Source organism: Pseudomonas sp. AFG_SD02_1510_Pfu_092, from assembly GCF_003331055.1.
GTDB lineage: Bacteria > Pseudomonadota > Gammaproteobacteria > Pseudomonadales > Pseudomonadaceae > Aquipseudomonas.
In genome coordinates, this window is the sequence record NZ_PUQD01000047.1 from 1 (window position 1) to 44,541 (window position 44,541).

Below are 44,541 nucleotides of genomic sequence, written 5' to 3' on the forward strand. Positions count from 1 at the left end.
CCCCCCGCCCGCGGGCCAACCCCCCGGGTTGCACCCAGGGGGGCCCCGCGCCCCCCCGCCGGCCCCCCCCCCCCCCCCCCCGGGCCCCCCCCCCCCCCCGGGGGGTGGGGGGGGCCCCCGCGAAGGGCCGCAACGCGGCCCCAATTGCATCAACCGTGGTTCTTGCCCAGCAGCGCGTGATACAGCTCGCTGTCGCCAAGAATGCCCACCACCTTGTCATTCTCCTGCAGCACCAGCTTGTTGCCGGTCTGGTAACGAATCTGCAGCGCTTCACGCATGCCGATATCCGCATGCACCAGGGTCGGCTTGCGGCCCAGCCCTTCGACCGACTGCCCCGGTGCCCAGTTCTGCATTTCCAGCCCGTTCTGCCCCTGGCGCGCGCGTTTGATCGAGTTGCCTTCGCCCAGGTCCAGCCACGAATCGCCACCCGGGTCCAGGCACACCGAGCCGTTAACCCGCTTGCAGTTGTCCAGGCTACGCATCAGGCTGCGCCCGCACAGCACGTTCAGTGGGTTAGTGTGGGCGACGAAAGTACGTACATATTCGTCGGCCGGGTTCAGCACGATCTCTTCCGGCTTGCTGTACTGGATGATCCGCCCGTCTTTCATGATGGCAATGCGGCTACCCAGCTTCAGCGCCTCGTCCAGGTCGTGGCTGACGAACACGATGGTCTTGCTGAGCTTGGCCTGCAGGCCCAGCAATTCGTCTTGCAGGCCCTGGCGAATCAGTGGGTCGAGTGCCGAGAACGGTTCGTCCATCAACAGGATGTCGGCATCCATCGCCAGCGCCCGGGCCAGGCCCACACGCTGCTGCATGCCGCCAGACAGTTCGTCGGGCTTCTTGTTGCGCCACTGGGTCAGGCCCACCAGCTCAAGCTTCTCGTCGACCAGCTTGCGCCGTTCCTTTTCCGGGCGGCCCTGCATTTCCAGGCCAAAGCTGATGTTCTCGCGCACCGTCAGCCAGGGCATCAGGGCGAACTTCTGGAACACCATGGCGATGCGCTTGGTGCGCATCATCTTCAGTTCCGCCGGGGTGCAGTGGGCAATGTCGATGTGCTTGCCTTCGTGCTCGACGAACAGCTTGCCGCGGCTGACGGTGTTGAGGCCGTTGATGCAGCGCAGCAAACTCGACTTGCCCGAACCGGACAGGCCCATCAGCACGCAGATCTCGCCCTTCTGGATATCCAGGTTGGCCTTCTCGACGCCGACCACCAGGCCAGTCTGCTTGAGGATCTGCTCGCGGGTCTTGCCCTGGTCGAGCAGCGACAGCGCCTCGCGCGGCTTGTTGGAGAAGATGACGTCGACGTCTTCGAAACGAATGATGCTCATGCTTCACCCCTTGCCGGAAGGTCCGGTTGCTTGCAGATACGGTCGAGCATGATCGCCAGCAGCACGATCGCCAGGCCCGCTTCGAAGCCCAGGGAAATATCGGCGGTGTTCAGTGCGTTGACCACAGGTTTGCCCAGGCCGTCAGCGCCGACCAGGGCGGCGATCACCACCATCGACAGCGACAGCATGATGCACTGGGTAACGCCGGCGGCGATGCTGGGCATCGCGTGCGGCAGTTCGATACGGGTGAGCAGCTGGCGCCGCGAGCAGCCAAACGCCTTGCCGGCGTCCAGCAGCTCCTGCGGGACGTCGCAGATGCCCAGGTAGGTGAGGCGGATCGGCGCGGCGATGGCGAACACCACGGTCGAGATCAGCCCCGGCACCACACCCAGGCCGAACAGGGTCAGGGTGGGGATCAGGTAGACGAAGGTGGGGACCGTCTGCATCAGGTCGAGTACCGGGCGCATGCCGGTATAGAACATCGGTTTGTGCGCGGCGACGATGCCCAGCGGCACGCCGATGGCCACGCAGACCACCGTGGCGAAGGTGACCTGCGCCAGGGTTTCCATGGTTTCCTGCCAGTAACCCAGGTTGAGGATCAACAGGAACGACAGGGCGACGAATGCGGTTAGCGCCCACTTGCGCTGGATGAAATGCGCCAGGGCGGCGAACAGGGCGATGAGCACGAACGGATTGAAGAAGGTCAGGGCACTGGTGACGCCATGGATCATGAACTCCAGGCCCTGCGCGATGGCGTCGAAGTAATTCGCGCCGTTCTGGGTCAGCCACTCGACGAACGACGCGATGTACTCACCCAGGGGTATTTTCTGATCGATAAGCATGATAGCGAGCTTCCACCTGCATAGATTGAAATCAACCCGGGGCAGGCACGGTCCTGCCCCGAGGTAGCGCTATGGCGTATTGCGTTATTGCGTCAGCTTGGCCTTGGCCGCCTCCAGGCCGGGTTTGCCATCAACGGTGGTGACACCGGCCAGCCAGGCATCCAGCTTGCCAGGGTTGTCCTTGAGCCACTTCCTGGCAGCCGCATCGGGTTTCATCTTGTCGTCCAGGACATAGCCCATCATGGTGCTTTCATCCTTGAGCTCGAACGACAGGTTCTTCAACAGCTGGCCAACGTTGCTGCATTCCTGCACATAGCCCTTGCGGGTGTTGGTCAATACGGTCGCCTTGCCGAACTCGGGGCCGAAGAACTCGTCCCCGCCGGTCAGGTACTGCATCTTGAAGCGCGTGTTCATCGGGTGCGGTTCCCAGCCGAGGAACACGATGGCCTCGCCGCGTTTCTGCGCACGGTCGACCTGCGACAGCATGCCGGCCTCGCTGGACTGGACGATCTTGAAACCGGCGTCCTTCAGGCCGAAGGCGTTCTTGTCGATCATGCTCTGGATGGTGCGGTTGCCATCGTTGCCGGGCTCGATGCCGTAGATCTTGCCGTCCAGCTCCTGCTTGAACTTGGGAATGTCGGCGAAATCCTTCAGACCCTTGTCATACAGCGCCTGGGGTACGGCCAAGGTGTACTTGGCGTTCTCCAGGTTGGCGCGCACGGTTTCCACGGTGCCTGCATCGCGGTACTGCTTGATGTCGTTCTCCATGGTCGGCATCCAGTTGCCGAGAAACACGTCCAGGTCCTTGCCGGTGGCCAGCGACTTGTAGGTCACCGGTACCGAGATCATGGTGGTGTGGGTCTTGTAACCCAGTGCTTCGAGCACAACGCTGGTGGTCGCGGTAGTGACCGTGATGTCGGTCCAGCCGACATCCGAGAACCGTACCGTCTGGCATTGCTCGGGTTCGGCGGCCTGGGCCAGCAAAGGCGCGGACAGCAACGCAACCAGCAACAGCGAGGGTGAACCTTTCATGGATGGACTCCTGTGATTTTGTCTTCGGGTTCGCGTGGGTCGCCGGGCTTTCTCAGGGTCCGGTCGACCAGGCCTGCAGAGGGCAGGATGCGTGGCCGTGCTTTACGAGTCGCTTTCGATAATCCTCCAGCGCCGGGCAATCGCCTACTGGTAGGGTCGTATCCAGTACGGAACGGGTCGTATCCAGTATGGGCGATGTCGCTTATGGGTTTTTCCACCCCTTCAGCCGCATTTTTGCGTCACCAGGCCACCGGAAAGCGGCGCGGCGAGGGCAGTGCCGCAGCTAAAAACAGCACGGCGCTGCTGGACAAAAGTACGTCGGTTGCAGACGGCGAGGGGGGCGACAAAAGCCCGATGATGCGTGCATTCAAGGCGGCCCGCTGTTTCAGCCTAGCAGCTGCCCCGCCCTGCGCATGGCGCGCAGAGACAAGCCCAGCAAGAGGTGATTCGACAATGGCCATCAGCGTGTTCGACCTGTTCAAGATCGGTGTCGGGCCCTCCAGCTCCCACACCGTCGGCCCCATGCGGGCTGGCGCCCTGTTCGTCCAGGGCCTGCGGGAACGCGGCGAGCTGCAGCGTGTGAAGCGCATCGAAGTGCGCCTGTATGGCTCGCTGTCGGCCACCGGTATCGGCCACGGTACCGACAACGCCACCATCATGGGCCTGATGGGCGAATGGCCTGACGCCATCGACCCGACCCAGATCGTGCCGCGTATCGCCGACCTGCGCGAAACCAGCACGCTGCTGCTGGACAACCGCCTGCCGATCGAATTCGTCTGGGCCCGCGACATGCTGCTGCTGGACGAGAACCTGCCTTACCACCCCAATGCCATGACCCTGATCGCCGAAGATGAGCAGGGCGAGCTGCACCGCGACACCTACTACTCGGTCGGTGGCGGCTTCGTGGTCGATGCCGCACAGGCCGCCAGCGGCGTGCTGGATGCCGATCAGACGGTGCTGCCGTACGATTTCAACAGTGCCGATGAACTGCTGCGCCTGTGCAAACAAAACGACCTCAGCGTGTCGCAATTGATGATGGCCAACGAGAAGGTCTGGCGCAGCGAGCAAGAGATCCACGCTGGCCTGCACAAGCTCTGGGAAGCCATGCAGGAATGCGTCAACAATGGCCTGAAATACGAAGGCACGCTGCCCGGCGGGCTGAACGTGCGTCGCCGTGCCGCCAAGCTGCACCGCAGCCTGCAGGAAATCGGCAAACCCAACGTGATCGGCTCGACCATGAGCGCCATGGAGTGGGTCAACCTGTTTGCCCTGGCGGTCAACGAAGAGAACGCCGCCGGCGGGCGCATGGTCACCGCGCCTACCAACGGCGCGGCGGGCATCATCCCGGCGGTGTTGCACTACTACATGCGTTTCAGCGATGCGGTGAACGAGTCCAACGTGGTCGACTTCTTCCTCGCGGCGGCGGCCGTGGGCATTCTGTGCAAGAAGAACGCGTCGATTTCCGGTGCCGAAGTGGGCTGCCAGGGTGAGGTCGGCTCGGCCTGTGCCATGGCGGCTGCCGGGCTGGCCGAGGTGCTGGGCGCTACGCCGCCGCAGGTGGAAAACGCTGCCGAGATCGCCCTGGAGCACAACCTCGGCCTGACCTGCGACCCGGTCGGTGGGCTGGTGCAGGTGCCGTGCATCGAGCGCAACGCCATTGCTGCAGTCAAGGCTATCAACGCCGTGCAGATGGCCCTGCGCGGTGATGGCGAGCACTTCATCTCGCTCGACCAGGTGATCCGCACCATGCGCGATACCGGCGCCGACATGCACGACAAGTACAAAGAAACCTCGCGTGGTGGTTTGGCGGTCAGTGCGATCGAGTGCTGATTGCTGTTGACTCCGGGGCCTCTTCGCGGGTGAACCCGCTCCCACCCGTACAGCGCTGCCTGCAAGAGCAATGCGGTACCTGTGGGAGCGGGTTCACCCGCGAAGGGGCCCTTGAGGTTTGAAGCCGGTGCGATACCGCCATCAAATGCTCGCTTATGGTGCAGGCAACCCATACCGGTTGTCGGCTGTCGCTATCGGAGAGGGGGTTGTCGGTGACACTTAATAGTGTCGTTTCTGGGCAACCTGCACCAAGCGTGTCACCAAACTGCTCAGCGGTTACACGCACGGCGCCTAGAACGGGCGTTTGCGAAGATGTCCCAACGCGATCGAAGCCCCTGAATTGCCGAATAAAGGCGTCGTTTTCAGGTTTTTTCGGATAGCCGTTCAATTTCAGGCACGGCGTTTGCGTTGAGATTGCGACCAAGCCCCCGCACACGAAACGGGGGTCATAACAAGAAATCAGTGCCTGCCTGAGGCACACCCTGCATTTGTGTGAGGAGAAACCGCGATGACGTCCTACACCTCCGGGAACCCAACCCAGAACCGCACAGCACCCCAGTCCATCGGGTTTCTTCTATTGGACAATTTCACCCTGATTTCCCTGGCGTCGGCGGTCGAGCCACTGCGCATGGCCAACCAGCTGTCCGGCCGTGAGCTGTACCGCTGGCATACCCTCACCGTCGATGGCGGCCAGGTGTGGGCCAGCGACGGTTTGCAGATCACCCCCGACGCCGCCATGCACAGCGCCCCGCCGATGGACACCGTGATCGTCTGTGGCGGCGTCGGCATCCAGCGCACCGTCACCCGTGAGCATGTCACCTGGCTGCAGGCCCAGGCGCGCCAGTCGCGTCGCCTGGGGGCAGTGTGCACCGGCAGCTGGGCGCTGGCCTGCGCCGGCCTGCTCGACGGCTTCGATTGCAGCGTCCACTGGGAGTGCCTGGCGGCGATGCAGGAAGCCTATCCGCGCGTGAACATGAGCACCCGCCTGTTCACCCTCGACCGCAACCGCTTCACCAGCTCTGGCGGCACCGCGCCGCTGGACATGATGCTGCACCTGATCAGCCGCGACCACGGCCGCGAACTGTCGGCGGCAATCTCGGAAATGTTCGTCTACGAGCGCATTCGCAACGAGCAGGACCACCAGCGCGTACCGCTCAAGCACATGCTCGGCACCAACCAGCCGAAACTGCAGGAAATCGTTGCGCTGATGGAGGCCAACCTCGAAGAACCGATCGACCTCGACGAACTGGCGGTCTACGTCTCGGTGTCGCGCCGCCAGCTCGAGCGCCTGTTCCAGAAGTACCTGCATTGCTCGCCGTCGCGTTACTACCTGAAGCTGCGCCTGATCCGCGCGCGGCAGCTGCTGAAGCAGACGCCGATGTCGATCATCGAAGTGGCGTCGGTGTGCGGTTTCGTGTCCACCCCGCACTTCTCCAAGTGCTACCGCGAGTACTTCGGCATTCCGCCGCGTGACGAGCGCGTAGGCTCCAACACGGCGCAGCAGGTGGCGATGATGCCGATCCCGCAGGCCTTGACCCTGTCGCCGCACAGCGGCCCGATGGCGGCCCTGAGCCAGGCGCGCAACGAGTCGACCTTTGCCAGTGTAAGGCTCTGAAACGGCGCTGGCCCCTTCGCGGGCTTGCCCGCTCCCACAGGTACTGCACTGCTTTCGAGTTCAGTGCAGTACCTGTGGGAGCGGGTTCACCCGCGAAGAGGCCAGTTCAGGAAAACGAATCAGGCGCGCTTGTTGAACTGCGCCAGCGCCGGCAGCAGCTGCTTGTCGATAGCCTGGCGCACCGCCGGCAGAATCGTCGCGCTACCGGTGTACATCTGCTCCACCATCCCCTTCAGCGCCCGTGCATTGGGCTCGGTCAGCCCGCGCACCACCGCTTCGCAGGCCTGCTCGGCAGTGGCCCCGGCCGGAATCTCGAACCCGCGCGCGCGCAGGTGGCCTGCCAGATCGTCCTGGTCAATCAAATCCGCATGCATCATGGCTGTTGTCCCTTTTATCGCTAAGAGAGTGCTGCTGTGATTTACGACCGATTCTGTGACGCCGGCGACATGCCCGCAACAACAGAATGGCGCCGTGGCTGCTTTGGCTAAGAACAGGTCGTTCCCGGCTAAATCGACCTGCCGGGAAGTGCGCACACTCAAGCCATCTACCCGCAACGGAGGGTTTGGTCACCCTCATTCGTGCACAGTGGATGTTGCTCGCTCTTGGCCCCGGATGCTCACGGCTTTCCGGGGTTATTTTTTTTCTAGCACTTTGCTGCAGGCAGGGATATCACCCGGCCCAAATACTCGGCTGGCGGTAGGCCCTGTTGTTCATCTACCAATCCCTGCAGCAACCCGACACTGCGCTCACCGAACGGCGCTGATCTCGGCCCCGCCAGGTCCACATGCAGCAGCATCTGTTCGCTGACCGCCAATACCTCGTCGAACCCCGCCCGGTGCAAGCTGTGATACACATGCAGGCGCTTGCGATCGAAGCCGATGATCTGCGTCTGCACCCACACCTCGGTGCCCAGCTTCACTTCGTGCAGGTAGTTGATGTGCGCTTCCAGGGTGAACAGTGAATTACCGCTCTGGCCACGGCTGTCGGCGTCCAGGCCGATGCGCTCCATCAGCGCATCGGTGGCGTAGCTGAAAATCAACAGGTAGAAGGCATCGCGCAGATGCCCGTTATAGTCGACCCAGTCCTCCTGGACCGGGGTGCGGTAGGTGATCAGTGCGGGCATCGCGGTCTCCTCAGTCGGCGAAAGCCATACCGTGTTTGGCCTTGCTGGTCTTCACCGCTTCCAGCACGGCCAGCAGGGTGTCATCACGATAGCGTTCCAGCGCGGCGATGCTGCGCTCGCCCAGTTGTTCCGAGGTGCCTTCGACCACATCGTCGATCAGCTGCTCGGTCAGTTCCGGCGCCGGCAGGTAGGTCCATGGCAGCTTCAGGGCCGGCCCGAACTGCGCCATGAAGTGGCGCATGCCGGCGTCGCCCCCGGCCAGGGTGTAGGTGAGGAAGGTGCCCATGAACGACCAGCGCAGGCCGGCGCCGAAACGGATCGCATCGTCGATCTCGCCGGTGCTGGCGACGCCGTCGTTGACCAAGTGCAGGGCCTCGCGCCACAGCGCTTCGAGCAGGCGGTCGGCGATGAACCCGGGCACTTCCTTGCGCACGTGCAGCGGGCGCATGCCCAGGGCGGTATAGATGCTTCTGGCCGCTTCGATGGCCTCGGGCGCGGTGCGCTTGCCGCCGACGATTTCCACCAGCGGCAGCAGGTACACCGGGTTGAACGGGTGGCCGACCACGCAGCGCTCGGGGTGGGTGGCCGACTCATAGAACTCGCTGGGCAGCAGGCCTGAGGTGCTGGAGCCGATGATCGCGTCGGGTTTGGCCGCAGCGCTGATTTTCGCGTGCAGGTCGAGTTTCAGGTCGAGGCGTTCTGGCGCGCTTTCCTGGATGAAGTCCGCGTCGCGAACACATTCCTCGATGGTGGCGACGAACTTCAGCCGGTCTTGTGCTGCACCTGGGGCCAAACCTTGCTTTTCCAGTGCCGGCCAGGCGTTGGCGATGCGTTTGCGCAGGGCCTGCTCGGCACCTGGCGCCGGGTCCCAGGCGACCACGTCCAGGCCATGGGCCAGGGCGCGGGCGACCCAGCCGCTGCCGATCACGCCGCTACCCAGGGCGGCGAAGGTCTTGATTTCGGTGATGAAGGGCATATCGATTCCTCAGGCTAAATTGAAATCGTCGGATGAGGGCCAATCCCTGTGGGAGCGGGCGAGCCCGCGAACACCGGCATAGCCGGTGCCATCCACCGTGTCGCTTGCTTCGCGGGCGCGCCCGCTCCCACAGGGTTCACTGCGGCAATTGAGATTGTTGAATGGCTCAGCGGCGCTTGAGGTTCATTTTTTCCCGGCCTTCTGCCGGGCTGAGCACGCGGCCACCCATGCGGGTGATGATTTCGGCGGCGCGTTCCACAAGTTGGCCGTTGCTGGCCAGCACGCCACGGTCCAGGTACAGGTTGTCTTCCAGGCCCACCCGCACGTTGCCGCCCAACAGCACCGCCTGCGCGGCCATCGGCATCTGCATGCGGCCGATACCAAAACCGGCCCAGGTGACGTCGGCCGGCAGGTTGTCGACCATCGCCTTCATGGTGGTGGTGTCGGCCGGCGCGCCCCACGGGATGCCCAGGCACAGCTGGAACAGCGGGTCGTGCAACAGGCCTTCCTTGATCATCTGCTTGGCGAACCACAGGTGGCCGGTGTCGAAGATTTCCAGTTCGGCCTTCACCCCCAGTTCGGTGATGCGCCTGGCACCGGCGCGCAGTTGCGCCGGGGTGGAAACGTAGATCGAATTGCCGTCGCCGAAGTTGAGGGTGCCGCAGTCGAGCGTGCAGATCTCCGGCAACAGCGCTTCGACATGCGCCAGGCGCTCCAGCGGGCCGATCAGGTCGGTGCCCGGGCCGAATTCCAGCGGGGTCTCGCCCGGGCCGATTTCCAGGTCGCCACCCATGCCGGCGGTGAGGTTTACGATGATGTCCACATCGGCTTCGCGGATGCGTTCCATGACTTCGCGGTACAGCGCCACATCGCGGCTGAAACGGCCGGTTTGCGGGTCGCGGACATGGCAATGGACCACGGTGGCGCCAGCTTTGGCGGCCTCTACGGCGGCCTCGGCGATCTGCTTGGGGGTGACGGGAACGAGGTGGCTTTTCGAGGCGGTGTCGCCGGCGCCGGTGAGGGCGCAGGTGATGATGACGTCGTGGTTCATGGCGGGTTCCTTGTTATAGCTGTGTTGGTTTTTCGCGGGCACGCCCGCTCCCACAGGATCTATGTGACCCTGAGTGTGTCGCTGTACCTGTGGGCGCGGGCAAGCCCGCGAAGGGGCCTTGTCAGTTGGCGCTGAGCTTGAGGTTGTCCGCCGCCGGCTTGCCATCGAAGGTGGTCACACCTTGCAGCCAGCGGGCCTTGTCCTCGGGGTGGTCGTTGAGCCACTGGCGGGCCGACTCCAGCGGGTCCTTGTGGTCGAGCAGCGGCTGCATCATGCGGCTCTCGTCCTCGGCGCTGAAGTTCAGGTTGGCCAGCAGGCGGTGGGCGTTGGGGCAGCGTTCGGCATAGTCCGGTGCGGTCACCGTCCACACCGTCGCGCGGCCTTCGTCAGGGCCCAACGCGTCCTGGCTGTCGCCCAGGTAGACCATGTCGATGTTCACGTTCATCGGGTGCGGCGCCCAGCCGAAGAACACCACGGCCTCGTTACGCCGCACCGCGCGGTCGACGGCGGCGAGCATGCCGGCCTCGCTGGACTCGACCAGCTGGAACTTGCCCAGGCCGAACTGGTTCTTGGCGATCATCGCCTTGATCTGGGTGTTGGCGCCGGAGCCTGGTTCGATGCCGTAGATTTTGCCGCCCAGCTCCTTCTCGAACTTGTGGATATCGGCGAACGTCTTCAAGCCCTTGTCGGCCAGGTATTTCGGCACTGCCAGGGTGGCGCGGGGGTCTTCCAGGCTGGGCTTGTCGAGCACCTTGACCTGTTTGGCGTCGACGAACGGGGTGATGGTCTGGGTCATGATCGGGTTCCAGTAACCGAGGAACATGTCCAGGCGTTTGTCGCGAATACCGGCGAAGATGATTTGCTGCGAAGCGCTGGTCTGCTTGGTCTGGTAGCCCAGCCCGTCGAGCAGGACCTGGGCCATGGCGCTGGTGGCGATGACGTCGGTCCAGTTGACCACGCCCAGACGGACGTTCTTGCAGGCCGCGGGCTCGGCGGCGAATAGCGGGGATGTGGCGATGCTGCTCAGGGCAAGGGTCAACAAGCTGCGGCGGATCAAGCTGTGCATGGTGGCTCTCCATCGGCAGTGCATATTGTTATGGGGTTTCGACCTCTCTGGGCCGTATGAAGAAGCTACGCTGCTGTCAGGGTGGAAAATCGCACCCTGGCGACTAACAATTGCACGGAGGCGACCACCTGTGCCGTGGAGCATGCAATGCCGCAAATCATTCATTTCCTGTTGTTGCCCGGCTTCTCGGCCATGGGCTTCATCAGTGCCCTGGAGCCACTGCGGGTGGCCAACCGCTTCAAAGGCCCGTCGTATCGCTGGCAGGTACTGAGCCTGGACGGTGGCGCGGTGCAGGCCAGCAACGGCATGTCGGTGAACGCCGATGCGGCGTTGGGCGCTGGCGAGCCCGCCGGCATCCTGCTGATCGTGGCCGGGTTCGACCCTCTGGCCTGTTATGGGCCGGCCTTGCAGCAGGCGCTACGCCGCCTGGACCATGAACGGGTGATACTGGGTGGGATCGACACCGGCGCGATGGTGCTGGCCGAGGCTGGCCTGCTCGACGGCCACCGCGCCACCGTGCATTGGGAGGCGCTGGAGGCATTCAAGGAGAACTACCCGAACCTGCAGGCGACCCAGGAGCTGTTCGAGATCGACCGGCGACGTATTACCTGTGCTGGCGGCACCGCGTCGATCGACCTGATGCTCGACCTGATTGCGCAATCACATGGCAGCGAGCTGGCGGTGCAGGTGTCGGAACAGTTCGTGCTCGGGCGCATCCGGCCACGCCAGGATCACCAGCGCATGCAGATTGCCGCGCGCTATGGCATCAGCAACCGCAAGCTGGTGCAGGTGATCGGCGAAATGGAAAAGCATACCGAGCCTCCGCTGAGTACATTGGAGCTGGCAGCCAGAGCCATGATCACCAGGCGTCAACTGGAGCGTCTGTTTCGTTTATACCTGAGTGACACGCCAAGTGGCTTTTATCTCGCCCTACGCCTGGACAAGGCACGTCAGTTGCTGTGCCAGACCCAGATGAGCATCACGCAGGTCAGTGTGGCGTGCGGTTTCGAGCTGCCGTCGTACTTCACCCGCCGTTACAAGCGACGTTTTGGCCGCTGTCCGCGCGAAGAACGTCAGGCACTCAAGCCACAGGCGCCAGATCAGAACTGATCAAGGTCGGAAAGCGCCTGTAGTCGGCTTTCGACCTCGGACCGCCGCGCCTCGAATGCCTGGGTGTCGAGTTTTACGCCCAGGTGATTCAGTTGCAGGACCAGGCGCGTGCGAGGGGCATCCGGATCGGTCGCGCAGCACAGGTGAAACATGATCGCTGCGGGCCTTCCGTCATCATCCACATCGAAGGCGAGGCCCATGTGCGAGCTGGCCGAGGTGCTGCGTAGCAGCGCGAGGTCGGGTTGTTTCAAGCCTTGGAGTATGTCGTTGGCAACCCGTTTGAACCCGAGTTTTGGCTCCTGAGGTGACGGAATCCAGCCAGCGAAGACGTCTTCGAACACGGTGTCCGTGGGTACGCAGGTTATGTTTTTCGTCGTCCGTTCAGCCAGTCTGGCCCCACAATCTTCCAAGGTCCGCAGAAAACGACTGAACCAGCGCTGGCCGTCCTGTTGGCGATCGTGAACCTCGTTGGCCTCCAGTTGCGCCAGGCGCAGGCAGGCATGAAGGTCTTCCCAGTGTCGAGTGGCAGGTTTGGTGGGCATGCTTCGGACCCTCGCTGGATACGTAGAAAGGGGAGCCTGGCGCCGCAGGGCGGCGCCAGGTCCATATCAAATGTCCAGCCCCAGAATGTCGAACGCCTGGCTGGCCAGCTTCAGCCTGACGGCTTCGCGCATGGCTTGGAAGTGGCGAACGCTGAACGAGCCTTGTTGCGAGGCCCGATAGACGCGCGTGTTCGACTTGTCGATGATGCGGCCGGCGGAACCTGCCGCCTTCTCGGCTTTGTCATAGCTCAGCTGAACGCTGGTCATGTGCATGATCGGCAGCCCTTGCGGCGACATCTCACAGGCGGAGATCTGGACAGTGCTGGATTTACCCGAAACGCTCACGCTGCTTTCTTCGAGCAGTTGCTGCGCCTTTGGCGTTTTCACGATCACTTCGAAAGAGCGTTTCACGCAGCGGCTCAGCCGATGGCTTTGGCCGATCTGGACGGTGACAATCTCTGGCGCCAGGGTTGCCAGGGTGTGGGTGTCCTTGTCGAGGGCTTCCTCTACGTGGGCGGCGCCGGTCAGCGTCCAGCCGAACTTGCCCAGGCCGTCGTTGTAGTAGTTGTACCACTCGCGCTGCTGGGTTTCCTTGTCGAACTTCTTGTTCGCCGACAGGTTCATCAGACGCATGCCATCCAGTACGTCTTCCGCAACGCTGGCGGGCACATCCGGGGCAAAGATGCAGACGGTATTGGCGACCATGACGGCGCGCTCTTCGCCTTCTTTCTTGAGGGCAGCGATGGCGCTGTCCATGTCGGTTTTGCTGATGTTGGAGGTCATGTCTTGGATTCCGATCTAGTACATTCCAGCGCCTCGGGTGAGGCGCCTGGGATGCACTTTGGTCCGGATCGCCCAGGTAGATAAGCTGAAAGCTCTTCCTGCTCAGCGAGTATTTCTACTGCTGGCCAATGGACTGCAGATACTCCGAACGGTCATCACTGCGCTGCGCCACGCAGGTCTCCCAGGCCGCCTGGAACGCCTTGCTGCCGGGCTTCTCGGCATAGGTCTCGACCTTGCAGTCGGCATCGCGCAGTTGCGTCCACAGCTTCTCGGCCGCCTCCATGCGCCCGACCAGGGCGCTGGCCTGGTCGGTTTCGTCGGCATACTCGTCGCGAATGCGCTGAATCAGGTCGTCATACGCCGCTTTCAGCTCGCGTTCGGCCGTCTGCTTGTTGAACGCCGCGCAGGCGTAGGTCTGCTGGTCGCTCTCGACGTTGTCGCACGGGGTGCTTTCTTCCTCGCCGGCCTGGGCGCCCGATACGACAGCCAGCAGAACCAGCCATGCCATTGATTTCATCCGTTTTCTCCTCAACAGGCTGACGAATCGCAGGATTCTCGCTCAGACGAAGGCGCGGCGGTAGCTACCTGAGCAAATGTTCATAAAGCCGCCAGAAACGTCGTTATCGAGACTGGCTCTCATCGCCACAGGCCGCGCCGGAAGGCCTGTTGTCGCGCATTGACGCTTTCGGCAAACCCCCTGTCGTTTTTGCATCGGGGCGCCTTTGGGCACAGGCATATGCTGGCCCCAAAGCGCAGACACAAGGTTTGGCGCACACCATTCAATAAAAGGGGACAGCCTGATGAGCCCAGCCGAACTTCACGCCGACAGCATCGTCATCGACGGCCTGATCATTGCCAAATGGAACCGCGAGCTGTTCGAGGACATGCGCAAAGGCGGGTTGACTGCGGCCAACTGCACGGTATCGGTCTGGGAAGGCTTCAAGGCAACCGTCGACAATATCGCCGCCAGCCAGAAGCTGATTCGCGACAACGGCGACCTGGTGATGCCGGTGCGCACCACCGCTGACATCCGCAAGGCCAAGGAACTGGGCAAGACCGGCATCCTCTTCGGCTTCCAGAACGCCCACGCCTTTGAAGACCAGATCGCCTACGTCGACGTGTTCAAGCAGCTGGGCGTGGGCATCGTGCAGATGTGCTACAACACCCAGAACCTGGTCGGTACCGGCTGCTACGAGCGTGATGGCGGGCTGTCGGGCTTCGGTCGCGAGATCGTCGCCGAAATGAACCGCGTCGGCATCATGTGCGACCTGTCGCACGTCGGCTCCAAGACTTCCGAAGAAGTCATCCTCGAGTCGAAGAAGCCGGTCTGCTACTCGCACTGCCTGCCGTCGGGCCTCAAGGAGCACCCGCGCAACAAGTCGGACGAAGAGCTGAAGTTCATCGCCGACCACGGCGGCTTCGTCGGCGTGACCATGTTCGCGCCGTTCCTGGCCAAGGGCATCGACTCGACCATCGACGACTACGCTGAAGCCATCGAGTACACCATGAACATCGTCGGTGAAGACGCCATCGGTATCGGTACCGACTTCACCCAGGGCCACGGCCAGGACTTCTTCGAGTACCTGACCCATGACAAGGGTTACGCCCGTCGCCTGACCAATTTCGGCAAGATCATCAACCCGCTGGGCATCCGCACCGTGGGCGAATTCCCCAACCTCACCGAAACCTTGCTCAAGCGCGGCCACTCCGAGCGCGTGGTGCGCAAGATCATGGGCGAGAACTGGGTCAACGTCCTCAAGGACGTGTGGGGCGAGTAAGCCGCTCTCCAAGCCTGAAAGCCCCTGCCAGCAACGCCGGGGCATCCCAAACAAAAAATTTATGGAGTTGAGTTTCCATGGCCAAGATCGCCCCGCAATTGCCAATCGAAGTCGACAGCGAGACCGGTGTCTGGACCAGCGACGCCCTGCCGATGCTGTATGTGCCGCGCCATTTCTTCGTCAACAACCACATGGGTATCGAGGAAGTTCTCGGCGCCGACAAGTATGCCGAGATCCTCTACAAGGCCGGCTACAAGTCCGCCTGGCACTGGTGTGAAAAAGAAGCCGAGTGCCATGGCCTGGAAGGCGTGGCGGTGTTCGAGCACTACATGAAGCGCCTGAGCCAGCGTGGCTGGGGCCTGTTCGAAATCCAGGACATCGACCTGGACAAGGGCACCTGCAGCGTCAAGCTCAAGCACTCCGCGTTCGTGTACGTCTATGGCAAGTGCGGCCGCAAGGTCGACTACATGTTCACCGGCTGGTTCGCCGGCGCCATGGACCAGATTCTCGCTGCCCGCGGCAGCTCGATCCGCACCGTGGCCGAACAGGTCTATGGCGGGTCGGAAGAAGGCCACGAAGATGGCCTGTTCGTCACAAAGCCGTTGTAAGCCGGAGATAGCGTCATGGCATTCGAAGCAATGTTCCAGCCGATCCAGATCGGCAAACTGACCATCCGCAACCGTGTGCTCAGCACCGCGCACGCCGAGGTCTACGCCACTGACGGCGGCATGACGACCGACCGCTACGTGAAGTACTACGAAGAAAAGGCCAAGGGCGGTATCGGCCTGGCGATCTGCGGTGGTTCGTCGGTGGTGGCCATCGACAGCCCGCAGGAGTGGTGGGCGTCGGTCAACCTGTCGACCGACCGCATCATCCCGCACTTCCAGAACCTGGCCGACGCCATGCACAAGCATGGCGCCAAGATCATGATCCAGATTACCCACATGGGCCGTCGCTCGCGCTGGGACGGCTTCAACTGGCCGACCCTGATGTCGCCGTCGGGCATTCGTGAACCCGTGCACCGCGCCACCTGCAAGACCATCGAGGTGGAAGAGATCTGGCGCGTGATCGGTAACTACGCGCAAGCGGCCCGCCGTGCCAAGGAAGGTGGCCTGGATGGCGTTGAACTGTCGGCCGTGCACCAGCACATGATCGACCAGTTCTGGAGCCCGCGGGTCAACAAGCGTACCGACGAATGGGGCGGCAGCTTCGAAGGCCGCATGAAGTTCGGCCTGGAAGTGCTGAAGGCCGTGCGCGCCGAGGTCGGTGACGATTTCTGCGTGGGCATGCGCATTTGCGGTGACGAGTTCCACCCGGACGGCCTCAGCCATGAGGACATGAAGCAGATCGCCGCGTACTACGACGCCACCGGCATGCTCGACTTCATCGGTGTGGTCGGTTCGGGTTGCGACACCCACAACACCCTGGCCAACGTCATCCCCAACATGAGCTACCCGCCGGAGCCGTTCCTGCACCTGGCGGCCGGCATCAAGGAAGTGGTCAAGGTCCCGGTGCTGCACGCGCAGAACATCAAGGACCCGAACCAGGCCACGCGTATCCTCGAAGGCGGTTACGTGGACATGGTCGGCATGACCCGTGCGCACATGGCCGACCCGCACCTGATCGCCAAGATCAAGATGGGCCAGATCGACCAGATCAAGCAGTGCGTCGGTGCCAACTACTGCATCGACCGCCAGTATCAGGGTCTGGATGTGCTGTGCATCCAGAACGCCGCCACTTCCCGTGAATACATGGGCGTGCCGCACATCATCGAGAAAACCACCGGCGCCAAGCGCAAGGTGGTGGTAGTGGGTGCCGGCCCGGCCGGCATGGAAGCGGCCCGCGTGGCTGCCGAACGCGGCCACGACGTGACCCTGTTCGAGAAGAAAGACCAGATCGGCGGGCAGATCACCATCGCCGCCAAGGCGCCGCAGCGTGACCAGATTGCCGGTATCACCCGCTGGTACCAGCTGGAGCTGGCGCGCCTGAAGGTCGACCTGCGCCTGGGTACCGCTGCTGATGTGGCGACCATCCAGGACCTGCGCCCGGACATCATCGTGCTGGCGGTGGGGGGGCATTCCTTCCTCGAGCAGAACGAGCACTGGGGCGCCGCCGAAGGGCTGGTGGTCAGCAGCTGGGACGTGCTCGACGGCAAGGTTGCACCGGGCAAGAACGTGCTGGTGTACGACACCATCTGCGAGTTCACCGGTATGTCGGTGGCGGACTTCATCGCTGACAAGGGCAGCCAGGTCGAGATCGTCACCGACGACATCAAGCCGGGCGTGGCCATGGGCGGTACCACCTTCCCGACCTACTACCGCAGCATGTACCCGAAAGAAGTGATCATGACCGGCGACATGATGCTGGAAAAGGTCTACCGCGAAGGCGACAAGCTGGTAGCGGTGCTGGAAAACGAATACACCGGCGCCAAGGAAGAGCGCGTGGTCGACCAAGTGGTGGTGGAGAACGGCGTGCGTCCTGACGAGCAGCTGTACTACGCGCTGAAGGACGGCTCGCGCAACAAGGGCCAGATCGATGTGGAGGCGCTGTTCGCCATCAAGCCACAGCCGATCCTCAGCCAGCCGGGCGAAGGCTACCTGCTGTACCGCATCGGTGACTGCGTGGCCCAGCGCAACGTGCATGCGGCGATCTACGACGCCTTGCGCCTGTGCAAGGACTTCTGATCGCACTGGCATGAACACCGCCCCCCGAGGGCGGGATTGGCCCCCTGTGGGAGCGGGTTTACCCGCGAATGCGTCAGCACTGACAACATCGTTGCCTGATCGGACGCATTCGCGGGTGAACCCGCTCCCACAGGGTCCGCGCCGCCCTTGAGAGTGGTGCAAGAATCCAGCTGTTGTGGGAGCCTCCCATGTTGAACACCCTTCTACCCATCCTGCTGTTCGCTGCCCTTGGCCTGGCAGTGCTCGGCGCCCTGCGCCGGGTGCGCATGTGGCGGCGTGGCCGGCCATCCAGGGTCAACCTGATCGGCGGCCTGCTGGCCATGCCGCGCCGTTACCTGGTCGACCTGCACCACGTGGTCGAGCGCGACAAGTACATGTCCAAGACCCACGTGGCTACCGCGGGCGGCTTCGTGCTGTCGGCCGCCCTGGCGATCCTGGTGCACGGCTTCGGCCTGCAGAGCAAGATCCTCGGCTATGCACTGCTGGTGGCCACGGTGATCATGTTCACCGGTGCCCTGTTTGTCTTCAAACGCCGCCTCAACCCGCCTGCGCGCCTGTCCAAGGGCCCGTGGATGCGCCTGCCGAAGAGCCTGCTGGCGTTCGCCGTGAGCTTCTTCATCGCCACCTTGCCGGTCGCCGGCATCCTCCCGGCCAACACCGGCGGCTGGGTGATGGTCGGCATTCTCGGCCTGGGCGTGCTGTGGGGCGTGTCGGAGCTGTTCTTCGGCATGACCTGGGGCGGCCCGATGAAACACGCCTTCGCCGGTGCCCTGCACCTGGCCTGGCACCGCCGCGCCGAACGCTTCGGCGGCGGCCGCTCCACCGGCCTCAAGCCGCTGGACCTGGAAGACCCGAATGCCCCGCTGGGCGTGGAAAAGCCGGTGGACTTCACCTGGAACCAGCTGCTGGGCTTCGACGCCTGCGTGCAGTGCGGTAAATGTGAAGCCATGTGCCCGGCGTTTGCCGCAGGCCAGCCGCTGAACCCGAAAAAGCTCATTCAGGACATGGTCATCGGCCTGGCCGGTGGCACCGACGCGCAGTTCGCCGGCAGCCCGTACCCGGGCAAGCCGATCGGCGAGCACGGCGGGCATCCGCACCAGCCGATCGTCAATGGCCTGGTCGACGCCGAAACGCTGTGGTCGTGCACCACCTGCCGTGCCTGCGTCGAGGAATGCCCGATGATGATCGAGCACGTCGATGCCATCGTCGACATGCGCCGCCACCTCACGCTGGAAAAGGGCGCTACCCCGAACAAGGGCGCCGAGGTGCTGGACAACCTGATCGCCACCGACAACCCTGGCGGCTTCGCCCCCGGCGGGCGCATGAACTGGGCGGCCGACCTCAACCTGCAGCTGCTCTCGGAGGTGAAATCCACCGAGGTGCTGTTCTGGGTTGGTGACGGTGCCTTCGACATGCGCAACCAGCGCACCCTGCGCTCGTTCGTCAAGGTGCTCAAGGCCTCGGGTGTGGACTTTGCCGTGCTTGGCCTGGAAGAGCGCGACAGTGGCGATGTGGCCCGTCGCCTGGGTGACGAAGCGACCTTCCAGCAACTGGCCAAACGCAATATCCAGACCCTGGCCAAATACCAGTTCCAGCGCATCGTCACCTGCGACCCGCACAGCTTCCATGTGCTGAAGAACGAGTACGGCGCGCTGGGCGGCGACTACCAGGTGCAGCACCACAGCACCTACATCGCCGAACTGATCGCGGCGAAGAAACTCAACCTGGGCCAGCACAAAGGTGGCAGTGTCACCTACCACGACCCGTGCTACCTGGGCCGTTACAACGGCGAATACGAAGCCCCGCGTGAAGTGCTCAAGGCGCTGGGTATCGAAGTGCGCGAAATGGAGCGCTCCGGCTTCCGCTCGCGCTGCTGCGGCGGTGGCGGCGGCGCGCCGATTACCGATATCCCGGGCAAGCAGCGTATCCCCGACATGCGCATGGACGACATTCGCCAGACCGAGGCCGAGCTGGTGGCCGTGGGTTGCCCACAGTGCACCGCGATGCTCGAAGGCGTGGTCGAACCGCGCCCACAGATCAAGGACCTGGCCGAGCTGGTTGCCGATGTGCTGATCGAAGCGGATGCACCGGCCACGGCAAAGCCGCAAACGGCCAAACGTGAACCTGCGGAGGTGCACTGATGAGCGACATTATCCGCCGCGACCCACGCGCCGAGTGGATCGCCCGTAACCGTCTGCACCCGCTGCACGCAGCGATGCAGACCCAGCAAACCAGCTGGATGGGGCCCAACGGCATCATCCGCAAGAACCCCCATGCGATTGCCGCAGGCTTCATTGGCCCGGCCGGGCTCAAGCGCATCGACCGCAGCGGCGCCCAGCAGGGCACCGCGGTGGGCGGGCGGCGCACGGCGGCGGCCGAGGTCAAGCTGCCGCTGCATCAGGTGCCGGCGCCGGCGTTCTACATTGCCGTGGTGCCGGACATGGTCGGCGGCCGCCTGAGCAGCCATGATCGCGACCTGCTTGGCCTGGCTCACAGCCTGGCTGGCAGCGACGGTGCGGTACTGGCGGTGGTGTTTGGCGAGCACAAGGAAAGCAACTTTTCCACAGCCGGGGTCGACCGCCTGTTGGTCATCGAGGGCGAAGCCTTCGAAGGTTATGCACCGGAGCAACTGGTACAGGGCCTGCGGGCTGTGGATAACCAGTTCAGCCCACGCCACTGGCTGCTGCCCGACAGCCGCACCGGTGGTGGCGAGCTGGGCCGGCGCCTGGGCGCGGCGCTGGGCGAGCGCCCGGCAACGCGGGTATGGCAGGTCAAGGACGGCCAGTGTATCGGCCGCGCCGGTGCCGGCCAGCAAGACCTGCAGCGCGCCGTGCCACGCCTGATCCTGGCGGCGGCGGAGTGCGCCGAGCCAGTCAGCGAAACCCGTCACGAAGCGCTGCCGGTGGAGTTGTCCACAGGCGTGGCGCGCAGCCTGTCGCGTATCGAAGACCTCGGCTCGGTGGCCGTGGACCCGGCCACCATTGCCATGGCCGAGGCCGAGTTCATCGTCTCCGGCGGTAACGGCGTCAAGGACTGGGACCTGTACCACCAGGCTACCGCCGCCCTCGGCGCCACCGAAGGCGCCTCGCGGGTGGCGGTGGACGACGGCTTCATGCCGCGCAACCGCCAGGTGGGTGCCACCGGCACCTGGGTTACCGCACGGGTCTACGTGGCTGTGGGTATCTCGGGCGCGATTCAGCACCTGCAGGGCATCGGCGCCTGCGACAAGGTGGTGGCGATCAACATGGACCCGGGCTGCGACATGATCAAACGGGCCGACCTGTCGGTGATTGGTGACAGTTCGGCGATTCTCAAGGCACTGATCGAGGCGGTGGACAACTACCGCAGCGGCGGCCAGCGCGACGCGGCATAAGGGCACGAGCATGAGTACGAAAGTGATCAGCCTGGTATCCATCGGGGCCCACCCCAGCTCCGGCCGGACCCGCCGCGCCGAGCAGGATGCGCGCGCCGTGGAGCTGGGCTTGCAGCTGGCTGGGGATAACTTGCAGGTGGTGCACGCCGGCGACCCTCGCGAAGAAGCACTGCGCGCCTACCTGGGCATGGGCCTGGACCACCTGGATGTGCTGGAGCAGCCGGCCGGTGCCGATGTGCTCGGCGTGCTGGGTGATTACCTGCGCGACGCCGGGGCACAGCTGGTGCTGACCGGCAGCCAGGCCGAGACGGGCGAAGGCTCGGGCATGCTGCCGTTTTTGCTGGCAGAGAAGCTGGGTTGGCCGCTGATTGTCGGGTTGGCCGAGGTGGAGTCGATCGAGAATGGCACCGCCCAGGTATTGCAGGCGTTGCCGCGCGGTCAGCGGCGCCGGCTGAAGGTGCGCCTGCCGTTGCTGGCGACTGTGGATAACGCTGCACCCAAGCCGCGCCAGAGTGCTTTCGGGCCGGCGCGCCGGGGTGTGCTGGCTGCGCGCAACGTGGCGATTGTCGAAGACGAACTGCTGGCCGAAGCCGAACTGCAACCGGCTCGCCCACGGCCCAAGCGCCTGAAGGTGATCAAGGCCAAGAGCGGTGCCGACCGCATGAAGGCCGCGACTGCCAAGGCCAGTGGCGGCGGTGGCAAGGTGTTGAAAGATGTTTCTCCGCAGGAAGGCGCCGAAGCGATCCTCAAGCTGCTGGTGGAAGAGGGCGTGCTGCGCTGAAGCCAGAGGGTTGAAGGTCTCTGTTGTGGGAGCGGCCTTGTGTCGCGAAAGGGCCGCGTAGCGGCCCTAGCCATTTCTGCAATGATGCAAAAACCTGGGGCTGCTGCGCAGCCCTTTCGCGACACAAGGCCGCTCCCACATTTCATACACCAAATCTGTTCGCCAAGGTGTGGATAAAGTGTTGGCGCATGGCTACAGGCCTCATGCCACGGGACTTCCATCGTTTCGATCAAAAAATGACCAGGCTTCTTTCGGCCTTCGAACGCGTGCGCCCTGGCATATTTCCTGATTTTGCCCACAATCGCTGTTAGCCGGTCTGTGGATAATCTGTTCGGTATCAGCTGCGAGCCGCGCATCCGTTGGCTTTGAGAAACTTGTTCAAAAAGTGATCAAGGTCGCCTTTATATCACTCAAACCTTGATAATCAGCAGCTTGCTACGCTTATCCACAACCCCGCTGCCAAGTGCTTGCGCGCTTGTTCACAATCTCTGTTGGTCTCTCTGTGGATAAGGTGTACGAACACCGCTACACCCTAGCGATCATGCCGGGTTGACCGGTTTGATCAAATAATGATCAGTCGTTGGCTGGTGCCAGTATTAAGCAGGGAGGGATGACGCGCGGGCGGGGAGCGAAAAAGACAACCCCCGTCACCGAACAGTTTTCAGTGACGGGGGTTCAGTGGGGGATAGAGCTTACTGCGCCTGAATTTCCTTCAGGTAAGAAGCAGGCTCCGCCCCCAGGTTGTTCAGCAGGCGCTGGCTGTACCAGTCGATGAAATTGACCACACCAAACTCGTAAGTCTTCGAGTAAGGCCCAGGCTGGTACGCAGTGGAGTTGATCCCGCGCTGGTTCTCTTCGGCCAGGCGACGGTCCTGGTCGTTGGTGGCGTCCCACACCTTGCGCATGTTTTCCGGGTTGTAATCCACGCCTTCCACAGCGTCCTTGTGCACCAGCCACTTGGTGGTGACCATGGTTTCCTGGGCGCTGATCGGCCACACGGTGAACACGATCATGTGGTCGCCCATGCAGTGGTTCCACGAGTGCGGCAGGTGCAGGATGCGCATCGAGCCCAGGTCCGGGTTCTGGATGCGGCCCATCAGCTTCTTGCAGGCCTGCTTGCCGTCCATGGTCATCGACACGGTGCCCTTGAGCAGCGGCATGCGCACGATACGGTTACGCAGGCCATGGCTCTTGTGCAGGTACGGGATCTTCTCGGCTTCCCAGGCGGCGGCGGAGGCGGCCACGTGGTCCTTGAATTCCTGGCTGGCGCGCGGGTCGTTGGTGTCGTCCCACTCCAGCAGGGTTTGCAGCAGCTCCGGGTGCGAACCGTTGCAGTGGTAGCACTCGCGGTTGTTTTCCAGCACCAGCTTCCAGTTGGCCTTTTCCATCAAGGTGGTTTGCACCGCCACCTTGGTGTTCTCCATGTCGTACGGTTCCATGTAGTGGTCCAGGGTGGCCAGGAACTCGTCGATGGCTGGCGGGTTTTCCGCCAGGCTGATGAAGATGTAGCCACCGGCGACCTTCACGTTCACCGGCTTCAGGCCATACTGGTTCATGTCGAAATCGGCGCCCATTTCGGTGCCGGCGAACAGCAGGCGGCCGTCCAGCTCGTAGGTCCACTGGTGGTACGGGCAGACCAGCTTGGCCACCTTGCCCTTGTCGCTGACGCACAGGCGCGAGCCGCGGTGGCGGCAGACGTTGTGGAAGGCGTGCACTTTACCTTCGGCGCCACGCACCACGATGATCGGGTTCTTGCCGATCTGCAGGGTGATGTAGTTGCCCTTGGCCGGGATCTCGCAGGTCATGCCGGCGATCAGCCACTCCTTGTGGAAGATCTCCTGCAGGTCGATCTGGAACAGACGCTCGTCGGTGTAGAAAGGCTGGGGCAGCGAATAGGTGCGTTCGCGGGTCTGCAGCATCTCGGCGGTGGCCTTGCGTGCAGGTTCCAGTGGATCGCCCAGGCTCAGGGTTGCGGTGACGTCCATCGTGTATTCCTCGGGGCCGTGTGCGGCCGGCAAAAGGTGGCTAATCATTGTTGTGGTGCCGCAAGGCTGCTTATCAAGAAACAGCTGGTTGTTTTGCCGTGGAGTGTGCGTCCGAAGGCGTCGTGAACCGTATCCATGGGCGACATGGCCGAATTGAATTACGACTCCGCAGCCCTTGTGGTGCGCGGCTGGTCGCGATAAGCACGCCGATGTCGCTGGCAGGAATGTACGTCGCTCTCGGCTTGCGCATTATCCAAGCCATAAAAAGGCCAATAGTCGGCTGCTGGAGATGAACATGTCCGATACCTTCCTCAATCCGGTCACTACCCAGACCTGGGCCAACGGCCGCCACATCGTGCGCTGCGTCAAGGTCATCCAGGAGACCTGGGATGTGCGCACGTTCTGCTTCATGGCCGATCAGCCGATCATGTTCTTCTTCAAGCCAGGGCAGTTCGTCACCCTGGAGCTGGAGATCGAAGGCAAGCCGGTGATGCGTTCCTACACCATTTCCAGTTCACCGTCGGTGCCGTACAGCTTCTCGATCACGGTCAAGCGTGTGCCGGGCGGCCTGGTCTCCAACTTCCTGCACGACACCATGCACGAAGGCGCCGAGCTGCCGGTGCACGGCCCGGTGGGCCTGTTCAACGCCATCGATTTCCCGGCGCAGAAGGTGCTGTACCTTTCCGGCGGTGTCGGTATCACGCCGGTGATGTCGATGGCCCGCTGGTTCTACGACACCAATGGCAATGTCGACATGGTCTTCGTGCACAGCGCCCGTTCGCCGAAGGACATCATCTACCACCGTGAGCTGGAACAGATGGCCTCGCGGATCCCCAACTTCAGCCTGCACATCATTTGCGAGAAGCATGGCCTGGGCGAGCCTTGGGCGGGTTATCGCGGCTACCTCAATCAGCGCCTGATGGAACTGATCGCGCCGGACTACATGGAGCGCACGGTGTTCTGCTGCGGCCCGACGCCCTACATGAGCGCGGTCAAACGCATGCTCGAAGCGGTCGGCTTCGACATGAAGAACTACCACGAGGAATCGTTCGGTGCGACGCCGCCGGAAGCCAAGGCCGATGCGGTCGAGCATGCGGAGCAGGCTGCCGACGCGCCGGAACTGGATGCCGCCGACCTCAACCTGGTGGAATTCATCGGCAGCGAGAAGAGCATCCGCATCGCCCCGGGCGAGACCGTGCATGCGGCAGCGGCCAAGGTTGGCCTGATGATCCCGAAAGCCTGCGGCATGGGCATTTGCGGGACCTGCAAGGTACTCAAGCTGGGCGGCGAAGTGGAGATGGAGCACAACGGCGGCATTACCGAAGAGGACGAAGCCGAGGGCTACATCCTGTCGTGCTGCAGCGTGCCGAAAGGGGATGTGCGGATCGATTACTGATCCGCAATTGCAGGGGGCTGCTTTGCAGCCCATCGCCGGCAAGCGCGGCTCCCACAGGTACTGCACAATTCAGGGCTTTGCGCGGTCGGTGTGGGAGCTGGCTTGCCGGTGATGGGCCGCAAAGCGGCTCCAGCTATCTCAGGTGCGGAAACGCGCCACCAACCCATTCAGATCCACAGCCAAGCGCGACAACTCCGCACTCGCCGCACTGGTCTGATGCGCCCCGGTTGCACTCTGCACCGACAGGTCATTGATGTTCACCAGGTTGCGGTCCACTTCCCGCGCCACCTGCGCCTGCTCTTCCGCCGCGCTGGCAATTACCAGGTTACGCTCGTTGATCTGCGCCACAGCCCCGGCAATGGTATCCAGCGCCATGCCCGCGCCCTTGGCGATGTTCAGCGTCGATTCGGCGCGTTCGGTGCTGGTGCGCATCGATGCCACCGCCTCTTCGGTACCGCCCTGGATGCTGCCGATCATGCGCTCGATCTCGCTGGTCGACTGCTGGGTGCGATGGGCCAGTGCCCGCACTTCATCGGCCACCACGGCAAAACCACGGCCCGCTTCACCCGCACGCGCCGCCTCGATCGCAGCGTTCAGCGCCAGCAGGTTGGTCTGGTCTGCCAGGCCGCGGATCACATCGAGCACCTTGCCGATGTCACGCGACTGTTCGGCCAGGTGGCTTACCAGGCCGGCGGTGGCCTGCACGTCATCGCTCATGCGTTCGATGGCGCCCACGGTTTCCATGACCAGGTCGCGGCCGTCGCCAGCCGAGCGGCTGGCCTCGCTGGAGGCTTCCGACGTGCTCACGGCATTGCGTGCCACTTCTTCCACGGCACTGGTCATCTCGGTAACCGCGGTGGCGGCCTGTTCGATTTCGTTGTTCTGCTGCTGCAAGCCACGGGCGCTTTCGTCGGTGACGGCGTTCAGTTCCTCGGCGGCCGAAGCCAGTTGCGTCGCCGAGCCGGCGATCAGTTGCAGGGTGTCGCGCAGCTTGTCCTGCATGCGTGCCATGGCGCGCAGCAGGCGTGCGGCTTCGTCGGTACCCTCGGCATGGATGGCGTGGGTCAGGTCACCGTCGGCGATCTGTTCGGCGCATTTGAGCGCCTCGTCGATCGGCCTGACGATGCTGCGGGTCAGCAGGAACGCGCAGAGCAGCGTCAGCACGGTGGCCGCGACCAGCAGGCTGATGACCAAGGTGAAGGCGCTGCTGTACTGGCCGGCGGCTTTCTCGTTGGTAGCACGGGTCTGGTCGGTGTTGATGCGCACCAGGGTTTCCATGACCTTGTTGATCTGCTCGGAGTTGGCCAGCAGGTCGCGGTTGAGCAGGTTGCCCAGTTCGTCGAGGCGGCCGGCCTGGCTCAGGCTGCGCATGCGCGCCTCCAGTTCGCGGTACTGGCTCAGCAGCTGCACGTATTGGTCGTACGCGGCCTGTTCGTCGGCAGCGCTGATCAGCGGCAGGTAGGCCTGGCGGGCACGGTCGATTTCCTGGTTGCGTTGATCGAGCAGGCTCAAGGTCTGCTGCTGGGTTTCCGGCTCGCGGTTCACCAGCAGGCGGTAGGAGAGGCTGCGCAGGCGCAGGTTCAGCGCGTTGAGCTCGTCGAGGGTCTTGATGCTGGGCACGCTGATCTGTTCGATAACCAGCCCGGCCTGGCGGATGCTGCCCATCTGCACCAGCGAGAAGATACCGAGGCCGAGCATCAGCAGGCCGATGAGCGCGAAGCCGAGTAGCGCGCGGGGGGCGATGTTCATATTACGTAAAGACATGGTGGTGGCAGATCCGCTCAAGTGAAAAGAGACGCGTCCGGTGCGACAAGATGTGACTCGTCTGGCTATCGGTCGTGACCGATCGGTCTTGAATGCCAGCGGCAAAAATTGTGAGGCAGCTATCCATTTCCTGACCGGCGGTTGACTCAGGTCGGAACAAGGTGCCGGTTACCCTGTCAATCTGCGGGTTCGACACCTTCTGAATCCGATATTTAATGGCGATGGACGGCACTTTTCTTTATCGTGTGCGCCCCTCGCAACAACCTGAGATAGACCCCATGCTGGAAGCCTCCCTTAATCAAATCGAGCAACTGGTCAGCGACCTGATGCACAAGAACGCTCAACTTACCGAGCAGAACAGCGCCCTCGGCCAGGAACTGGCCCAGGCCAAGGAAGAGAACGAAACCCTGCAGCTGTCGCTGATGGAGCAGGAAGAAAAGAACGGCAACACCGCCGCCCGCCTGCAAGCCCTGCTTGAGCGAGCCAATGCTGGCGTCGTTGGCGCATGACACTGCACGCGCAGCCGATCAATGTCGTGTCGATCCTCGGCAACGACTACTCGATCAAGGCGCCTGAAGGCCAGGAAGCGACCCTGGCCCAGGCGGTGCAGATGCTCAACACCGCCCTGGCCCAGACCAAGCGTACGTACCCGACCCTGATCGGCGACAAGCTGCTGGTGCTGGCCGCGCTGAACCTGTGCTCGCGGCAGATCGAGCTGCAGGACGAGCATCGTAAGACGCTGGAGCGTACCCAGGCGCAGATCGACGCCACCGTGGACGCCATTGTGCGGACCATCGCCGAACAATAAGGCCATGCACCGGCCCCTGTGGGAGCGGGTTTACCCGCGAATACGTCAGTGGCTTTACCCTCGTATTCGCGGGTGAACCCGCTCCCACAGCGACGGAGGATTGCTTCAGAGTAGTGGATTAACTGGATACGCAAGTGTATACACGTTCCGCAAAACAATAATTATGCGGGGAGTAGGGTATGCGTATCTGGCGCAAGAGCATCCAGTGGCAGTTGATCAGCAGCATGGGCGCGGCCTTGCTGGCGAGCATTCTGGTAGTCGTCATCATCTTCAGCGTGGCGCTCAACCGCCTTACCGAGCGCTACCTGGTCGACACCGCCCTGCCCGCCAGCATTGAAGCCATCCGCAACGATATCGAACGCATGCTCGGCCAGCCCCTGGTAGCAGCGGCGGACATTGCCGGCAACACCCTGCTGCGCGACTGGCTCGCCGCTGGCGAAGATCCCGCCCAGGCCGCAGCCTTCATCGAATACCTGACCGCCGCCAAGCAGCGCAACCAGGCGTTCACCACCCTGTTCGTCTCGACCGAAACCGGCCACTACTACAACGAGAACGGCCTGGACCGCACCCTCAGCCGCAGCAACCCCAAGGACAAATGGTTCTACGGCTACATCGACAGCGGCGCCGAGCGGTTCATCAACATCGACATCGATGGCGCCACCGGCGAACTGGCGCTGTTCATCGACTACCGCATTGAAAAGCACGGTCAGCTGGTTGGCGTCGCCGGCATGGGCCTGCGCATGACCGAATTGTCGAAACTGATTCATGACTTCAGCTTCGGCGAGCACGGCAAGGTATTTCTGGTGCGCAACGATGGCTTGATCCAGGTGCACCCGGACAACGCCTTCAGCGGTAAACGCCAGCTTGCCGAGCAGCTTGGCGCCGATGCCGCCAAAGCCGTGATGGACGGCGGTGAGGGCTTGCGCAGCAGCCGCTTCAGCCGCGATGGCGAAAGCTACCTGGCGTTGGGCCTGCCGCTGCGCGACCTCAACTGGACCTTGGTGGCCGAAGTGCCGGAAGAAGAAATCTACGCGCAGATGCATCAGGCGGTATGGCTGACCAGCCTTGTCGGCGCTGCCGTGGCCTTGGTGTCGCTGCTACTGGTGGTGGTGCTGGCGCGTGGCCTGGTGCGGCCGATCGGTCGCGTCACGGCGGCGTTGGTGCAGATTGGCAGTGGTGCGGGTGACCTCAGCCACCGCCTGGACGATTCGCGCCAGGACGAACTGGGCGACCTGGCGCGCGGCTTCAACCGTTTCCTCGATAGCCAGCGCCGGCTGATCGGCGAGGTGCTGCACACGTCCGAGCGGCTGCACCAGGCCGTCGAACAGGTGACCCAGGTGGTGGACAATACCGCCGAACGTTCCGGGCGCCAGCAGGAAATGACCGAAATGGTTGCCACCGCGGTGCACGAGATGGGCCTGACCGTGCAGGACATCGCCCGCAATGCCGGCGACGCCGCCCAGGCCTCGCAGTCGGCACGCGATGAAGCGTTGCAGGCGCGCGAGGTGGTACAGCGGTCGATTCGGGGTATCGAGGGCATGTCCGGCGATATCGGCAAGGCGGCCGATGCGGTCAGCCAGTTGGCCGATGAAGTCGCCTCGATCGATGAAGTTCTTGCGGTTATCCGCAGTATTTCCGAACAGACCAACCTGCTGGCGCTGAATGCCGCCATCGAGGCCGCGCGGGCAGGGGAAATGGGGCGTGGGTTTGCCGTGGTGGCAGACGAAGTGCGTACCCTGGCCCGACGCACGCAGCTGTCTACCGATGAAGTGCAGCAGATGATCCAGCGCCTGAAGCAAGGGGCGGGTTCGGCGGTGAGTTCGATGCAGGCGGGGCGGCAGGCGACCGGCAGTGGCGTGGAGTCGAGCCAGCGGACCGGGGCGTCGTTGGGCGCGATTACCGACCAGGTCGAGCACATCAGCGACATGAACCACCAGGTGGCTACGGCGACCGAAGAGCAGTCGGCGGTGACCGAGGAGATCAACCGGACCGTGCAGGGGATATCGGACCTGGCGCGGGAGACGGCGGCCGAGGTGCAAGGGTGTCGCGAGGAGTGCCGGGCGTTGCGTGGCTTGGCGGATGACCTGGCGCGGCAGATGGGTGGGTTCAGGCTTTAGATCAGTGTTGGCTTCTTCGCGGGCTTGCCCGCTCCCACAGGTTGATCACGCGATCCCTGTGGGAGCGGGCGTGCCCGCGAATGCGGCCTGTCAGGCGGTGATGATGCTACGGATATCCGCCGCCAGTTCACGCACCCGCTCTTCCTCGGTATCCCACGAACACATGAACCGCGCCCCACCACTGCCAATAAAGGTATAGAACCGCCACCCCTTGGCCCGCAGCGCTTCGATCGCGGCCTCAGGCATCTGCAGGAACACCCCGTTGGCCTCCACCGGGAACATCAGCTCCACCCCCGGCAAGTCACTGACCAACGCGGCCAGCAACTGCGCGCAGTGGTTGGCATGCCTGCCATGGCGCAACCAGGCGCCATCTTCCAGCAGCCCGACCCACGGCGCCGACAGAAAACGCATCTTCGACGCCAGTTGCCCGGCCTGCTTGCAGCGGTAGTCGAAGTCTTCGGCCAGCTGGCGGTTGAAGAACAGGATTGCCTCGCCGACCGCCATGCCGTTCTTGGTGCCACCGAAGCACAGCACATCGACACCGGCCTTCCAGGTCAGCTCGGCCGGGCTGCAACCGAGGAAGGCGCAGGCATTGGTAAAGCGTGCGCCGTCCATGTGCAGGTTCAGGCCCAGCTCCTTGCAGGTGGCGCTGATCGCCTTGAGTTCATCGGGGCGGTAGACGGTGCCGACCTCGGTGGCCTGGGTCAGGGTCACCACCCGTGGCTTGGGGTAGTGGATGTCCTGGCGCTTGAGCGCCACTTCGCGGATCGACTGCGGCGTCAGCTTGCCGTTGACGCTGGGCGCGGTCAGCAGTTTGGAGCCGTTGGAAAAGAACTCCGGCGCACCGCATTCGTCGGTTTCGACGTGGGCGGTCTCGGAGCAGATCACGCTGTGGTAGCTCTGGCACAGCGACGCCAGGGCCAGCGAGTTGGCGGCGGTGCCGTTGAAAGCGAAGAACACCTCGCAGTCGGTTTCGAACAGGTTGCGGAAGTATTCGGCGGCACGCTCGGTCCATTGATCGTCGCCGTAAGCGCGGTCGTGACCGTGGTTGGCCTTTTCCATCGCCGCCCACGCTTCGGGGCAGATACCGGAATAATTGTCGCTGGCGAATTGTTGGCTCTTGTCTGTCATGACACTGTCCTGTGAACGACGCAGAACAGCACTCTAAACCATCGATTCAGCAGTTGCCTATACAAGCGAGCATGTGCTGATGGCTGTGTTGTCTGTGCCGGCCCTTTCGCGGGTAAATCCGCTCCCACAATGGACCTGCGCACGCCTAACAATGTGGGAGCGGGCTCACCCGCGAAAGGGCCGGCACAGTCAACACAAAAGCCAATGTCGTAAACGCGCCATTGCAAGGCGTGCGCAGGCATCTGACCCGCCCCGCCCAGTCATAACATCGCCACAAAGGGCCACAGTGCCCAACGACAAGAAACGATCGCTGCCGGGAGATACACGATGTTCAGCAAGCAAGACCAGATCCAGGGTTACGATGATGCACTGCTGGCGGCGATGAATGCCGAAGAACAGCGCCAGGAAGACCACATCGAGCTGATCGCCTCGGAAAACTACACCTCCAAGCGCGTGATGCAGGCCCAAGGCAGCGGCCTGACCAACAAGTACGCCGAAGGCTACCCGGGCAAGCGCTACTACGGTGGCTGCGAGCACGTGGACAAAGTCGAGGCGCTGGCCATCGAGCGCGCCAAGCAGCTGTTCGGCGCCGACTATGCCAACGTTCAGCCGCACTCCGGCTCGTCGGCCAACGGCGCGGTCTACCTGGCCCTGCTGCAGGCCGGCGATACCATCCTCGGCATGAGCCTGGCCCACGGCGGCCACCTGACCCACGGCGCCAAGGTGTCGTCCTCGGGCAAGCTGTACAACGCGGTGCAATACGGTATCGACACCAACACCGGCCTGATCGACTACGACGAAGTCGAGCGCCTGGCGGTCGAGCACAAACCGAAAATGATCGTTGCCGGTTTCTCGGCCTACTCCAAGACCCTCGACTTCCCACGCTTCCGCGCCATCGCCGACAAGGTCGGTGCGCTGCTGTTCGTCGACATGGCCCACGTTGCCGGCCTGGTTGCCGCTGGCCTGTACCCGAACCCGATCCCGTTCGCCGATGTGGTCACCACCACCACCCACAAGACCCTGCGCGGTCCACGTGGCGGCCTGATCCTGGCCAAGGCCAACGAAGAGATCGAGAAGAAGCTCAACGCGGCCGTGTTCCCCGGTGCCCAGGGCGGCCCGCTGATGCACGTGATCGCCGCCAAGGCGGTGTGCTTCAAGGAAGCGCTGGAGCCTGGCTTCAAGGCCTATCAGCAGCAAGTGATCGAAAACGCCCAGGCCATGGCCCAGGTGTTCATCGACCGCGGCTACGACGTGGTTTCCGGTGGCACCGACAACCACCTGTTCCTGGTCAGCCTGATTCGCCAGGGCCTGACCGGCAAAGATGCCGACGCTGCCCTGGGTCGCGCGCACATCACCGTCAACAAGAACGCCGTGCCGAACGACCCGCAGTCGCCGTTCGTCACTTCGGGCCTGCGCATCGGCACCCCGGCGGTCACCACCCGCGGCTTCAAGGTCGCGCAATGTGTGGCCCTGGCCGGCTGGATCTGCGACATCCTCGACAACCTCGGTGACGCTGACGTCGAAGCCGATGTGGCGAAGAACGTCGCAGCCCTGTGCGCAGATTTCCCTGTTTACCGCTGAGTGGAGTCACACACCATGCAACGTTACTCGGGCTTCGGCCTTTTCAAGCACTCCCTCAGCCACCACGAGAACTGGCAGCGCATGTGGCGCACGCCAACCCCTAAAAAGGTCTACGACGTGGTTATCGTCGGCGGTGGCGGCCATGGCCTGGCCACGGCCTACTACCTGGCCAAAGAGCACGGCATCACCAACGTCGCGGTGATCGAGAAGGGCTACCTGGGCGGCGGCAACACCGCCCGTAACACCACCATCGTGCGTTCCAACTACCTGTGGGACGAGTCGGCGCACCTGTACGAGCACGCCATGAAGCTGTGGGAGGGCCTGTCCCAGGACCTCAACTACAACGTGATGTTCTCCCAGCGCGGCGTCTACAACCTGTGCCACACCCTGCAGGACATGCGTGACTCCGAGCGCCGGGTCAGCGCCAACCGCCTCAACGGCGTGGATGGCGAGCTGCTGAACACCGCCCAGGTCGCGGCCGAGATCCCGTACCTGGACTGCTCGAAGAACACCCGCTACCCGATCCTCGGTGCCACCGTGCAGCGCCGTGGCGGCGTGGCCCGTCACGACGCCGTGGCCTGGGGCTTCGCCCGTGCCGCCGACGCCCTCGGTGTGGACCTGATCCAGCAGACCGAAGTGATCGGCTTCCGCAAGGAAAACGGCGCGGTCATCGGTGTCGAAACCAACAAAGGCTTCATCGGCGCCAAGCGCGTCGGCGTGGTCACCGCCGGTAACTCCGGGCACATGGCCAAGCTGGCCGGCTTCCGACTGCCGCTGGAATCGCACCCGCTGCAAGCGCTGGTATCCGAACCGATCAAGCCGATCATCGACAGCGTGATCATGTCCAACGCCGTACACGGCTACATCAGCCAGTCCGACAAGGGCGACCTGGTGATCGGTGCCGGTATCGACGGCTGGGTCGGCTACGGCCAGCGCGGTTCGTACCCGGTGATCGAGCACACCCTGCAGGCCATCGTCGAGATGTTCCCCAACCTCTCGCGCGTGCGCATGAACCGCCAGTGGGGCGGCATCGTCGATACCTCGCCGGACGCCTGCCCGATCATCACCAAGACCCCGGTCAAGAACATGTTCTTCAACTGCGGTTGGGGTACTGGCGGCTTCAAGGCGACCCCGGGTTCGGGCAACGTCTTCGCCGCGAGCCTGGCCAAGGGCGAAATGCACCCACTGGCCGCGCCGTTCTCCATGGACCGTTTCTACAATGGCGCACTGATCGACGAACACGGCGCCGCCGCCGTCGCCCACTAACCGGAGACACCGTCATGTTGCATATTTTCTGTCCCCACTGCGGCGAGCTGCGCTCCGAAGAAGAGTTCCACGCCTCTGGCCAGGCGCACATCGCCCGCCCGCTGGACCCCAACGCCTGCTCCGACGAGGAGTGGGGTACCTACATGTTCTACCGTGACAACCCACGCGGTATTCACCACGAACTGTGGGACCACGTTGCCGGCTGCCGCCAGTACTTCAACGTCACTCGCGACACCGTGACCTACGAAATTCTGGAAACCTACAAGATTGGCGAGAAGCCGCAAGTGACCGCCAGCGGCAAGCAGAGCAGCGCCGCGTCGACCGTCAAAGGCCAAGGGGAAAAAGTATGAGCCAGACCTATCGCCTCGCCAGCGGCGGCCGTATCGACCGCAGCAAGGTCCTGAACTTCAGCTTCAACGGCAAGACCTACCAGGGTTATGCCGGTGACAGCCTGGCCGCCGCGTTGCTGGCCAACGGCGTCGACATCGTTGGCCGTAGCTTCAAGTACTCGCGCCCACGCGGCATCATCGCTGCCGGTACCGAAGAGCCGAACGCCATCCTGCAGATCGGCTCCAGCGAAGCCACCCAGATCCCCAACGTGCGTGCCACCCAGCAGGCGCTGTACGCCGGGCTTGTCGCCACCAGCACCAACGGCTGGCCGAACGTCAACAACGACGTCATGGGCATCCTGGGCAAGGTGGGCGGCAGCATGATGCCGCCGGGCTTCTACTACAAAACCTTCATGTACCCGAAATCGTTCTGGATGACTTACGAGAAGTACATCCGTAAAGCGGCAGGCCTTGGCCGTGCGCCGCTGCAGAACGATCCGGACAGCTACGACTACATGAACCAGCACTGCGATGTGCTGATCGTCGGTGCCGGCCCTGCTGGCCTGGCCGCCGCGCTGGCCGCTGCCCGCAGCGGTGCCCGGGTGATCCTGGCTGACGAGCAGGAAGAGTTCGGCGGCAGCCTGCTCGACACCCGCGAAACCCTCGATGGCAAGCCTGCCACCGACTGGGTCAACGCCGTGGTCAAAGAGCTGGAAAGCCTGCCGGAAGTGACCCTGCTGCCACGCGCCACGGTCAACGGCTACCACGACCATAACTTCCTGACCATTCACGAGCGCCTCACCGACCACCTCGGCGACCGCGCCCCGATCGGCCAGGTTCGCCACCGCGTGCACCGCGTGCGCGCCAAGCGTGTGGTGCTGGCTGCCGGTGCCCACGAGCGCCCGCTGGTGTATGGCAACAACGATGTGCCGGGCAACATGCTGGCCGGTGCGGTTTCTACCTACGTGCGCCGCTACGGCGTCGCCCCGGGGCGCAAGCTGGTGCTGTCGACCAACAACGACCACGCCTACCGCGCCGCGCTGGACTGGCACGACGCCGGCCTGCAAGTGGTCGCCATCGCCGACGCCCGCCACAACCCACGTGGCTCGCTGGTTGAAGAAGCGCGTGCGAAAGGCATCCGCATCCTCACCTCCAGCGCCGTGATCGAGGCCAAGGGCAGCAAGCACGTTACCGGCGCCCGTGTGGCCGCCATCGACGTACAGGCACACAAGGTCACCAGCCCGGGCGAAACCCTCGACTGCGACCTGATTGCCACTTCCGGTGGCTACAGCCCGGTCGTGCACCTGGCTTCGCACCTCGGTGGCCGCCCGGTATGGCGTGAAGACATCCTTGGCTTCGTGCCGGGCGACGCCCCGCAGAAACGCGAGTGCGTCGGCGGCATCAACGGCGTGTACGCCCTCGGCGACGTGATTGCCGACGGCTTCGAAGGCGGCGTTCGCGCGGCTACCGAAGCGGGCTTCAAAGCCACCGTTGGCAGCCTGCCGAAAACCGTGGCGCGCAAGGAAGACGCCACTGTGGCGCTGTTCCAGGTGCCGCACGACAAAGGCACTGCCCGCGCACCCAAGCAGTTCGTCGACCAGCAGAACGACGTCACCGCCGCGGCCATCGAACTGGCCACCCGCGAAGGCTTCGAGTCGGTCGAGCACGTAAAACGCTACACCGCGCTGGGCTTCGGTACCGACCAGGGCAAGCTGGGCAACATCAACGGCCTGGCCATCGCCGCCCGTTCGATGGGTATCACCATCCCGGAAATGGGCACCACCATGTTCCGCCCCAACTACACGCCGGTGACCTTCGGCGCGGTAGCGGGCCGTCACTGTGGCCACCTGTTCGAGCCGGTACGCTTCACCGCCCTGCATGCCTGGCACGTGAAGAACGGCGCCGAGTTCGAGGACGTCGGCCAGTGGAAGCGCCCATGGTACTTCCCGAAAGCCGGTGAAGACATCCACGCCGCCGTGGCCCGTGAATGCAAGGCCGTGCGCGACAGCGTGGGCCTGCTGGACGCTTCCACCCTGGGCAAGATCGACATCCAGGGCCCGGATGCGCGCGAGTTCCTCAACCGCATCTACACCAACGCCTGGACCAAGCTCGACGTGGGCAAGGCCCGCTACGGCCTGATGTGCAAGGAAGACGGCATGGTCTTCGACGACGGCGTGACCGCCTGCGTCGGCGACAACCACTTCATCATGACCACCACCACGGGCGGCGCTGCGCGGGTACTGCAGTGGATGGAGCTGTACCACCAGACCGAATGGCCAGAGTTGAAGGTGTACTTCACCTCGGTGACCGACCACTGGGCGACCATGACCCTGTCTGGCCCGAACAGCCGCAAGCTGCTGAGCGAGCTGACCGACATCGACATGGACAAGGAAGCCTTCCCGTTCATGACTTGGAAGGAAGGCAACGTCGGCGGCGTACCGGCCCGTGTGTTCCGTATCTCGTTCACCGGCGAGCTGTCGTACGAAGTCAACGTGCAGGCCAACTACGCCATGGGCGTGCTCGAGCAGATCATCGAGGCCGGCAAGAAGTACAACCTGACCCCGTATGGCACCGAGACCATGCACGTACTGCGTGCCGAGAAGGGCTTCATCATCGTCGGCCAGGACACCGACGGCTCGATGAACCCCGATGACCTGAACATGAGCTGGTGCGTAGGCCGCAACAAGCCGTTCTCGTGGATCGGCCTGCGTGGCATGAACCGCGAAGACTGCGTGCGCGAGAACCGCAAGCAGCTGGTAGGCCTGAAGCCGATCGACCCGACCAAATGGCTGCCGGAAGGCGCCCAGCTGGTGTTCGATCCGAAGCAGCCGATCCCGATGGACATGGTTGGCCACGTCACCTCCAGCTACGCCTCCAACTCCCTGGGCTATTCGTTCGCCATGGGTGTGGTCAAGGGCGGCCTGAAGCGCATGGGCGAGCGTGTCTACTCGCCGCAGGCGGATGGCAGCGTGATCGAGGCGGAGATCGTGTCTTCGGTGTTCTTCGATCCGAAGGGTGAGCGGCAGAACGTCTAAGGCCCCCGGCACCAACCGGTGTCGGGCGTGGAATGAGGTCGCTGTGGGAGCGGGCGTGCCCGCGAAGAGGGCGGTGAATTCAACATCGCATTCGCGGGCATGCCCGCTCCCACAGGATGGCCGTCTCCCGCAGGCATCGTGGTCGAATCCAGAATTCAAGGCAGGTAAGAAATGAGCGCTATCAACGTCTTCCAGCAAAACCCCGGCGCCGAGGCCAAGGCCCAGTCGCCACTGCACCACGCCGACCTGGCCAGCCTGGTTGGCAAAGGCCGCAAGAACGCAGGCGTGACCCTGCGTGAACGCAAGTTCCTCGGTCACCTGACCATCCGTGGCGACGGCCACGACCCGGAATTCGCCGCCGGCGTGCACAAGGCCCTGGGCCTGGAGCTGCCCGTGGCCCTGACCGTGGTCGCCAACAAGGAAATGTCGCTGCAATGGATGGGGCCTGACGAGTGGCTGCTGATCGTCCCGGGCGGCCAGGAAGTTGCGGTCGAGCTGAAGCTGCGTGCTGCCCTCGAAGGCCAGCATATCCAGGTGGTCAATGTCAGCGGCGGGCAAAGCCTGCTGGAACTGCGCGGCCCGAACGTGCGCGAAGTGCTGATGAAGTCCACCAGCTATGATGTACACCCGAACAACTTCCCGGTGGGCAAGGCTGTCGGCACGGTGTTCGCCAAGTCGCAGCTGGTGATCCGCCGCACCGCCGAAGACACCTGGGAACTGGTGATTCGCCGCAGCTTCGCCGACTACTGGTGGCTGTGGCTGCAGGACGCTTCGGCCGAGTACGGCCTGAGCATCGAGGCCTAAGGAGAGCAGAACATGAGTCGGGCACCGGATACCTGGATTCTCACCGCCGATTGCCCGAGCATGCTCGGCACCGTCGATGTGGTGACGCGTTATCTCTACGAGCAGCGTTGCTACGTGACGGAGCACCACTCCTTCGATGACCGGCTGTCGGGGCGTTTCTTCATTCGCGTGGAGTTCCGCCAGCCGGACGATTTCGACGAGGCCGGCTTCCGTGCCGGCCTGGCCGAGCGCAGCGACGCGTTCGGCATGGCCTTCGAGCTGACCGCACCGAATCATCGCCCCAAGGTGGTGATCATGGTGTCCAAGGCCGACCACTGCCTGAACGACCTGCTGTATCGCCAGCGCATCGGCCAGCTGGCCATGGACGTGGTGGCGGTGGTGTCCAACCACCCGGACCTCGAACCCCTGGCGCACTGGCACAAGATTCCCTACTACCACTTTGCCCTCGACCCGAAGGACAAGCCAGCGCAAGAGCGCAAGGTGGTCCAGGTGATCGAAGAAACCGGGGCCGAGCTGGTGGTGCTTGCCCGTTACATGCAGGTGCTGTCGCCTGAGCTGTGCCGGCGCCTGGATGGCTGGGCGATCAACATTCATCACTCGCTGTTGCCGGGGTTCAAAGGCGCCAAGCCTTACCACCAGGCGTACAACAAGGGCGTGAAGATGGTCGGTGCCACCGCGCACTACATCAACAACGACCTCGACGAAGGGCCGATCATCGCCCAGGGCGTCGAAGTGGTGGACCACAGCCATTACCCGGAAGACCTGATTGCCAAAGGGCGCGACATCGAGTGCCTGACCCTGGCGCGGGCGGTGGGGTATCACATCGAGCGGCGGGTGTTCCTCAACGCCAACCGGACGGTCGTTCTCTAATAACCTGTACCGGCCTCTTCGCGGCTAAAGCCGCTCCCACAGGGTTTGTGCAGTCTTGAAGACTGGCTCAGTACCTGTGGGAGCGGCTTTAGCCGCGAAGAGGCCAGCACAGGCCGCCACCTTTGTTTGCCCCATATCTTCCAACGACAACCCTGCCGCTAAAAGGCATCTCCCTGTCGTTCCCAGTCAGTGCATCTCGCCGTATCAGGCCCACAATTCCCTGCATTCCAGTAACACCTGCCGCCCATGGATGGCGGCGCGTTCAACCACCGCTGCATAAATAAAAATCAAGCGAGGTAAGAGCATGTCTGGCAATCGTGGAGTGGTATATCTCGGCGCCGGCAAGGTCGAGGTGCAGAAGATCGACTACCCGAAAATGCAGGACCCACGCGGCAAGAAGATCGAGCACGGCGTGATCCTGAAGGTGGTCTCCACCAACATCTGCGGCTCCGACCAGCACATGGTCCGTGGCCGCACCACTGCCCAGGTCGGCCTGGTCCTGGGCCACGAAATTACCGGTGAAATCGTCGAGAAAGGCAGCGACGTCGAGCGCATGCAGATCGGCGACCTGGTCTCGGTACCCTTCAACGTTGCCTGCGGCCGCTGCCGCTCCTGCAAAGAGATGCACACCGGCGTCTGCCTCACCGTCAACCCGGCGCGCGCCGGCGGTGCCTACGGTTATGTCGACATGGGCGACTGGACCGGCGGCCAGGCCGAATACGTGCTGGTGCCGTACGCCGACTTCAACCTGCTGAAACTGCCCGAGCGCGACAAGGCCATGGAGAAGATCCGTGACCTGACCTGCCTGTCCGACATTCTGCCGACCGGCTACCACGGTGCCGTGACCGCTGGCGTAGGCCCAGGCAGCACCGTCTACGTTGCCGGTGCCGGCCCGGTCGGCCTGGCCGCCGCTGCCTCGGCGCGCCTGCTGGGCGCTGCCTGCGTGATCGTCGGTGACCTCAACCCGGCCCGCCTGGCTCACGCCAAGTCCCAGGGCTTCGAAGTGGTCGACCTGTCCAAGGACACCCCGCTGCACGAGCAGATCGTCGACATCCTCGGCGAGCCGGAAGTGGACTGCGCTGTCGATGCCGTAGGCTTCGAAGCCCGTGGCCACGGTCACGAAGGTGCCAAGCACGAAGCGCCAGCCACCGTGCTGAACTCGCTGATGCAGGTGACCCGCGTGGCCGGCAACATCGGTATCCCGGGCCTGTACGTGACCGAAGACCCGGGCGCGGTGGATGCCGCCGCCAAGATCGGCGCGCTGAGCATCCGCTTCGGCCTCGGTTGGGCCAAGTCGCACAGCTTCCACACCGGCCAGACCCCGACCATGAAGTACAACCGCCAGCTGATGCAGGCGATCATGTGGGACCGCATCAACATTGCCGAAGTGGTGGGCGTGCAGGTGATCAACCTGGATCAGGCGCCGGAAGGCTATGGCGAGTTCGATGCAGGTGTGCCGAAGAAGTTCGTGATCGACCCGCACAAGATGTGGGGCGCTGCCTGATCGCGTGATGTAACGAAGGGCCCCTCAATCTGAGGGGCTTTTTGATGGCTGCTCGTGCAAAACGGCTCGACAGCCGGGTCGGAACAAACGTGCAACCCGTCAGTCCAAACCCTCGTTTCCCAGGCCATCCCGGCCGACGAGGTCCCTCCCGATGAAAGCACTCACCCTGGCAACCCTGATGACGCTGGCCGCAAGCCCGGTGTTCGCCTTCAACCTCAGCGACGCCGCCAACGCCGTCTCCGCCATGCAGAACCAGCAGCAACAAGGTCAGGTGCAGGCGCCCGAAGGGCAGGCCAATCTCCTCAATACCTTGGGCAGCCAGTTGAACATCACCCCTGAACAGGCCGTGGGAGGGGCAGGGGCCATGCTCGGGCTGGCGCGCAATAACCTCAGCAGTGACGACTATGGCCAGCTGACCAAGGCTGTGCCGGGTCTGGACCTGCTGTCAGGCGCCAATCTCTTGGGCGGGCTCAGCGGGTTGGGTGAATTGCTGGGCAACGACAAGGGCAGCCAGTCGGCCCTGGACAAAGCGCTGGGCAACGATGTGCAGAACCGCAGCGATCTGGACAATGCGTTCAAGGCACTGGGGATGGATACCGGGATGATCGGCCAGTTTGCCCCGTTGATTCTGCAGTACCTGGGGCAACAGGGGATTGCGAGGTCGTTGTTGCAGAATCTGGGGAGTTTGTGGACTACACCAGCGCCTTTGACCCAACCTTCGGTCTGAGGGGTTGCAGGGCATGACGGCTGGTCAGGCAGCTTCCGTAAAGTCCACCAGCCGCACCGGGCGGCGGAAGCCGGCGGTCAGTACTGCCAGGTACGCCAGGCCCAGGGCAAACCAGCACAGGCCAATCACCAGGGTCAGCGCCGACAGGCTGGTCCATAGCCACAAGGTCAGCGCCAACCCCACCAGCGGCACCAGGCCATAGCACAGCAACCCTTTGAGGTTACGCTGCGCCCTGTCGCCCATCAGGTGAGTCTTCACCACCGCCAGGTTCACCGCCGAAAACGCCACCAGCGCACCAAAGCTGATCAGCGAGGCGAGGGTAGCCAGGTCGATCACCAACGCCAGCAGCGAAAACGCCGACACCAGCGCAATGGCAAACACCGGGGTGCCAAAACGCGGCGACAGGTAGCCGAAGCTGCGCCGTGGCAGCACGTTGTCGCGCCCCATGGTGAACAGGATGCGCGACACCGCCGCCTGCGAGGCCAGCGCCGAACCCAGGCTGCCGGCAACGAACGCGGCAGTGAAGAAGTTGGCCAGAAACTGCCCACCCGCCTTGAACATCACTTCGTTGGCCGCCGCATCGGCATTGGCGAAGCTGCTGCCCGGCAACACCAGTTGGCTGACGTAGGCCAGCACGGTGAACAACACGCCGGCGAACAGCGTGGTGAGGATGATCGCCCGGGGCACATCACGGCGGGCATCGCGGCATTCTTCAGCCAGGGTAGAGACCGCATCGAAGCCGAGGAACGACAGGCACAGCACCGCCGCACCCGCCATCAGGGCGCCGAAGCCGGGCTGCGAACCGTCACCGCGCAGCGGCGCCAGCAAGTCCAGTGGCTGGCCGGCCAGCGATTGGCACGACAACGCGACGAACACCACGATGAAGACGATCTGCGCGCCGACGATCAGGTTGCTGGTCTTCGCCACCGAGTGGATGCCGACCACGTTGAGCACGGTAACCAGGGCGATCGAGGCCAGTGCAATTGACCACGCCGGGATGGCCGGGAAGGCGATGTTGAGGAACAGGCCGATCAGCAGATAGTTGATCATCGGCAGGAACAGGTAATCCAGCAACAGCGACCAGCCGGCGAGAAAGCCGACGTTGGGGCCGAAGGCCATGTTGGTGTAGGAGTACGCGGAGCCCGCGACCGGGAAGCGCTTGACCATGAAGCTGTAGGACGCGGCGGTGAACAGCATGGCCACCAAGGTGACCATGTAGGCGCTGGCGGTGCGGCCGCCGGTGAGTTCGGTGACGATGCCGTAGGTGGTGAAGATGGTCAGCGGGACCATGTACACCAGGCCGAAGAACACTAGGGCGGGCAGGCCGAGAACACGGCGAAGCTGGGCGGGGGCGGAGCTGGGTGGGTTGGCCATCGTTCGATCCAGAGCGTTTTTGTAGTTGTGCTTTGGTCGATTTTTATCCACTTGGGTGGGAATGACAAAAAAGTAATCTTTATGCTGATTATTAGCCTGGGTTCTAATGTGATTAAGCGAATGCCTGTTCCGGCCTCTTCGCGGGTGAACCCGCTCCCACAGGATCACCAAAGCGCTTAGGGTAGCGGAGTCCCTGTGGGAGCGGGTTTACCCGCGAAGAGGCCCGGTCAGGCGATAGAGATCTCCGCCCGCAGCTGCTCGATCCGCAAGTCCTTGTCCACCCACAACTGGTTCACCCAGGCCTGCACGGTCTGGCGAAACTCAGGATCATTCTCGTAATCCCCGGCCCACAGCGCCGGGTCCAGCTCACGCACCTGAATGTCGATAATCACCCGGCTGATGCTGCCATTGAGCAAGGCCCAGAACCCCGGTGCCTGGTTGCCGGGGTAGACGATGGTCACATCCAGCAAGGCATCCAGCTGCTCACCCAGCGCCGCCAGCACGAACGCCACACCGCCGGCCTTGGGCTTGAGCAGGTAGCGATACGGCGACTGCTGTTCCTGGCGCTTGGCCTCGGTAAAGCGGGTGCCTTCCAGGTAGTTCACCACGGTCACCGGCTGGCGCTTGAACAATTCACAAGCCGCCTTGGTGATCTCCAGGTCCTTGCCCTTCAGCTCTGGGTGCTTTTCCAGAAAGGCCTTGCTGTAGCGCTTCATGAACGGGTAATCCAGCCCCCACCAGGCCAGGCCCAGCAGCGGCACCCAGATCAGCTCCTTCTTCAGGAAGAACTTGAAGAACGGCGTACGGCGGTTGAGGCTCTCTATCAGCGCCGGGATGTCGACCCAGGTCTGGTGGTTGCTGACCGCCAGGTACGAAGTGTCCTTGCGCAGGTTCTCAACGCCACGGATGTCCCACTTCGTCGGAATGCACAGGGCGAAAATGGCTTTGTCGATCTCCGACCAGGTTTCCGCCACCCACATCACCGCCCACGAGGCGTAGTCCCGCCCACGGCCCGGCAGCACCAGCTTGAGCAGGGCGAAGACCAGCAACGGGCAGATCAGCACCAGAGTGTTGAGCAGCAGCAGGGTGGTGGTGAGAATGCCGGTCAGCAGGCGACGCATAAATAGACTCTTGTTGTGGGAAATCAGCAGGGCGCCATGATAAGCAGCGCCGGGGTCTACGCCAAATATCCAATGCCCGACGGCGGGGACAAATGTTTCACAACATGTTGGTTAAGCTTGTGACAGCGAACCTATCCTGCAATTGCAGTCTAAGCACTGACACTTCTCAAGGAAGCCTGCCTGTGAAACCTCTGCTTGCCCTGTTGTCGTTGTTGGCGCTGCCGGTGATGGCGGCCGAACCCACGATCTATGGCCGTTACGAGAACATAGCCCTGCCCGAACTGGGCGAGACCCTGAAAGCCAAGATGGACACCGGTGCCTTTACCGCGTCGCTGTCGGCCAAGGATATCGAGCTGTTTACCCGCGATGGTGACGAGTGGGTACGCTTCCGCCTGGCGACCAAGGACTCGGACGGCAAGGTGTACGAGCACAAGGTCTCGCGCATCAGCAAGATCAAGGGCCGGGCCGATGAAGAGGACGAAGGCGACGCGCCCGAGATCTCCAAGCGCCCGGTGGTCGACCTGGAGCTGTGCCTGGGTGATGTGAAGCGCACCGTGGAGGTCAACCTGGTCGACCGCAGCAGCTTCAACTACCCACTGCTGGTGGGCTCCAAGGCGTTGCGCGAGTTCAAGGCAGCGGTCAACCCGGCGAAGAAATATACCGCTGGCAAGCCGGGCTGTTGATAGCAAGCCGCCTGTAGCGGGCACCCCCCGGGCCCCCCGGAAGGGGCCAACCCCGGGGGGGGCGGGGGGGCCCCGCAGGGGGCCAGAAGGGGGGCCGCGCGGGGGGGCCCCAAGGAAGCCCCGTTGCCCCCC

General features: G+C 63.4%; 38 protein-coding genes. 22 read left to right on the plus strand and 16 right to left on the minus strand.

The window, feature by feature from the left end:
- Positions 1–149: 149 nt before the first annotated feature.
- The 3 genes from choV to C6A77_RS18365 form a co-directional block, all read right to left on the minus strand.
- Positions 150–1,328, minus strand: coding sequence for a choline ABC transporter ATP-binding protein (choV, locus tag C6A77_RS18355; protein WP_114170748.1), 1,179 nt, complete (start codon positions 1,326–1,328; stop codon positions 150–152).
- A complete protein-coding gene (choW, locus tag C6A77_RS18360; protein WP_178082391.1) occupies positions 1,325–2,173 on the minus strand; it encodes a choline ABC transporter permease subunit in 849 nt (282 codons plus the stop codon). The genes choV and choW overlap by 4 nt, the downstream gene beginning before the upstream one ends.
- A gap of 81 nt (positions 2,174–2,254) precedes the next feature.
- Positions 2,255–3,202, minus strand: a complete 948-nt coding sequence (locus C6A77_RS18365) for a choline ABC transporter substrate-binding protein (RefSeq protein WP_114170750.1) — start codon at positions 3,200–3,202, stop codon at positions 2,255–2,257.
- Positions 3,203–3,655: 453 nt separating this feature from the next.
- Between C6A77_RS18365 and C6A77_RS18370 the strand changes: the two genes are divergently transcribed.
- Positions 3,656–5,032 carry an L-serine ammonia-lyase gene (locus C6A77_RS18370; protein ID WP_114170751.1) on the plus strand — a complete coding sequence of 459 codons (1,377 nt, stop codon included), beginning with the start codon at positions 3,656–3,658 and terminating at the stop codon, positions 5,030–5,032.
- Between the two features lie 508 nt (positions 5,033–5,540).
- Complete coding sequence (locus C6A77_RS18375; RefSeq protein WP_114170752.1) at positions 5,541–6,647, plus strand: GlxA family transcriptional regulator; 1,107 nt, start codon at positions 5,541–5,543, stop codon at positions 6,645–6,647.
- A 119-nt stretch (positions 6,648–6,766) separates the two neighbouring features.
- Here the strand turns inward: C6A77_RS18375 and C6A77_RS18380 are convergent, their stop codons facing one another.
- From C6A77_RS18380 to choX, 5 genes are all read right to left on the minus strand, one after another.
- The gene (locus C6A77_RS18380; protein ID WP_046614493.1) at positions 6,767–7,024 is read right to left on the minus strand and encodes a hypothetical protein; all 258 of its coding nucleotides are present in this window, start codon (positions 7,022–7,024) and stop codon (positions 6,767–6,769) included.
- 266 nt (positions 7,025–7,290) lie between these two features.
- Complete coding sequence (locus C6A77_RS18385; protein ID WP_114170753.1) at positions 7,291–7,770, minus strand: thioesterase family protein; 480 nt, start codon at positions 7,768–7,770, stop codon at positions 7,291–7,293.
- 10 nt (positions 7,771–7,780) lie between these two features.
- The gene (locus C6A77_RS18390; RefSeq protein ID WP_114170754.1) at positions 7,781–8,746 is read right to left on the minus strand and encodes an L-carnitine dehydrogenase; all 966 of its coding nucleotides are present in this window, start codon (positions 8,744–8,746) and stop codon (positions 7,781–7,783) included.
- 166 nt (positions 8,747–8,912) lie between these two features.
- Positions 8,913–9,797, minus strand: coding sequence for a 3-keto-5-aminohexanoate cleavage protein (locus C6A77_RS18400; RefSeq protein WP_114170756.1), 885 nt, complete (start codon positions 9,795–9,797; stop codon positions 8,913–8,915).
- Between the two features lie 121 nt (positions 9,798–9,918).
- Complete coding sequence (gene choX / locus C6A77_RS18405; RefSeq protein WP_114170757.1) at positions 9,919–10,863, minus strand: choline ABC transporter substrate-binding protein; 945 nt, start codon at positions 10,861–10,863, stop codon at positions 9,919–9,921.
- Positions 10,864–11,010: 147 nt separating this feature from the next.
- Between choX and C6A77_RS18410 the strand changes: the two genes are divergently transcribed.
- Positions 11,011–11,973: a GlxA family transcriptional regulator gene (locus tag C6A77_RS18410; RefSeq protein WP_114170758.1), complete on the plus strand. Its 963-nt coding sequence runs from the start codon at positions 11,011–11,013 to the stop codon at positions 11,971–11,973.
- Here C6A77_RS18410 and C6A77_RS18415 read toward each other — a convergent pair.
- The 3 genes from C6A77_RS18415 to C6A77_RS18425 form a co-directional block, all read right to left on the minus strand.
- The gene (locus C6A77_RS18415; protein WP_114170759.1) at positions 11,964–12,515 is read right to left on the minus strand and encodes a hypothetical protein; all 552 of its coding nucleotides are present in this window, start codon (positions 12,513–12,515) and stop codon (positions 11,964–11,966) included. The two genes, C6A77_RS18410 and C6A77_RS18415, sit on opposite strands and share 10 nt — an antisense overlap.
- Positions 12,516–12,581: 66 nt before the next feature.
- Positions 12,582–13,298 carry a hypothetical protein gene (locus C6A77_RS18420; protein ID WP_241507440.1) on the minus strand — a complete coding sequence of 239 codons (717 nt, stop codon included), beginning with the start codon at positions 13,296–13,298 and terminating at the stop codon, positions 12,582–12,584.
- A gap of 115 nt (positions 13,299–13,413) precedes the next feature.
- Positions 13,414–13,815 (minus strand): lysozyme inhibitor LprI family protein, encoded by a 402-nt coding sequence (locus tag C6A77_RS18425; protein ID WP_114170760.1) that lies wholly within the window; start codon positions 13,813–13,815, stop codon positions 13,414–13,416.
- Positions 13,816–14,098: 283 nt separating this feature from the next.
- Between C6A77_RS18425 and C6A77_RS18430 the strand changes: the two genes are divergently transcribed.
- The 6 genes from C6A77_RS18430 (at position 14,099) to C6A77_RS18455 (ending at position 21,914) form a co-directional block, all read left to right on the plus strand.
- On the plus strand, positions 14,099–15,076 hold the full coding sequence (locus C6A77_RS18430) for a dipeptidase (RefSeq protein ID WP_114170761.1): 978 nt from the start codon (positions 14,099–14,101) through the stop codon (positions 15,074–15,076).
- Between the two features lie 77 nt (positions 15,077–15,153).
- Positions 15,154–15,684 carry a DUF5943 domain-containing protein gene (locus C6A77_RS18435; protein ID WP_013970507.1) on the plus strand — a complete coding sequence of 177 codons (531 nt, stop codon included), beginning with the start codon at positions 15,154–15,156 and terminating at the stop codon, positions 15,682–15,684.
- Between the two features lie 15 nt (positions 15,685–15,699).
- Positions 15,700–17,760 (plus strand): dimethylglycine demethylation protein DgcA, encoded by a 2,061-nt coding sequence (dgcA, locus tag C6A77_RS18440; protein ID WP_114170762.1) that lies wholly within the window; start codon positions 15,700–15,702, stop codon positions 17,758–17,760.
- Between the two features lie 188 nt (positions 17,761–17,948).
- Positions 17,949–19,901, plus strand: a complete 1,953-nt coding sequence (gene dgcB / locus C6A77_RS18445) for a dimethylglycine demethylation protein DgcB (RefSeq protein ID WP_114170763.1) — start codon at positions 17,949–17,951, stop codon at positions 19,899–19,901.
- Positions 19,901–21,133, plus strand: coding sequence for an electron transfer flavoprotein subunit alpha/FixB family protein (locus C6A77_RS18450; RefSeq protein WP_114170764.1), 1,233 nt, complete (start codon positions 19,901–19,903; stop codon positions 21,131–21,133). The genes dgcB and C6A77_RS18450 overlap by 1 nt, the downstream gene beginning before the upstream one ends.
- 10 nt (positions 21,134–21,143) lie before the next feature.
- Positions 21,144–21,914 carry an electron transfer flavoprotein subunit beta gene (locus C6A77_RS18455; protein ID WP_114170765.1) on the plus strand — a complete coding sequence of 257 codons (771 nt, stop codon included), beginning with the start codon at positions 21,144–21,146 and terminating at the stop codon, positions 21,912–21,914.
- 692 nt (positions 21,915–22,606) lie between these two features.
- Here the strand turns inward: C6A77_RS18455 and gbcA are convergent.
- Positions 22,607–23,899 (minus strand): glycine-betaine demethylase subunit GbcA, encoded by a 1,293-nt coding sequence (gene gbcA / locus C6A77_RS18460; protein WP_114170766.1) that lies wholly within the window; start codon positions 23,897–23,899, stop codon positions 22,607–22,609.
- A gap of 295 nt (positions 23,900–24,194) precedes the next feature.
- Between gbcA and gbcB the strand changes: the two genes are divergently transcribed.
- Entirely contained in the window at positions 24,195–25,295 is a 1,101-nt protein-coding gene (gene gbcB, locus C6A77_RS18470; protein ID WP_085626183.1) for a glycine-betaine demethylase subunit GbcB, read from the plus strand.
- 138 nt (positions 25,296–25,433) lie between these two features.
- Here the strand turns inward: gbcB and C6A77_RS18475 are convergent, their stop codons facing one another.
- The gene (locus C6A77_RS18475; RefSeq protein WP_114170768.1) at positions 25,434–27,059 is read right to left on the minus strand and encodes a methyl-accepting chemotaxis protein; all 1,626 of its coding nucleotides are present in this window, start codon (positions 27,057–27,059) and stop codon (positions 25,434–25,436) included.
- 278 nt (positions 27,060–27,337) lie between these two features.
- On the opposite strand from C6A77_RS18475, the gene C6A77_RS18480 reads away from it, so the two are divergent.
- The 3 genes from C6A77_RS18480 to mcpH all read left to right on the plus strand — a co-directional run bounded on the left by C6A77_RS18480 (position 27,338) and on the right by mcpH (position 29,984).
- Positions 27,338–27,568 carry a hypothetical protein gene (locus C6A77_RS18480; protein WP_114170769.1) on the plus strand — a complete coding sequence of 77 codons (231 nt, stop codon included), beginning with the start codon at positions 27,338–27,340 and terminating at the stop codon, positions 27,566–27,568.
- Complete coding sequence (locus C6A77_RS18485; protein ID WP_114170770.1) at positions 27,565–27,867, plus strand: cell division protein ZapA; 303 nt, start codon at positions 27,565–27,567, stop codon at positions 27,865–27,867. The genes C6A77_RS18480 and C6A77_RS18485 overlap by 4 nt, the downstream gene beginning before the upstream one ends.
- 179 nt (positions 27,868–28,046) lie before the next feature.
- Positions 28,047–29,984: a methyl-accepting chemotaxis protein McpH gene (gene mcpH, locus C6A77_RS18490; RefSeq protein ID WP_114170771.1), complete on the plus strand. Its 1,938-nt coding sequence runs from the start codon at positions 28,047–28,049 to the stop codon at positions 29,982–29,984.
- Between the two features lie 90 nt (positions 29,985–30,074).
- On the opposite strand, the gene C6A77_RS18495 is transcribed toward mcpH, so the two are convergent.
- Positions 30,075–31,115: a low specificity L-threonine aldolase gene (locus C6A77_RS18495; protein WP_114170772.1), complete on the minus strand. Its 1,041-nt coding sequence runs from the start codon at positions 31,113–31,115 to the stop codon at positions 30,075–30,077.
- Positions 31,116–31,442: 327 nt separating this feature from the next.
- On the opposite strand from C6A77_RS18495, the gene C6A77_RS18500 reads away from it, so the two are divergent.
- From C6A77_RS18500 to C6A77_RS18535, 8 genes are all read left to right on the plus strand, one after another.
- On the plus strand, positions 31,443–32,696 hold the full coding sequence (locus C6A77_RS18500) for a serine hydroxymethyltransferase (RefSeq protein WP_085626188.1): 1,254 nt from the start codon (positions 31,443–31,445) through the stop codon (positions 32,694–32,696).
- A 15-nt stretch (positions 32,697–32,711) separates the two neighbouring features.
- Entirely contained in the window at positions 32,712–33,962 is a 1,251-nt protein-coding gene (locus C6A77_RS18505) for a sarcosine oxidase subunit beta family protein (RefSeq protein ID WP_003255680.1), read from the plus strand.
- Between the two features lie 14 nt (positions 33,963–33,976).
- Complete coding sequence (locus C6A77_RS18510; protein WP_039613194.1) at positions 33,977–34,312, plus strand: sarcosine oxidase subunit delta; 336 nt, start codon at positions 33,977–33,979, stop codon at positions 34,310–34,312.
- Positions 34,309–37,326 (plus strand): sarcosine oxidase subunit alpha, encoded by a 3,018-nt coding sequence (locus tag C6A77_RS18515; RefSeq protein WP_114170773.1) that lies wholly within the window; start codon positions 34,309–34,311, stop codon positions 37,324–37,326. Before C6A77_RS18510 ends, C6A77_RS18515 begins: the two co-directional genes overlap by 4 nt.
- Before the next feature lie 171 nt (positions 37,327–37,497).
- Entirely contained in the window at positions 37,498–38,130 is a 633-nt protein-coding gene (gene soxG, locus C6A77_RS18520) for a sarcosine oxidase subunit gamma family protein (protein WP_114170774.1), read from the plus strand.
- Between the two features lie 12 nt (positions 38,131–38,142).
- Positions 38,143–39,000, plus strand: a complete 858-nt coding sequence (purU, locus tag C6A77_RS18525) for a formyltetrahydrofolate deformylase (RefSeq protein ID WP_110639194.1) — start codon at positions 38,143–38,145, stop codon at positions 38,998–39,000.
- Between the two features lie 304 nt (positions 39,001–39,304).
- A complete protein-coding gene (fdhA, locus tag C6A77_RS18530; RefSeq protein ID WP_009683378.1) occupies positions 39,305–40,504 on the plus strand; it encodes a formaldehyde dehydrogenase, glutathione-independent in 1,200 nt (399 codons plus the stop codon).
- A gap of 151 nt (positions 40,505–40,655) precedes the next feature.
- The gene (locus C6A77_RS18535) at positions 40,656–41,231 is read left to right on the plus strand and encodes a DUF2780 domain-containing protein (RefSeq protein WP_114170775.1); all 576 of its coding nucleotides are present in this window, start codon (positions 40,656–40,658) and stop codon (positions 41,229–41,231) included.
- 24 nt (positions 41,232–41,255) lie between these two features.
- Here C6A77_RS18535 and C6A77_RS18540 read toward each other — a convergent pair whose 3' ends face one another.
- Positions 41,256–42,605, minus strand: a complete 1,350-nt coding sequence (locus tag C6A77_RS18540) for an APC family permease (RefSeq protein ID WP_114170776.1) — start codon at positions 42,603–42,605, stop codon at positions 41,256–41,258.
- Between the two features lie 227 nt (positions 42,606–42,832).
- The gene (locus C6A77_RS18545; protein WP_114170777.1) at positions 42,833–43,726 is read right to left on the minus strand and encodes an acyltransferase; all 894 of its coding nucleotides are present in this window, start codon (positions 43,724–43,726) and stop codon (positions 42,833–42,835) included.
- Between the two features lie 182 nt (positions 43,727–43,908).
- On the opposite strand from C6A77_RS18545, the gene C6A77_RS18550 reads away from it, so the two are divergent.
- Positions 43,909–44,409: an ATP-dependent zinc protease gene (locus C6A77_RS18550; protein ID WP_114170778.1), complete on the plus strand. Its 501-nt coding sequence runs from the start codon at positions 43,909–43,911 to the stop codon at positions 44,407–44,409.
- The last annotated feature ends 132 nt before the right edge of the window (positions 44,410–44,541 follow it).

What these genes read in the sequence shown, in the direction of transcription:
- C6A77_RS18500 (WP_085626188.1), top strand. Translation starts at nt 31,443, where the DNA reads ATGTTCAGCAAGCAAGACCAGATCCAGGGTTACGATGATGCACTGCTG.
- C6A77_RS18400 (WP_114170756.1), bottom strand. Translation starts at nt 9,797, where the DNA reads ATGAACCACGACGTCATCATCACCTGCGCCCTCACCGGCGCCGGCGAC.
- C6A77_RS18475 (WP_114170768.1), bottom strand. Translation starts at nt 27,059, where the DNA reads ATGTCTTTACGTAATATGAACATCGCCCCCCGCGCGCTACTCGGCTTC.
- C6A77_RS18505 (WP_003255680.1), top strand. Translation starts at nt 32,712, where the DNA reads ATGCAACGTTACTCGGGCTTCGGCCTTTTCAAGCACTCCCTCAGCCAC.
- C6A77_RS18495 (WP_114170772.1), bottom strand. Translation starts at nt 31,115, where the DNA reads ATGACAGACAAGAGCCAACAATTCGCCAGCGACAATTATTCCGGTATC.
- C6A77_RS18540 (WP_114170776.1), bottom strand. Translation starts at nt 42,605, where the DNA reads ATGGCCAACCCACCCAGCTCCGCCCCCGCCCAGCTTCGCCGTGTTCTC.
- C6A77_RS18485 (WP_114170770.1), top strand. Translation starts at nt 27,565, where the DNA reads ATGACACTGCACGCGCAGCCGATCAATGTCGTGTCGATCCTCGGCAAC.
- C6A77_RS18510 (WP_039613194.1), top strand. Translation starts at nt 33,977, where the DNA reads ATGTTGCATATTTTCTGTCCCCACTGCGGCGAGCTGCGCTCCGAAGAA.
- C6A77_RS18380 (WP_046614493.1), bottom strand. Translation starts at nt 7,024, where the DNA reads ATGATGCATGCGGATTTGATTGACCAGGACGATCTGGCAGGCCACCTG.
- C6A77_RS18385 (WP_114170753.1), bottom strand. Translation starts at nt 7,770, where the DNA reads ATGCCCGCACTGATCACCTACCGCACCCCGGTCCAGGAGGACTGGGTC.
- C6A77_RS18535 (WP_114170775.1), top strand. Translation starts at nt 40,656, where the DNA reads ATGAAAGCACTCACCCTGGCAACCCTGATGACGCTGGCCGCAAGCCCG.
- C6A77_RS18480 (WP_114170769.1), top strand. Translation starts at nt 27,338, where the DNA reads ATGCTGGAAGCCTCCCTTAATCAAATCGAGCAACTGGTCAGCGACCTG.
- choV (WP_114170748.1), bottom strand. Translation starts at nt 1,328, where the DNA reads ATGAGCATCATTCGTTTCGAAGACGTCGACGTCATCTTCTCCAACAAG.
- C6A77_RS18365 (WP_114170750.1), bottom strand. Translation starts at nt 3,202, where the DNA reads ATGAAAGGTTCACCCTCGCTGTTGCTGGTTGCGTTGCTGTCCGCGCCT.
- gbcA (WP_114170766.1), bottom strand. Translation starts at nt 23,899, where the DNA reads ATGGACGTCACCGCAACCCTGAGCCTGGGCGATCCACTGGAACCTGCA.
- dgcB (WP_114170763.1), top strand. Translation starts at nt 17,949, where the DNA reads ATGTTGAACACCCTTCTACCCATCCTGCTGTTCGCTGCCCTTGGCCTG.
- soxG (WP_114170774.1), top strand. Translation starts at nt 37,498, where the DNA reads ATGAGCGCTATCAACGTCTTCCAGCAAAACCCCGGCGCCGAGGCCAAG.
- C6A77_RS18450 (WP_114170764.1), top strand. Translation starts at nt 19,901, where the DNA reads ATGAGCGACATTATCCGCCGCGACCCACGCGCCGAGTGGATCGCCCGT.
- C6A77_RS18545 (WP_114170777.1), bottom strand. Translation starts at nt 43,726, where the DNA reads ATGCGTCGCCTGCTGACCGGCATTCTCACCACCACCCTGCTGCTGCTC.
- C6A77_RS18375 (WP_114170752.1), top strand. Translation starts at nt 5,541, where the DNA reads ATGACGTCCTACACCTCCGGGAACCCAACCCAGAACCGCACAGCACCC.
- C6A77_RS18455 (WP_114170765.1), top strand. Translation starts at nt 21,144, where the DNA reads ATGAGTACGAAAGTGATCAGCCTGGTATCCATCGGGGCCCACCCCAGC.
- C6A77_RS18425 (WP_114170760.1), bottom strand. Translation starts at nt 13,815, where the DNA reads ATGAAATCAATGGCATGGCTGGTTCTGCTGGCTGTCGTATCGGGCGCC.
- mcpH (WP_114170771.1), top strand. Translation starts at nt 28,047, where the DNA reads ATGCGTATCTGGCGCAAGAGCATCCAGTGGCAGTTGATCAGCAGCATG.
- C6A77_RS18390 (WP_114170754.1), bottom strand. Translation starts at nt 8,746, where the DNA reads ATGCCCTTCATCACCGAAATCAAGACCTTCGCCGCCCTGGGTAGCGGC.
- dgcA (WP_114170762.1), top strand. Translation starts at nt 15,700, where the DNA reads ATGGCATTCGAAGCAATGTTCCAGCCGATCCAGATCGGCAAACTGACC.
- gbcB (WP_085626183.1), top strand. Translation starts at nt 24,195, where the DNA reads ATGTCCGATACCTTCCTCAATCCGGTCACTACCCAGACCTGGGCCAAC.
- choX (WP_114170757.1), bottom strand. Translation starts at nt 10,863, where the DNA reads ATGCACAGCTTGATCCGCCGCAGCTTGTTGACCCTTGCCCTGAGCAGC.
- C6A77_RS18435 (WP_013970507.1), top strand. Translation starts at nt 15,154, where the DNA reads ATGGCCAAGATCGCCCCGCAATTGCCAATCGAAGTCGACAGCGAGACC.
- C6A77_RS18415 (WP_114170759.1), bottom strand. Translation starts at nt 12,515, where the DNA reads ATGCCCACCAAACCTGCCACTCGACACTGGGAAGACCTTCATGCCTGC.
- C6A77_RS18515 (WP_114170773.1), top strand. Translation starts at nt 34,309, where the DNA reads ATGAGCCAGACCTATCGCCTCGCCAGCGGCGGCCGTATCGACCGCAGC.
- C6A77_RS18430 (WP_114170761.1), top strand. Translation starts at nt 14,099, where the DNA reads ATGAGCCCAGCCGAACTTCACGCCGACAGCATCGTCATCGACGGCCTG.
- fdhA (WP_009683378.1), top strand. Translation starts at nt 39,305, where the DNA reads ATGTCTGGCAATCGTGGAGTGGTATATCTCGGCGCCGGCAAGGTCGAG.
- C6A77_RS18410 (WP_114170758.1), top strand. Translation starts at nt 11,011, where the DNA reads ATGCCGCAAATCATTCATTTCCTGTTGTTGCCCGGCTTCTCGGCCATG.
- purU (WP_110639194.1), top strand. Translation starts at nt 38,143, where the DNA reads ATGAGTCGGGCACCGGATACCTGGATTCTCACCGCCGATTGCCCGAGC.
- C6A77_RS18420 (WP_241507440.1), bottom strand. Translation starts at nt 13,298, where the DNA reads ATGACCTCCAACATCAGCAAAACCGACATGGACAGCGCCATCGCTGCC.
- C6A77_RS18370 (WP_114170751.1), top strand. Translation starts at nt 3,656, where the DNA reads ATGGCCATCAGCGTGTTCGACCTGTTCAAGATCGGTGTCGGGCCCTCC.